This is a genomic window from Mesorhizobium sp. WSM4836 (assembly GCF_055811815.1).
Genome location: NZ_JBVVQF010000018.1, coordinates 1 through 56440 on the forward strand (window position 1 = coordinate 1; position 56440 = coordinate 56440).

Consider the following 56440-nt stretch of genomic DNA (forward strand, 5'->3'; position numbering starts at 1 on the left):
ATCCTCGCAAACGCTCTCCTCAAGGCGCAGAGAAAATGGGCCCCTAAAACCCCTTGATCAAAACGGATACTTTAGGCTACGGCATGCTAAAACAAAGACTTACCGCGTATCCCTGAATCACTTTGTTCGCGATACGCCATGGAGAAGGCCCCGATGCATATGCCGGCCACTCAATCTTCCAGCGAAATCGCGTATAACGGTTCCATGAAGATTCTCGTCATAGAAGACGATCGCGAGGCAGCCGACTACCTGCAGAAGGCGTTCGCCGAGGCTGGCCATACCGCCCATGTCGCGGGCGACGGCGAAACCGGCTTCGCGCTCGCCGATTCCGGCGACTATGATGTCATGGTCGTCGACCGCCTGATGCCGCGCCGCGACGGCCTGTCCGTCATTGCCGGGCTCAGGTCCAGAGGCAACACGACGCCCGTGCTGATCCTGTCGGCGCTCGGCGAAGTCGACGACCGGGTCACTGGTCTGCGCGCCGGCGGCGACGACTATCTGACCAAGCCCTACGCCTTTTCCGAACTGCTCGCCCGCGTCGAGGTGCTGAACCGCCGCGCCAGCGCCAGGGAGGCCGAAACCGTCTACCGGGTCGGCGATCTCGAACTCGACCGGCTGTCGCATTCGGTGCGGCGCGCCGGGCGCGAGATAACGCTGCAGCCGCGCGAGTTCCGCCTGCTCGAATATTTGATGCGCCACGCCGGCCAGGTGGTGACACGCACCATGCTGCTCGAGAACGTCTGGGACTACCATTTCGATCCGCAGACCAACGTTATCGACGTTCATATCTCGCGGCTGCGGGGCAAGATCGAGAAGGGCTTCGACAAGCCAATCCTGCACACGGTTCGCGGCGCCGGCTATATGCTGAAAAGCGGCTAGAACCCCATGGCTCTTTCCGTGCCGGCCATCATGAAGACGACGGCAGCGCGGCTTTCGGCGCTTTATCTTCTACTTTTTGCGCTGTGCGCGGTGCTGCTGGTCTTGTACATGACCTCGCTCTCGGCGCGCATGCTGACCGCCCAGACGCAGGAGACGATCAATGACGAGGTACTCGGCCTTGCCCGCGCCTATCAGCGCGGCGGCCTGCCGGTGCTGGTCCGCGTCGTCGAGCAGCGCTCCCGCCAGCCCGGCGCCAACCTCTATCTGATCGCCGATGTCAACGGCCAGATCCTGACCGGCAACGTGCAGAGCCTGGAGCCGGGCGTGATCGAGGCAGAGGGCTGGACCACCGAACCGTTCTCCTACCGCCGCTTCGGCGAGGGCGAGCTCGAGCGGCAGCGCAACCCGGTCTCCGACCCGAACGAGCCCGCCCAGAGCGAAGTCCAGGCCGAAGGCGAGAAAGGTCACAACGCCATTGCCCTGGTGCTGCGCCTGCCCAACCAGATGATCATGCTGGTCGGCCGCGACCTCGGCGAGCCGGAGCGCTTCCGCGCCGTCATTCGCCGCGCCTTGATGCTGGCGCTCGGCATGATGGGCGTCGGCGGGCTGCTGATCTGGTTCTTCGTCGGGCGCGCGGCGCTGAAGCGCATCGACAGCGTGTCGGAGGCGAGCCGCCGCATTATGGGCGGCGATCTTTCCGGCCGGCTGCCGGTCACCGGCGCCGGCGACGAGTTCGACCGGCTGTCGGAAAACCTCAATTCCATGCTGGCCAGGATCGCCACTCTCAATGAGGGCCTGAGGCAGGTCTCCGACAATATCGCCCACGACTTGAAGACGCCGCTGACCAGGCTGCGCAATCGCGCCGAGGCGACGCTTTCCGGCAAGCACAACACCAGCGACTACCGACAGGCGCTGGAAGGAACGATCGCCGAATCCGATCAGCTGATAAAAACCTTCAACGCCATCCTGATGATCTCGCGGCTGGAGGCCGGCTATTCCTCCGAAAGCACCACCAGGGTTGATCTAGCCGCTGCCGTGCACGACGTCGTCGAACTCTACGAGCCGGTGGCGGAGGAGGCGGGCGTGTCGCTCGAAACTTCGGTGCAAGATTCGTTCGCCGTCAATGGCAATCGCGAGCTGATCGGCCAGGCGCTGTCCAACATCGTCGACAACGCGATCAAATATTCGACCGACTCGACCTCCAGGCCTACGGTTCGCGTGACGCTGGAGCGTGTCGGTAGCGAGATCAGGCTCGCCGTCTCCGACAACGGCCAGGGCATTCCCGACGATGTCGACCGCGCCAGGGTGACCGAGCGTTTCGTGCGGCTGGAAAAGAGCCGCTCGCAGCCGGGTTCCGGCCTTGGCTTGAGCCTCGCCAAGGCGATCATGACGTTCCACAATGGACGGCTTGAGCTTCTGCCCGGCAATCCCGGATTGTCGGTCGTCATGAGTTTTCCCGGGCGGGAGGATCGCTGATGGTGGCGAGGATGGCAGTGCGACGCCTGGAAACGGCCTGGCTGTTGAAGCCCGCGCTAAAGCTCGTTCCGCTGGATGCAGGCCGCGCCAGGCAGGAATTATCGGAGATCGCCGACGCCGCTCGTCAAAAAGAACTGCCGCGACTGGCGAAATTCTTGGCAGGCAAAGGGGTCGTCCAGGATTTCCTCGCAGCCGTGTTCGACCTGTCGCCGTTCCTGCGCGATACCGCGCGCCGCCGGCCACGGATACTCGATGCGCTTTTTGACGAGACGGTCGGGACGCGGCTGTCATCGATCGGCGCCGCGGTTGACAAGGCAGCACGCGCAGAGGCCGTCTCCGAAAGCAGCCTGATGATGGAGCTGCGTCAATTGAAGGCGGAGGCGCATTTCCTGATCGCCTTGGCCGATCTCGCCGGCGAGGCCGAGACCTCGCTGACGGTACGGCGACTGAGCGAGCTTGCCGAGGCCTGCACGCGTGCGGCCGTCGATTTCCTGCTCCGCGACGCGCATGAGCAAGGCAAGCTCAGATTGCCGGATCCCAAAAATCCGGCGCGACGCTCGGGCTGGATCCTGCTCGGCATGGGCAAGCTCGGCGCGCATGAGTTGAACTTCTCCTCCGACATCGACCTCGTCGTCTTCTTCGACCCCGATGCGCCAGCCGTCGTCGATCCGCTCGATGCCACAGAGCTGTTTTCGCGCCTGACGCGCCGGCTGGTCCGTATCCTCCAGGACCGCACCGAGCACGGTTACGTCTTCCGCACCGATCTCAGGCTTCGTCCCGACCCCGGCTCGACGCCGCTGGCGATCCCGGTCGAGGCGGCGCTGCGCTACTACGAGGCGCGCGGCCAGAACTGGGAGCGCGCCGCCATGATCAAGGCGCGCCCGGTGGCCGGCGATGTTGCCGCCGGCGCCGCGTTCCTGAAGGAACTGCAGCCCTATATCTGGCGCAAATATATGGACTATGCGGCGATTGCTGACGTCCATTCGATCAAGCGCCAGATCCACGCCCACAAGGGCCATGGCGAGGTCGCGGTCAAGGGCCACAACGTCAAGCTCGGCCGCGGCGGCATCCGCGAGATCGAGTTCTTCGTCCAGACCCAGCAGCTCATCGCCGGCGGCCGCTTTGCCGAACTGCGCGGCCGCGAGACCGTTCCGATGCTCGGCGAACTCGCTGCGCGCGGCTGGATCACCGCCGACGCGCGCGATGCGCTCGCCAGGCAATACTGGTTCCTGCGCCGGGTCGAACACGCCATCCAGATGGTTGCCGACGAGCAGACGCATATCCTGCCGGAGGACGAGGAGGGGCTGGAGCGCATCGCCCGCATGCTGGGCTTTTTCGATGCGGCAGGCTTTGCCGAAGCGTTCCGCGCCGCACTCCACCAGATCGAGCGCCACTATGCAGCGCTGTTTGAGACCGCGCCGGAGCTTTCGGCCGGCATCGGCAATCTGGTCTTTACCGGCGACGTCGACGATCCCGACACCTTGCAGACCCTGCAGCGGCTCGGCTTCCAGCGGCCGAGCGACATCTGCCGGGTTATCCGCGGCTGGCACTTCGGCCGCTACCGTGTCACCCGGTCGGCGGAAGCGCGCGAGCGGCTGACCGAACTGACGCCGGCGCTGCTGCAAGCCTTCGGCCAGACGCGGCGGGCGGACGAGGCGGTGATCCGCTTCGACGAATTCCTTGCCGGCCTGCCTGCCGGCATCCAGCTGTTTTCGCTGCTGCAGTCGAATCCGGCGTTGCTGAAGCTGATGGCGACGATCATGGGCGCGGCACCGCGGCTGGCCGCCATCATCACGCGCCGGCCGCATGTCTTCGATGGCTTGCTCGATCCGGCGCTGCTGAGCGAACTGCCCAACCGCGCCTATCTGTCGGCGCGCCTTGCCGCCTTTCTCGAAGGCGACAGGGCCTATGAGGACGTGCTCGACCGGCTGCGCATCTTTGCTTCGGAGCAAAAATTCCTGATCGGCGTCAGGCTGCTTGCCGGGTCGATCGATCCGCCGCGCGCTGGCCGCGCCTTTTCCGATCTCGCCGACCTGACCATCGAGGCGGCGTTGCAGGCGGTGACGGCGGAATTCGCGTTGCGTCATGGCTATATTGCGGGCGGCAGGGTCGCACTGCTCGGCATGGGCAAGCTCGGCAGCCGCGAATTGACGGCGGGTTCCGACGTCGACCTCATCCTGCTCTACGATCACGACGCCGACGCCGAGGAGTCCGATGGCGACAAGCCGCTTGCCCCGTCGCATTACTACAGCCGGCTGACGCAGCGGCTGATCGCCGCCGTTTCCGCGCCGACAGCCGAGGGCGTGCTCTACGAGCTCGACCTTCGCCTGCGGCCGTCCGGTAACAAGGGGCCGGTGGCCACGCATGTCGATGCGTTCAAAAAGTATCAGCGCCAGGACGCCTGGACGTGGGAGCACATGGCGCTGGCGCGGGCCCGCACGATCGGCGGCGATGCCGAGCTCTGCCGCGAGGTCGAAGGGGAAGTTGCCGCAGTGCTCGCTCTGCCGCGCGATCCAGCCAAGGTGATGGCCGAGGCATCCGAGATGCGCGCCATGGTCGACAAGGAGAAGCCGCCGCGCGATCCCTGGGACATCAAGCTGATCCCGGGCGGCCTCATCGATCTCGAATTCATTGCCCAGGTTGCGCTGATCACGGGAAAGATCGAGGCAGGCCGCAGGGTCACCGGCACGGCGGAGATCCTGTCGCGCCTGGCGCCGGATTTCGCCGGCGCCCAGGTCAGGCAGGAATTGGTGGATGCCTATTCGCTCTATCTGGCGCTGACCCAGATGATACGGCTTTGCCTCATCGGCGCGTTCGAACGCGACGATGTTCCGCCAGGGCTTTCGGATCTGCTTCTGGCGGTCACCGACGTGCCGGATTTCGGGGTGCTCGAAGCGCATCTCAAGGAGACGTCGCAGAAGGTCAGAAAGAATTTTGACCTTCTGCTTCGTGCGAAACAACCGTGACAGCAACCAGCCGTACGGGCGAGAGCATCGGACCCAAAATTGCGAACCTGTTTTTGGCAGGTCCCGATGTTCAATCAAAGAGATAGAGCGGGGGATTGAAGGTCCGCCGCTCTAGCATCGGGGGTGACGATGCAACAGGAGAAGACCATGAGAAAGACAACCAGACTTGCACTCGTTTTCGCAGCCCTGGCCGGCGCCGTCGGCACCGCTGCCTATGCAGACGAGCACTCCGGTGCCGGGCCGCGCGACGGCATGATGATGCGACTCGGCAAGGTCATGAAGGACAATGACGGCACCATCACCTTCGACCAATTCTCCGACGCCATGAACGCACGGCTGAAGAAGATGGTCCCCGACAATGGCGGCAAGCTGACCGTGGCACAGCTCGCCGACGCACTGGAGAAGGCCCGCTTCGAGCAGATGGCCAGGCGCATCATCGCCCGTTACGACACCAAGGGCGACGGCACGCTGACTGCCGACGATATCACCAGTCGTCAGAAGAAGGTCTTCGCCATGCTCGACCGCGACAATGACGGTAAGATCGAGAAGAACGAACTGCCGAAGGGTCCCGGCCGTCACCACCAATGGGATGGCGAGGGTAATGACGGCGCTGACGGCATGCAGTGAGAATTGACAACCGCTCCGGCGGCGCGAGCCGCCGGAGACTTAGTTTGCGGTTTCAGGCGGCCGCCCTGACCGCCATCGCGGCTTTCTTGATCGGGATGCGTACCGAGACGATCGTGCCGATGCTTTCGGTCGAACGGATCTTCAATGCGCCACCCTGAAGCTCGGCCAGCGAGCGCGAGATGGCGAGGCCGAGGCCGGAGCCGGCATGGCTCTTGGAGAATTGGTTTTGCACCTGTTCGAATGGCCGCCCGAGCTTGCTCAGCGCCGCCTTCGGGATGCCGCAGCCATTGTCCTCGATCGTCAGGATCAGCGCGCTGGAAATGCTGCGGGCTCTGACCGAGATGTGGCCGCCTTGCCCGGTGAACTTCACTGCATTGGACAGAAGGTTGATGAGGATCTGCTTGATCGCCCTGCGGTCGGCGAACAGCGTCAGCGAATCGGCGATACGAGTTTCGACCGTGATCGATTTTTGCGCCGCCTGCAGCGAGACGACGCGAACCGTCTCCCTGATCAACGGACAAAGATCGATTTCCTCCTGATCCAGCGAGAACTGGCCGGCTTCGATCTTCGACATGTCCAGGATGTCGTTGATTACACCGAGCAGATATTTGCCGCTGCCGTTGATGTCGGTGGCATACTCTTCGTAGCGCGGCGAACCCAGCGGCCCGAACAAAGCCTGTTCCATCAGTTCAGAAAAGCCGATGATCGCGTTGAGCGGGGTACGCAACTCGTGCGACATGTTGGCCAGAAATTCGGATTTGGCCCGGTTTGCCGCTTCGGCCCGTTCGGTTTCCTTCATGTATTCGCGGTTGAGCTCGACAAGTTCGCGGGCGCGTTCTTCCTCCGCCCGACGGGCGAGGCTGAGGTCATGAATCGTCGCCATCAGCCGGCGCTCGCTATCGACGAGTTTCTCCTGGTGCAATTTGATCTGGGTGATGTCGGAGCCGACCGAGACAGTGCCGCCGTCCCTTGTCCGCAACTCGTTCACCTGCAGCCAGCGGCCGTCGGCAAGCTGCCGCTCGAAGGTCACGCCCCCCTGCGGTCCGTTGGTATTGGCAAGCCGCCGCTCCGAGGCGAAGGCCAGCATGCGTTCTTCCAGCACGGCGCGCGGAGCGCCCAGCATCACGTCGCGATCCGACAGGCCGTTGTCCTGCTGGTATTTGGAATTGCACATGATCAGGCGCTCGGACGAATCCCACAGCACGAAGGATTCGTTGATGTTTTCGATGGCCGTCCTCAGGCGCAGGTCCGCCGCTTCGGATCGCAGCGCCAGGTGCCGCTGCTCGGTGACGTCGACGGCGATGCCGATCAGCTGGATCTCCGGCGCTTCCGGGTCGATAACCTGTGCTCTTGCGCGCATCCAAACCCACTGCCCGTCGGCATGGCGCATCCGGAACACCTGGTCGATATGGTCGATCTCGCGTGCGACGATCCTGTTGGCGAGTTCGAACAGATCGCCGTCCTCGGGATGAATGATTTCGTCGACTTCGCCGAACGACAGCATCGTGTCGCAAGGCTCGTAGCCCAGCATGTCGTACATCGAGCGCGACCAGTACATCTTGCCGCGCACCATGTCCCAGTCCCACAGGCCGCAGCGGCCGCGCACCAGCGCCATGTCGATGCGCTGGTGGGCTTCGAGATAGATGCGGTCGGCGGCCTGCGCACGCGCCGCCTGGCTGAAATAGGCGTAGAGGATGATGATCAGCACGCCGGCCGTCAAAACGAAGAGCGTGACGTTGAGCGAGACCGTCTTGCGCCAGGCGTCAAAAACTGCCTCCTGCGGCACGAAGGCTGCCGCGGCACCCCTTTGGCCATTCGCCAGGCTCACTGCCGCGTACCAGTCCTCTCCGCCGATGCTGACCTCCATCACCCCGGCGCGGTCGCCGAACATGAACAGCGGCTGGCCGCCCTGCACGACGCCATCGAGCGATCGCCCCTCCCAGTGCATCGACTGCGGCGATACGGCAATGATCTTGAAGGCGCTGTCGGTGATCGCCAGTACATGGCTTCGGCCCATCGCGCCCTGACGACCGGTGCTCTCCAGCAGGTCCTGGATCGGGCCGGGCGCGGAAACGGTCGCGTCGGCAGCGATCGAACTGGCCAGTTGGCCGGCGGCAAGCGCGAGGATCGCCTTGGCGTCGCGCTCGATCTCGTCGCGCTCGTTCATCAGCGACAGAAAGCGCAGTACTGCAATGATCAATAGAAACATGATGATGAGGGCCGGTATCGATCGCCGCAATAGCGGCTCGGCCGCCAGCAGCCGTCGGTAGGCAGGTTCGGCGATGAACCGCGTATTGCCTGCGAGACCGTCGCTTCGCGCCTCGCGCCGCTCAAAAGCCGTCCCACCGGGCGCGCCCCACGCGTCCGCCTTTGCCATAAATGGCACTCCCCGATTTCTGTCCCGCTTGACGATCCGGCGACGCCGCACTTCCGAATCGTCACTAAAGAATCAAAGGTGATTCGCCTTGTCCAGAGGCGCGGTGAAAAAAGATTAAAAATCGACTAAAATAACTGGTTTTCGGGTGGGATGGCGTTGTGGTGATGAGCTGGCGAGTTGTCAGGCCAGGGTGCGCTCGACGATGTCTCGCAAATCGGCGGACAGCTTCTCGGTATTGGCAATTGAAAGCAACGCCTCCCTTGCCTTGGCCTGCCGCAGCGGTTCGAGCGAGCGCCACGACCTGAGCGCCGTCGCCAGCCTGGCGGCCACCTGCGGGTTGCGTTTTTCGACCTGCAGCACCGTTTCGACGAAAAGCCGGTAGCCCTCGCCGTCGGCGCGATGGAAGCCGGTCTGGTTGGCGCTGGAAAACGTACCGATGAGCGCGCGTACCCGGTTCGGGTTGGCCATCGAGAACGCTGGGTGGCCAGTCAAGGCGCGCACCGCGTCGACGGTTTGCGGGCCGGGCACACTGGCCTGGATCTGGAACCATTTGTCCATGACCAGCGGATCGGTTAAATACTTCGCCTCGAAATCGGCCAGTGCCTCGGTCGCCTCCGGTGAGCCGCGGTGACGGTGCGCAAGCACGGTCAACGCCGCGGCACGATCCGTCATGTTGGTCGCCGATTGGAAGTGCCTGGCAGCGAGTTCCGCGCCTCCCGGCAGCAAGCAGAAATAATCCAGCAGGACATTGCGTAGCGCCCGCCGCCCGGCACTGGCCGCGTCAGGGCTGAACGGGCCATTGTCGGCGAGCCGATCGTAAAACTTGGAGAATATTTCGCTGTTGGCCTCGGCGATCGCAACCGCCAGCGCCTCGCGCGCCGCAAAAATGGCGTCGGGGTCAATGTTCCTGCCGATGTCGCGAGCAATATCGGCCTCGCCGGGCAGCGCCAGCGCCAGTGCCCGATAGGCGGGTTCAAGTGCTTCGTCGCCGGCTATCTTGCCGGCGAGCTCGGTCAGCCGGGCACTGAACTCGGGTTGCCTGTGGTCCAGGATCTGGCGGAAGGCTGCAATCAGCGCATCGGTCAAAAGCGTGTTGAACGCCTGCCAGCGCGAGAAGGCGTCGCTGTCGTGGCCGGCCAGAAAAAACTGGTCGTCCGGCCGCTGCTCGACCGAAAGCGTCACCGGCGCCGAAAAGCCGCGGTTGAGCGACATGGCCGGCCGCTCGGCAATCCCGGAAAACCTGACGACATGGCGGCGTTTGCGGATATGGATGACGCCGTCCTCGACATTCGCCCCTTCGACGCCGCTATGGGCTATCGCCTCGCCGCCGGCGCCGACCAGACCGAAGGCAAGCGGAATGTGCATCAGCCGCTTGCGGCTTTCCGACGGCGTTGGTGGCACCGACTGCTCGATCTCGAGCGTGAATTCCCGCGCCGCCGGATCATACGCCGAACTGACGGTCAGGTTCGGCGTACCGGCCTGATGATACCACAGCGAAAACTGCGACAGGTCGCGACCTGAGACGTCTTCGAACACCTTGATGAAGTCTTCGATCGTCGCCGCCTGGCCGTCGTGACGTTCGAAGTAGAGGTCCATGCCGGCGCGGAACGTCTCGGCGCCAAGGATAGTGTGGATCATGCGCACGACTTCCGAGCCCTTTTCGTAGACCGTCGCCGTGTAGAAATTGTTGATCTCGCGGTAGCGGCGCGGCCGCACCGGATGCGCCAGCGGCCCTTGATCCTCGGGAAACTGATGGGCGCGCAGCGTACGAACCTCGGCTATGCGCTTGACGGCACGCGAGCGCTGATCGGCCGAGAATTCGTGGTCGCGGAAAACGGTCAGCCCTTCCTTCAGGCAAAGCTGGAACCAGTCGCGGCAAGTGATTCTGTTGCCTGTCCAATTGTGAAAGTACTCATGCGCGATGATGGCCTCGATATTGGCGAAATCGGCGTCGGTCGCGGTTTCCTGGTCGGCCAGAACGTACTTGTCGTTGAAGATGTTGAGACCCTTGTTCTCCATTGCGCCCATGTTGAAGTCCGACACGGCGACGATGTTGAAGACATCGAGGTCGTATTCGCGGCCGAATGCCTCCTCGTCCCATTTCATCGACCGTTTCAAAGCGTCCATCGCGTAGCCGGCGAGCCTCTCCTTGCCCGGTTCGACATAGATTCCGAGCTCGACCTTGCGGCCGGACAGGGTAACGAAGCTGTCCGAGATCTTGCCGAGGTCGCCCGCCACCAGCGCAAACAAATAGGACGGCTTGGGAAAGGGGTCGTGCCAGACAGCATAGTGCCAGCCGTCGGCAAGCTCGCCGCCGCCGGCCGGGTTGCCGTTGGACAAAAGCAGCGGCGCCTCATGGCGCTGAGCTTCGATGCGCACCGTATAGACCGACAGGATGTCGGGGCGGTCGAGGAAATAAGTGATGCGGCGAAAGCCTTCGGCCTCGCATTGCGTGCAATAGACGTCGCTGGAGCGATAGAGGCCCATCAGCGCTTCGTTCCGCGCCGGCGCCAGCACGGTTTCGATTCTCAGTTGGAAGCGGCTTGTGGCAGGTGGGCTGATGATTGTCAGTTGATCGGGCGTGGCGAGAAAATCCGCAGGGCTCGGTTCCTGGCCGTCGATGGCGATGCTGCGCAGCGTCAGCCCGTCCCCATCAAGCACCAGCGGCACCGACGCCGCAATCCCGTCGCGGCGTTCGACCGTCAGCACGGCGGTGACATGCGTTGCTTCAGGCGAAAGGCGGAAAGTCAGGCTGGTTTCCGGAATGAGATAATCACTGGGGCGATAGTCTTCGAGCTTGAAGACCTGGCCGGTATCGGTGCGCATTCCTTGATTTTTCCTGTCGATCCGGGAGCGGCGGGTCCGCTGGTCCAAATAATTTGAAGTCTGCGCTCTTTACACGAAACACTCCCTCGACAAAACTGCAGCGACGTCTATTTCAGGCGATCATTTCCCAAGCATCATCGCGAGGCTTCCATGACCGTCGTCACGCCGAAATTCGGGATGAGCGCCTCCGTGTTGCGTCGCGAGGATCAGGCCTTCATCAAAGGCGCCGGGGAGGCGGGTACGATCGGGTCGACGCCTGCCGCGCTCAATGCGGTGACTGACGCGCTCTGCCGCGCTTACGGCATCAGGCATATCGACATGCCGGCAACGCCGGCGCTCATCTGGGCGGCGATCGAGGAAGCAAAAGGGGCGTGACAGCCAGACCGGATTTGCCAGCGCTTGCAGCCGGCGACCTTGCCGGCGAGCACAGCACGCTGACCGGGATCTTGCTCAAGATCGTCTCGGTGGCCGTCTTCGTCGGCATGTCGTCCTGCATCAAGGCGGCGGGCACCGTGCCGGCGGGCCAGATCGTCTTCTTCCGCTCCTTCTTTGCCATCTTTCCGATCATCGCCTTCCTCGCCTTCCAGGGAAAACTCGGAACCGCCTTTTCGACAAAGCGCCCGCTCAACCACATTGCGCGCGGCGTCGTCGGTGTCTGTGCCATGGGGCTCGGCTTCTTCGCGCTGACGCGGTTGCCGCTGCCGGAGGCGATCACGCTGAACTACGCGCAGCCGCTGCTGGTCGTGGTGTTCAGTTCGATCTTCCTCGGCGAAGCCATCCGCATCTATCGCTGGAGTGCGGTTGCCGTCGGCTTGGTCGGGGTGCTGATCATCTCATGGCCGGAACTGACGCTGCTCGGTTCGGGCGCTGCCCTTGGCGATCAGGAGGTGCTCGGCGTCATCGCGGCCCTCATAGCCGCGGCGATCTCGGCCATCGCCATGCTCCTGGTTCGCAACCTCGTCCAGAGCGAGCGGACGGCGACCATCGTGCTGTGGTTTTCGGTAACCGCGAGCGTCATGGCGCTGCTTTCGCTGCCATTCGGCTGGCAGGCGCTGACGCCAGCGCAGGCGGGGCTTCTGATTGCCGCGGGTTTTTGCGGCGGGCTCGGCCAGATCCTGATGACCTCGGCCTATCGCCATGCCGAGGCTTCCGTCGTGGCACCCTTCGAATACACTTCGATGATCCTCGGTGTCGTCGTCGGCTATCTGGTCTTTGGCGACGTCGCCACGATCAACATGCTGGTCGGCGGCATGATCGTGGTTGCGGCGGGAATTTTCATCATCTGGCGCGAGCGCCAGCTGGGTCTCGAACGCACCCGCACCCGCAAGGCCGTCGCGCCGGAAGGGTGATCAGCCCTTCGCTGTGTCGGTCCGCTCTTTCGCCAGCCGCATCAGCACCGCCCGCGTCTGCTCGTCGGCGGGGAAAAAAGATTCGATCGCCAGCTCCGACAGCGTCACGTCGACCGGCGTGCCGAACACGGTGATGGTGCTGATGAACGACAGCACCGTGTCGCCATGGGCAAGCTTGAGCGGATGGACGATCGCGTTCGGCTCGACCGGCGCCGCCCGGCTGCCTTTGAGGCCGGACGGATAGGCCCGAAGCTCGCGCTCGAGCTCGACCAGCACCGGATCGGCGGTAGCGTCGTTCTGCTGTTTCAGCCGCTCCAGAAGATGTGTGCGCCATTCAGCAAGGTTGACGATGCGCGGCGCGATGCCACCGGGATGCAGACTGAGGCGCAACACGTTGACCGGCGGTTTCAGCAGGGAGGCATCGGCGACATTGGCCAGGAACGGACCGATGGCGGCGTTCGCCGACACCAGGTTCCAATGCCAGTCGACGGCGAGCGCCGGGAACGGCTCGTGCGCCTTTAGCACGGTCTCGACCGCAGCCATCGCCGGTGCCATCGAGGCATCGTCAAGTGGCCGTTCGCTGAAGCTCGGGGCGAAGCCGGCGGCCAGCAGAAGCTGGTTGCGCTGCCTGAGCGGGATCGAAAGCTGTTCTGCCAGATGCAGCACCATATCACGCGAGGGTGCGGCGCGGCCGCTTTCCACGAAACTCAGATGCCGCTGCGAGATCTCGGCCTCCATAGCAAGGTCGAGCTGGCTCATGCGCCGGCGTGTACGCCATTCGCGAATAAGGCTGCCGGCGGAGGTCTGGGCTGCTGTCATGACCGCAGCCTATGCCCGCAGCGATCGCATTTCTATTACCTGCGAGGTTATTGCGCTTCGTCTCCACCGCTTTGGCGGGCGAGGAAGCGCCGGCTGTCAGCTAAGTGACGCCAGCTTCGCCTTCACTTCGAGGAAATCCCGCCACGCCAGCTTCTTATGCGCCGTCGTTCTCAACAAATAGGCCGGATGCAGGGTCGGCATGGCGGGAATGGCGACGCCAGACGGCGTGGTGTGGACGCGCCAGTTGCCGCGCAGCCGCAATATGCCGTCGGAGGTGTTGAGCAGGGTCTTTGCCGACGGGCCGCCGAGGTTGACCAGCACCTTCGGATTGACCAGTTCGATCTGCCGCTCGATGAACGGCCGGCAGATCTCGGTCTCGTGCGGCGTCGGCGTGCGGTTGCCCGGCGGCCGCCAGGGAATCACGTTGGCGATGTAGGCAGATGTCCGGTCAAGGCCGATCGCGGCCAGCATGCGGTCGAGCAGTCGGCCCGAGCGGCCGACGAAGGGCAGCCCCTCTAAATCTTCGTCGCGGCCCGGCGCTTCGCCGACCAGCATCACCGCGGCAGTCGGATTGCCGTCCGCGAACACCAGGTTCTTGGCGGTGAATTTAAGATTACAGCCGTCGAATGCCGCCATGTGGTGGCGAAGCTCGTCGAGGCTTGCTGCCGATCTCGCCAGTTGCCGCGCCAACGCCGATTGCGCCTCGTCGGGCACCGTTGACATAGCCGGGGATGTTCGCACTGCCGGTGCCGTATTCGGTCTCTCGCCCATTTCGGCGCGCGACACGCTCGTCGAGCGTTGCGGCGCCGCATTTTCACCGGCCGGCATAGCGGCCGCCGCAGGCACCCGCTCCGGCAGCCTGGCCTCCGCAAACCTGTTTACCGGCTGTTCTTCAAGTGCTTCATCGACGCCGGCGCTGGCGTAGAAGGCCAGCAGCTCGGCGAGATCGGCTCGGTTATTGCGGGGGGCGGCATTCATGGTTTCACATTCGGTCGGGGAGCTTGAATTTGCAAGTTCAGCTCGACGGTATGCGCGGATCCTGCACCAGATAGAACGTCCAGCGCGGCGTGTAGTCGGTGATCAGGAAATAGAAACTCGCGGTCTTCAGCGGATCAATCTTGCCGTTCTTGAACAGCAGGCGGTCATAGGGTTCGAAATTGCGGTCGAAATCGGCGTAGCTGGTCGACCAGATATTTTCAGGCGTCTTGTTGCGCTGGTCGAACGACAGCCCGTCGCCGAACACGCTCGGCTGATCGAGGATCTCCTGAAGTTCGAACTGGAATTCGACCCAGGCCTGGCCGCTATTGTTGAGCACGTCGATCCGCATGTACATTAACCCATTGGCGAAGTCTCCCGCCTTGCCGAACGGCTGGATCGGCTTTGTCGTGCGAATGGCCAGCGTTACCGGTGTCGCTGAATTCAGCTCTTCGGTGACGACCAGCGGATCCTCCTTCGTGCCGATTCCGGAAGCCCCGGTGATGCGGAAGCCGCCGCGCTCGTCGGAAAAGGAATAGGCGCCGGTCGCCCAGACCAGTTGCTGGCCGGCATGGGCATCGGCGCCCGCCAGAGGCAGAAGCGCCAAGAGCGCCGCTCGGCAAATCCGGCCGGGCGTGAAAAAAAAGCGCGTTGATGAAAAGCCAGCCGGCCCGAATATGCGCATGGCGGGAAGTATGGCCGATAAGCAAGCCGTCGAACAATTAAAAACATCGGTGCGACATATCTGTGCAAACAGCATAGGATTGAAGATTGATGCTCGCCACCACGAATCTGTGCGACAGGACGCGACTTTTTGACGAAATCGGTATTGTCAGTCCGCGCCGGTTTCCCGTCGCTATTTGATGCGCTATGCAGCCCGTGAGCCAGCAAGATGCCGGGAATAGCGAGCCAGTGAGGGGTCGATGAGCGATATCGAACGCGAAAGCATGGAATTCGACGTGGTCATCGTCGGCGCCGGCCCGGCCGGCCTTGCCGCCGCGATCCGTCTCAAGCAGGTCAATCCCGAGCTTTCCGTCGTCGTGCTGGAAAAGGGTGGCGAAGTCGGCGCGCATATTCTGTCCGGCGCCGTCGTCGATCCGATCGGCATCGACCGGCTGCTGCCCGGCTGGCGCGAGGAGGAGGGTCATCCCTTCAGGACACCGGTCACCGACGACCATTTCCTGGCTCTCGGCCCCGCCGGTTCGTTCCGTCTGCCCAATATCCTGATGCCGCCGCTGATGAACAATCACGGCAACTACATCGTCTCGCTCGGCAATGTCTGCCGCTGGCTGGCGACAAAGGCCGAAGCGTTGGGCGTCGAGATCTATCCGGGCTTCGCCGCTGCCGGCTTGCTGTACAATGAGGCCGGTGCGGTGACTGGCGTCGTCACCGGCGACATGGGCGTCGAGAAGGACGGCACGCATGGTCCGGGCTTTGCGCCGGGCATGGCGCTGATGGGCAAATATGTCTTGATCGGCGAGGGCGCGCGCGGCTCGCTCGCCAAGCAGCTGATCGCCAAATACCACCTTTCCGACGGTCGTGAGCCAGGAAAATACGGCATCGGCCTCAAGGAACTCTGGCAGGTCAAACCGGAAAACCACCGGCCGGGCCTTGTCCAGCATTCCTTCGGCTGGCCGCTCGATATGAAGACCGGCGGCGGCTCCTTCCTCTACCATCTCGAGGACAACCAGGTGGCAGTCGGCTTCGTCGTTCACCTGAATTACAAGAACCCCTACCTGTCGCCCTTTGACGAGTTCCAGCGCTTCAAGACCCATCCGGCCATCCGCGGGACGTTCGAGGGTGCCAAGCGGCTGGGCTATGGTGCCCGCGCCATCACCGAAGGCGGCTGGCAGTCGGTGCCGAAACTGTCCTTCCCCGGCGGTGCGCTGATCGGCTGCTCGGCCGGCTTCGTCAACGTGCCGCGCATCAAGGGCTCGCACAATGCCGTGCTCTCCGGAATGCTGGCGGCCGAGCATGTCTGTGATGCGATAGCCGCCGGCCGCGCCAATGACGAGCTGGCCTCATACGAGGCCGCCTGGCGCGCCACCGATATCGGCAAGGACCTGAAGAAAGTGCGCAACGTCAAACCGCTATGGTCGCGCTTCGGCACCATTGTCGGCGTCGGCCTTGGCGGCCTCGACATGTGGCTGAACACGCTGTTCGGCTTCTCGCCCTTCGGCACGATGAAGCATGGCAGGGCCGACTACGCCACGCTGGAACCGGCCGCCGCGCACCAGAAGATCGCCTACCCCAAGCCGGACGGGGTGCTGACCTTCGACCGGCTGTCGTCGGTGTTCCTGTCCAATACCAACCACGAGGAGAACGAGCCGGTGCATCTGCTCGTCGCCGACATGGACCTGCAGAAGCGCTCCGAGCATGACGTCTATGCGGGGCCCTCGACGCGTTACTGCCCGGCAAGCGTCTACGAATGGGTCGACAAGGACGGCAATGCCGCCGCCGATCCTGCCGCCAAGGATGTGCGCTTCGTCATCAACGCGCAGAACTGCGTGCACTGCAAGACTTGCGATATCAAAGACCCCAACCAGAACATAAATTGGGTGCCGCCACAGGGCGGCGAGGGCCCAGTCTACCAGAACATGTAAGTCACAAGGTTTGTTCCGGACCAAACAAGATGAGGAGCAGCGCAACCGTAGGATTGTTGAATAAACCGCCTGCCTGTGTTTCCTTTCTCTGGCGACAGGGAGGAAGGAAAATGCGCCTGGCAGTTCTGACGAGCGTTGTGGCCATCGGGGCGTTGTGCGCCCCTGCAGCCTTGGCCGGCACTAAGGTGCTGGTCAAGACACGAACTTACAACATTGCCGGAACCACCGGCGCGGCCCTGATCGAGGCCATGGATCGCAGTGGGCCGAAGCACGGCTTCATGACCCACGCCATCGCGCAGACCGGCTACAGCGTCGATGATTGGACCTTCGATGCCCATCGGGAAAACGGCGTCTGCCGCCTGCGCCAGGCCAACGGGACGCTCAACCTCTTCTATACCTATCCCCAACTAGTCTCAGCCACATCGCCTGCGCTGCAGAAGCGCTGGAAGCGGTTCTTCGCTGGCGTCCGCGCCCATGAAGAGACCCATGGCCGCATCGCCAGACAGATGATGCGGGCCAGCGAAAAGTCGGTTCGGGGGCTGACAGTCGGTGATGACCCGCAATGTTTCGAGGCACGTCGCGAGGCGAAGCGCCGGATCAATGCCATCTATGCCGAATATGAAGCAAAGCAGAAGGCCTTCGACGCGCGCGAGCATCGCGATGGCGGCCCTGTCGAGCACCTCATCCGCGCTTTCGTGGGCCAATAATAAGCCAGGTCGAGATTGGAACTGCGGATTTTCAGCTTCGCGTCCGGCCAGGCTGCGCCGCAAGCGCGGTCGCCGTCTGGTGCTCGTCGAGCGGTTTTTGTTCATCCGACCGTAGCGAAAACTCCACCAGCACCGGCAGATGGTCCGAGCCGGTGTCTTCCAGCTTCGACGCCGAACGGATGATGATAGCGCCCTTGCTGAAAACCTGGTCGATCGGCAGTCCGGCGAAGCGCAGGAAATCCGGCAGCCTTCTGTAGAGCCAGGTCGGCCCGACCGACGGCATTACAGTCAGCTTGCCAAGCGATGCGACGCGCCGGACGGCGGCGCTCCATGGCGCTGCGTTGCAGTCGCCTGCCAGGATTGACGTCTCGCCAAGCGAGGCGATTTCGTCAGACAATCCGCCGATCTGCCGTGATTGGTTGTGCGGCCATGGCCAGGTGAGGTGGATGGCGGCGACATCGACGTCGGTTCCGCTGAAATCGACAGTGGCGATCGCCATCGCGCCGCGGCTGTCGCAGTGCGGCTCCCTGCCTATGGCAAACGGTCGTCTGGACAGCAGCGCAACGCCGAACACGCCATTGGGATAGGGACAGAGGATCCGGTGGGGATAGGCGCCGGACAGCAGTCCAAGCTTTGCCTTCCACATTTCGGACACCTCGTCGAGGGTGATCACATCAGGCTGGGTCCGGCCGATCAGCGACAGCACCTTCTCAGGCGTTGGATTGTTGAATCTGAGGTTCATCTGCAGCAGGCGGTAGACCGCCCCGCCACCGGGGTTGGCTTCGTAGGCGGCCTGCACCTGCCATAGCCGCGAAAGCGACAAGGCGTTCGACGTGGTGGCAAACGCGGCCACCGCAAACAGCAATGCGGCCGCAGCCTGCAGGCGAAACGAGGTGGCGAACAACGGCAGCGCGCAAAGCGCCATCAGCACCGAAAAATGGACGCGGAAATGAGCAAAGGAATCGAGGGCCGGATGCAGCGATCCGAAGAACCCGGCCACCAGCGCGGCCGAGAGTGCAAGCGTTGCGACGAATGCCAGTGCAACCGTCATGTCCCGAACACGTGCCATCGCTTTGTCTATCGGCAGAAATGCGGCTCAATCAAGATGACGAAATGTCCTGACCTGGACCGACACATGGGATTCGGCATTTACTGGAAGGCGGTTTCCGAGAAGCTCCTGAGCTTGCGCGAATGCAGCCGCTCCATCGGCATTTCAGCCAGCTTCTCCATCGCCCTGATGCCGATGGTCAGGTGCTGCGCTACTTGCCGCTTGTAGAACTCGGTTGCCATGCCCGGCAACTTCAATTCGCCATGCAGCGGCTTGTCGGATACGCAAAGCAGCGTGCCATAGGGCACCCGGAAGCGGAAGCCGTTTGCTGCGATCGTCGCCGATTCCATATCGAGCGCGATCGCCCGCGACTGCGACAGCCGCTGCACCGGCCCGCGCTGGTCGCGCAGCTCCCAATTGCGGTTGTCGATAGTGGCGACGGTGCCGGTACGCATGATCCGCTTGAGGTCGTAGCCGGAAAGCCCGGTGACCTCGGCCACCGCTTCCTGCAGCGCCACCTGGATTTCGGCTAGCGGCGGGATCGGCACCCAGACCGGAAGATCGTCGTCGAGGACATGGTCTTCCCGCACATAGGCATGCGCCAGCACATAATCCCCCAGCGCCTGCGTGTTGCGCAGGCCGGCGCAATGGCCGAGCATCACCCACGCATGCGGCCGGAGCACCGCGATGTGGTCGGTGATCGTCTTGGCGTTGGAAGGGCCAACGCCGATATTGACCATGGTGATGCCGCCATGGTTCGGCTTCTTCAGATGATAGGCCGGCATCTGCGGCAGGCGAGGCGGCGCAGCACCCTCACCGGGCGCGCTGTCCCCGACTTTGGTCACGATATTGCCCGGCTCGACGAACTCGACATATCCGTCACCGCCATTGGCCATTAATTCGCGTGCGCGGGCGACGAACTCGTCGATGTAGAACTGGTAGTTGGTGAACAGCACGAAATTCTGGAAATGCTGAGGACTGGTCGCCGTATAATGCGACATCCGATGCAGTGAATAGTCGATGCGCTGCGCGGTGAACGGCGCCAGCGGTCTTGCTTCGCCCAATGCCACTTCGAACGTGCCGTTGGCGATCTGGTCGTCGGTGCCGTCGAGATCCGGCACGTCGAACAGGTCACGGATCGGCCGTTTGATGCGCTCCGCAGCGGCGCCGTCGATATGCGTGCCTTCTAGAAAGGCGAAATGCAGCGGGACGGGAGTGGTCGATTCCGAAACCGTGACGGGAACGCCGTGGTTGCGCATGATCAGCCGAAGCTGTTCGGTGAGATAGCTCTCGAAAAGGGCAGGCTGGGTGATGGTGGTTGAGAAATGCCCCGGCGTCGGCATATGGCCATAGGCCTGCCTCGAGTCAATTTGGGTGAACGAACTCGTGGTGACGCCGATCTCCGGATAGAAGGCCCGGTAGCGCTTGTTGTTGTCACCGCCCGCGGCGAGAGCGGTAAATGAATTGCGCAGGAACTTGGTATTGCGGTCGTAAAGCACCTGCAAGGCGGCGACCGCCTTCTTGGCATCGTCGAAGCTCTGTCGGCTAAACGGCTCCGGCGTAACGACAGATTCAATGGCTCGGGGATAGATTCGCTTTTCCATGACCCAATATAGAGAGTTGGGTGCGCCGTTGGGAGGGGGTAAGGCGGTCTCAGGACGCGCTGTGGCCGTTTTTCTTTCCGGCGGCCTAATTAGCCGCGCCGCAAGCTGACCAGCAGCACAAAGCCGACGCCGGACTTCCTCAGCGCAGGCGCCTCGATGGTCGAACCGGCATCGGTGCGCATCGTCGGCACGGCCAGGACCGGGGCCGCCAGAAGCATCAGGATGAGCGCAGTCCGCGGCAGAAGCCGAAGGGTCTTGACGACATTGGCTGTGAGGCGGGTCATGGCGTGGGTTTCAATATCTCGTGTCGGGTTCAGTGGCGAAGCTGGTTCGGGCAACCGAGCCGGCAGGAAATGGCAAGGTCCCAGGCGCGGGCCGGGCGGCCGGCTTCGGCGACAAGGACGGCGAACAACATGCCGAACAGGCTCATCAGCAGGCAGACGATGGTGAAGCGGCGGGCAAGCATTGCGCGGTGTCTCCTTCAACACGCATGACAATGCCTTGCCCCGGCTGAACCGGCTCTGATAGCGCCGTTCATCTGGGGTTCAAAATGGGTGATGATCTCTGAGAGGGCCGCCTTGAAAGCAGGGACCTAGGGCGACACCGTGGCTGCGAGGCCGATAACACGAAAACGGGGCCGACTGCCCGCTCACTACGGCAGGAGAGGCACGATCAGAGCTTGTGCCAGGTCTGGCTCTTGCAGATCAGCCCGCCAAACACGCAGCCGCTCATCTTGAGTGAACTGCCGGAAAGCGAAGCCTTGCCTGAATAGGTCTTGTCGGTTTCCGGGTCGGTTATGGTGCCCGCATATTTGTTGTCGCCGGCCACCTTCAGCGAACCGATTTGCTTGCCGGCAAATTTGCCGGATTTGAGCGTGATCGAAAATGCCCCGCCGCCACCCGAAATGGCGGCGATCGATCCGGCTTGCGTTTTCCAATTGCCTTCGATCGGATCGGCCCATGCCGCGCCGGTCATCATTATTGCGGCCGCGAGGCCAGGCTCACTCGAAACATATCTTTCCTCCCTCAGGCAAGCCCAATCGGGCTCCGTCCCGGCTGTCTGCCGCCCCTTACGCAAACGTAAGCTAGTCCAGCTCCCGGAAAAACAAAAGCAGTGCCGCGACGGAAGGGGTTGTGGGTTTTTGCCCGCTCCCGAACGGCCGCGCCGGCGAAAAATGAAACGGGCCGCACAACGTCTTTGTCTTCTGTGGTTAGCGGAGTCTTGATCCGCGCCTTGCAAGTTTTCTTCAAATTTTATGCAAACCGGCGCGATTGCTGGCTTTGTATCCTTAACGAATTTTCGCGTTTACCTCTTGTTTTAGCTTTCTTTTCCTCAAATTAAGCACGCCATTTAACGACGGATTCAAGCCTCCGCGGCATTCTCGAAAGCATCGAAAGAGCGGCCGCCCCCGAAGGTAATCAAGGACACCGAGGGACAGACGGAGACAGCTCTCGGGAGCCAGAACAGGGGATTTGAAATGGCACGTTTTGAAATGCTTGAAGCCGGCTTCGGCGCCATGGGGGCAACTGCCCAGGCCGATATTCTTTTCGAGTTGGGAATGATGTATGCGACCGGCCGCGATTGCGAGACCGATGTCGTCGCCGCCCACAAATGGTTCAACATCGCCGCGATCAAGGGCTCGGCCCGCGCCGCGGAACTGCGCTCTGAATTGTCGGCCGCCATGTCGAAGGTCGAGATCGCCAAGGCGCTGCGCGAAGCCCGCGAATGGATGACGATGCACTGAATTCGCCGGCATCGACTCCACGGGGGTACTGAGTTCATCACAGGGACGCTTCGGATCAAGGCCGCGCAGACGGCCGGGCCCGAGAAATCAAGGCCGCGCAAGACGGCTGGGCAAACAAGATGAGAACACGGCGGACGAGCCGTGCAATAAACTGGACAAAACAGGGAAGGCGAGCGGATCCTCACGCCGATGTGTTGGGGGAAGCTCGATGACAAAAGCCGCGACCGGCCGGAACAAGGCTGGCGCGGCTTTGTCTTTGGGACAGCGTTGCAGGCCCAATCGAGTGCCGGCGATGCGTCTAGACAGCCCCGGTGAAGGATGAAATTCTCCCGCCACTCTGGAAGAGGCGCGGCCGGGAGGGCCGCGCGAGAGTGGAGGAGTTATGGCACCATGAAGAAAATCAGTATTTTGAGCGCAGCCATATTTGGCCTGATGATGACCGCGCCGGTCGCCTTCGCCGATGACATCACCTTTTCGGTGGTCGGACCGATGACCGGTCAGCTTGCCACCATCGGCGATCAGTTCAAGCACGGAGCGCAAGCCGCTGCCGACGCGATCAACGCGGCCGGCGGCGTCGATGGCCGCCAGGTCAAACTCGACATCGAGGACGACCAGTGCGATCCGAAGCAGGCGGTTTCGGTCGCCAACCGCATCGTCGCCAATGGTGTCAAGTTCATCGACGGCCATGCCTGTTCGGGCTCCAGCATCCCGGCCTCTGCCGTCTATGCCGAAGCCGGCGCGCTGATGATGAGCCCGGCTTCGTCGAACCCGGTGCTGACCGATGCGGCGGCGAAGGCCGGCTGGCCGACGATCATGCGTCTCTACACGCGCGATGATGCGCAAGGCGCCTTCATCGGTCCGTGGATCGCCAAGAAATATACCGGCAAAAACGTCGTCATCCTGCATGACAAGAGCGCCTACGGACAGGGCGTAGCCGACGCCGTCAAGGCGACGATGAATGCGGGTGGTCTCAAGGAGGTCATGTATGAAGGCATCAACGCCGGTGAAAAGGATTACGCGGCGCTTGTCACCAAGCTCAAGGACCTGAAGCCTGACGTCGTCTATTTCGGCGGCTATCACCCCGAAGCCGGCCTCATCCTGCGCCAGTCGGCGGAACAGAACCTGAAGTATCAGCTGATCATGCCGGACTCGATAGCCACGCCGGAATTCTGGCAGGTTGCCGGTCCGGCCGGCGAAGGCACCATGTTCGTCTTCCCGTCGGATCCGCAGGCGAAACCCGAAGCCAAGGAAGCCATCGCCAAGATCAAGGCCGGCGGCTTCGTGCCGGAGGGCTTCACGCTGTTTTCCTATGCGGTGATCCAAGCCTTCGCCGAAGGCATCAAACGCGCCGGCAGCGACGATCCGGCAAAAGTCGCCGAGGCGTTGAAGAACGGCCAGCCGATCAGCACGGTTGTCGGTCCGGTCACCTTCGACGAGAAGGGCGACCTCAAGAACGCCAGCTACGACATCAACCGGTGGCACGACGGCAAATACGCGCCGATCCAGCCGTGATCGACGCGGCGCCGCAAGACGCGCTGTTGTAATCGAACATGGCCGGGGTCAAAACCCCGGCCATTTTGTATTGGCGACGCCTTTCTGGCGCGTTCGAGATCACTTCGTGGATAGGGAAACAGCAATCAGCTGGGTTCCTCGGCAAAGCGAACCAGCACGGTCCCGTCGGTGACCTGCGCGCCTTCGGCAGCAATCTCGGCGATAACCCCGTCATGGGGGGCGGCAATGGTGTGCTCCATCTTCATCGCCTCCAGGATCAGCAGCATCTGGCCCTTGACCACGGACTCGCCTTTGGCTGCACGCACCAATTTGACCAGGCCGGGCATTGGCGCGCGCAGGCTGCCGGAAGCGGCGGCGGCTTCGTCGGCTCGCGTCAGTGGATCCGGCACGGCAAAACCGTAGCCGATTGCGCCATCGAAGACCGTGACGTGCCCCGGCCAGCGGGCGACGCGAGGCGCCGCGCGAAGATCATGCGAATTGACGCTGTCATAGGGCGTATCCAGCGCCACCTCGAACCGTCCGTCCGGCCGCACCGATACGCGCGCGCCGATCTCCTGGTCGCCGAACTTCAGCAGCGTGCGCCGCGCTACAGCATGGAAATGCGCATAGCCGGCCAGCGACGACCAGGGATCGTCCGAAGACGGCAAGTCGCCCGCACCGGACGCGGCAAGTGCCGCGGCCGCGATCGTCTCGCCGCTCGGCGGCGAAACCGCCGTTAACGCCTGCTGATGCCTGGCGATCAGGCCGGTATCGACATCGCCCGCCGCAAAATCCGCATCAGCGGCCAGCGCGGCAAGAAAGCCAGTGTTGACCGTCGAGCCGGCGATCTCGGTCTGCGACAGCGCCGCGCCAAGTGCCGTGAGCGCCGCCCGCCTGTCCTTGCCATGGATGACCAGCTTGGCGATCATCGGATCGTAAAACGGCGAGATCGCATCACCGGCGCGCACACCGGTTTCGATGCGCAAGCTCGCACCTTCGGGCGCCGGTTGCGGAAATTTTAGATGGTGCAAGGTGCCGGTCGCCGGCAAAAACCCTCTTGCCGCGTCCTCGGCATAGATGCGCGCCTCGAAGGCGTGGCCGGAGAGCGCGATCTCGCTCTGCGTCTTCGGCAGTTTTTCGCCCGAGGCTACCCGCAACTGCCACTCGACCAGATCGACGCCGGTGACCATTTCGGTGACGGGATGCTCCACCTGCAGGCGGGTGTTCATTTCAATGAACCAGAAACGGTCGGCCTTCAGACCTTGCGAGGCATCGACGATGAACTCGATGGTACCGGCGCCGGAATAGTGAATTGCCTTGGCGGCTTTCACCGCCGCCTCGGTCATCGCCTTGCGCAGTGCCGGCGTCATGCCCGGGGCAGGCGCCTCCTCGATCACCTTCTGGTGGCGGCGTTGGGCCGAGCAGTCACGTTCGTAAAGATGCACGGCATTGCCGAAATTGTCACCAAACACCTGCACTTCGATGTGGCGCGGCTTGTCGACATACTTTTCCACCAAGACGCGGTCGTCACCGAACGCGGCTTTCGCCTCGCGCCGTGCGCCCGACAGTGCTTCCGAAAAATCATCGGGATGCTCGACACGCCGCATGCCCTTGCCGCCCCCGCCGGCGCGCGCCTTGATCAATACGGGGTAGCCGATCTCGCGCGCCTTGGAGGCGAGCAGCACGATCTCCTGCGCTTCGCCATGGTAGCCCGGAACGACAGGCACGCCAGCTTTTTCCATCAGCCGCTTGGCCGCGTCCTTCAATCCCATGGCACGGATCGAGGCCGCCGATGGCCCGATGAAGATCAGCCCGGCGGCCGCGACCTGGTCGACGAAATCAGGGTCTTCCGACAAAAAACCGTAGCCCGGATGAATGGCCTCGGCACCCATGGCAAGAGCCGCCGCGATGATCTTGTCGCCGCGCAGATAGCTTTCAGTGGCGGGAGAGGCGCCGATATGCACCGCTTCGTCCGCCATTTCGACATGCAAGGCGCGAGCGTCGGCGTCGGAATAGACGGCGACGCTGCGCACGCCTATTCGCCGCGCGGTGCGGATCACCCGGCAGGCGATCTCGCCACGGTTGGCGATCAGGATCTTGGCGAACATCGGGCCTCCCGGATTTGGCGCGGGCAGTCCCGGATCGGCGTTTGCACGTCTACTTCGAAGCCGCGACCTGACAGTTGCCGGCGGCTGCCACCTTGTGGTGCGCCCGTGCGCTCTGGCAGGATTTTATCGCCATGTCCTCTGCCGCTTTTTGCGACGATGCGTTGTAGTGGGCGCCGCACAGGACGTAACCGTCCCTGACCCGCACGAAAGACGTCGTTGCGTATGCAGAATGGCCGCTTGCAGCGACATAGGCCTTGTAGGCCTTGGTACACTCGTCTTTGGCGCTGCCAGGCAGAAGTGGGGAAAAGCGCTTGTCGCCTTCGCTTCCGGCCAGCGATCCCGCCGCGCCAATGCCTGGCGCAGCTAATATAAGTAACCCCGAAAGTATCGCCGCAGTAGTTTTTTGGAAAAGTTGCTGTTTCACCTTCGCCAAAGCCCCATTGAAGTTGAAAAACAGCAATAGCCACAATTTTTCTGTACGGCCAGTTCGATGATTGAAAATGCGTCGGCAGATCTCTCATGGCTGTGGATCACGCTCTGCCAGGGCTGCAATTTCCTGCCGGTACAGTTCGGCCGTCGGCTCGTCGAAGCAGCAGAAAATGACGGTTTCCGGAACGATGCTCTGGCCGATGAAGACGCTCACGGTCCCGACAGCAATTTGCGTCGCCTGATCCTTCGGATAGCGGTAGACGCCGGTCGAGATCGCTGGAAAGGCCACCGTCCGGCAGTCCTTTGCGGCGGCGATTTCGAGCGACCGGCGATAGCAGGAGGCGAGCAGTTCGGCTTCGCCTTTGCTGCCGCCTTGCCAGACCGGCCCGACCGTGTGGATGACATAGCGGGCGGGTAGCCTGTAGCCCTTGGTGATTTTTGCGTCTCCGACCTTGCAGCCATTCAAGGTCCGGCATTCTGCCAGAAGCTCGGGGCCGGCCGCGCGGTGAATGGCGCCGTCCACGCCGCCGCCGCCGAGAAGCGAGGTATTGGCGGCGTTGACGATGGCATCGACCGCCAGCTTGGTGATGTCGCCGGTGTGAACGCGAATCCTCTGGCCGGTTTCGCCCATCTCACATCCTGAACACGCCGAATTTTGTGTGCTCGATCTCGGCGTTGAGCGCGGCCGAAAGGCTGAGCGCCAGCACCTCGCGGGTCTTGGCCGGGTCGATGATGCCGTCGTCCCAGAGCCTTGCCGACGAATAGAGCGGATGGCCTTCATGCTCGTATTTCATCAGGATCGGCTTCTTGAATTTTGTCTCCTCCTCGGCGCTCCATTCGCCACCCTTGCGCTCAATGCCTTCGCGCTTGACGACGGCCAGCACCGTTGCCGCCTGCTCGCCGCCCATCACCGAAATGCGGGCATTCGGCCACATCCACAGAAAGCGTGGCGAATAGGCGCGTCCGCACATGCCGTAATTGCCCGCGCCGAACGAGCCGCCGATGATCATCGTTACTTTCGGCACCTTGGCGGTGGCGACCGCCATCACCAGCTTGGCGCCGTCCTTGGCAATGCCGCCGGCCTCGTATTTTCGTCCGACCATGAAGCCGGTGATGTTCTGCAGGAAGATCAGCGGGATCTTGCGCTGGCAGCACAGCTCGATGAAGTGCGCGCCCTTCAGCGCGCTTTCCGAAAACAGCACGCCATTGTTGGCGACGATGCCGACCGGCATGCCGCTGAGGTGGGCGAAGCCAGTGACCAGCGTGGTGCCGTAATTCTGCTTGAACTCATCGAACTCGGAGCCGTCGACGATGCGGGCGATCACCTCGCGCACGTCGTAAGGCTGACGCAGATCCGTCGGTACGATGCCGTAGAGTTCATGTGGATCGTGAAGCGGCGGAATCGATTTCTTCAAGGTCAGGCTTACAGTTTTGTTCCGATTCAGGTTTTTGACGAGACGCCGGCAAATTGCCAGCGCATGCTCGTCGTCGAGCGCATAGTGGTCGGCAACGCCGGAAAGCCTTGTGTGCACGTCGGCGCCACCCAGGTTCTCGGCGGTGACGTCCTCGCCGGTGGCCGCCTTCACCAGCGGCGGCCCGCCGAGAAAGATGGTTGCCTGGTTGCGCACCATGATTGTCTCGTCCGACATCGCAGGCACATAGGCGCCACCGGCCGTGCACGAACCCATGACGCAGGCGATCTGCGGAATGCCGGCGGCCGACATGTTGGCCTGGTTGTAGAAGATGCGGCCGAAATGATCGCGGTCGGGAAACACCTCGTCCTGATTGGGCAGATTGGCGCCGCCGCTGTCGACCAGATAGACGCAAGGCAGATTGTTCTGTAGCGCGATCTCCTGCGCACGCAGATGCTTCTTCACCGTCAGTGGATAATAGGTGCCGCCCTTCACCGTGGCGTCATTGACGACGACCATCACTTCGGTGCCTTCGACCCGGCCGATGCCGGCGATGAGGCCGGCCGAAGGGATGTCCTCGCCATACATCGACCATGCCGCGAACTGGCCGATTTCGAGGAAGGGCGAGCCCGTATCGAGCAATTGCGCGAGGCGTTGCCGCGGCAGGAGCTTGCCGCGCGAGACGTGCCGCTCACGCGCCTCTTCCGAGCCACCGCGCTCGATGGCGGCGGCTTTTTCAGCAATATCGGCGACCAGCGCCCGCATGCGCTCGGCATTGGCGCGGAAGGTGTCGGAGGCGGAGGAGATCTGCGAGGTGAGGGGAGCCATGGCGCTACCGGATCAGCTCGATCTTGCAGCCAACATCGAGGTCGCCCCAGTCGCGATCGGCGGTGACGGCAATGGCATTCTCGCGAATTGCCAACGCCAGGCAAGCCCGATCGCCCACCGACAAGTCGCGATGCCGGGTCAATTGGCGAAGCTGCCCGGCCGCGATGCCCATCGCGTCGTCGAAAACGGCGATCGGCATGCCGAGACTGGCGAGGTCGTCCGCGGCCTGTTCCATGCTGCGACCCTTGTCGATCAGCTTGGCGATGATTTCGGCCGCGTTGACTGAACTGCATTGTGCGTCCGGCGCGAACCCCACAGCATTGTCGGTGCCCTGCTCGTTGAGCAGGATTGCGAGCGCCGCCGAACTGTCCATGACGTAAGGCTTCATTTCGTGCGCTTTCCCGTTGTCCCTTCGGCGTGAAGCCGGTCGAGACGCTTGTCGCTTCGACTCTGCTCTTCCCGTCGCTCTTTCAGAAAATCGTCGACGACGCTTTCACCCGGCTGTTTCAGCGCTGACAATTCGGCCTGGACGCGTCGCAGATTCTGCAGCCACGATCTTACCCGCAGCTCGCCGTTTTCGACGTGAAGGATCATGTCCTCGCCAGGCTTCACGCCCATCTCCTCGCGCATGGCGGCAGGGATGACGAAGCGCCCGCCCTCGCCAAGCTTGACACGCTCGCGTTTCGCCGGAACCCGAAGCGGTGGTTTGCCGGCATCGAACTGTGCTTGCGGATCTTCTTCAAGTCCGGACTTTCCTGTTTTACCCGCCATGGTCCGTCTCGCCTGTATTGTGGCACATGTTCTGAAATATGCCACATCTTGCGGCTTCTGGCAAAATCTCAAAAGGATGCCATTAGGCGCCCTCCGCCATGATTTCCCGCCCGATCAGCCAGCGACGGATTTCGCTGGTGCCGGCACCGATCTCGTAGAGCTTGGCGTCGCGCAAAAGCCGGCCGGTCGGGTAGTCGTTGATGTAGCCGTTGCCGCCCAAAAGCTGGATGGCGTCGAGCGCCATCAGCGTCGCCTTTTCGGCGGCGAAGAGGATACAGCCGGCAGCATCCTTGCGGGCCGTCTCACCGCGATCGCAGGCGGCGGCTACGGCATAGACGTAGGCGCGCGCCGCGTTCATCGTCGCATACATGTCGGCGAGCTTGCCTTGCACCAGCTGGAATTCGCCGATCGGCTGGCCGAACTGCTTGCGTTCATGCACGTAAGGTATCGCCACGTCGAGGCACGCCGCCATCAGCCCGATCGGCCCGCCGGCCAGCACGGCGCGTTCGTAGTCGAGGCCCGACATCAGCACCTCGACGCCGCGCCCTTCCTCGTGCAGCACATTGTCGAACGGCACTTCGACATTCTCGAACACCAGCTCGCCGGTGTTCGAGCCGCGCATGCCGAGCTTATCGAGCTTTTGCGCCACCGAAAAACCGGCAAAGGCCTTTTCGACGATGAAAGCGGTAATGCCGCGCGAATGGAGTTCCGGATCGGTCTTGGCGTAGACGACCAGGGTCTCGGCATCCGGCCCGTTGGTGATCCACATTTTGGTGCCGTTGAGCACATAGCGGTCGTTGCGCTTTTCGGCGCGCAGGCGCAGCGACACGACATCGGAGCCGGCGCCCGATTCCGACATCGCCAGCGCGCCGACCTTTTCGCCGCTGCACAGCGAAGGCAGATATTTTTCCTTCTGCGCCTGCGTTGCCCAGCGGTTGATCTGGTTGACGCAGAGGTTGGAATGGGCGCCGTAGGAGAGGCCGACCGAGGCCGACGCGCGCGAAATCTCCTCCACCGCCACGACGTGGGCGAGGTAGCCCATGCCGCTGCCGCCGAAATCGGGATCGGCGGTGATGCCGAGCAGGCCAAGCCCGCCGAGTTCCGCCCACAGATGTGCCGGGAATTCGTTCGAGCGGTCGATTTCGGCGGTGATCGGCGCGATCTTTTCCTGGGCGAAGCGTCGCACCAGGTCGCGCAGCGCCTCGATGTCTTCGTCTAGCCCGAAGTTGAGCGTATGCGTGTACATGCCGTTCCTCCCGGCGCGCGACCCCGAAAATCGGGATCCTGCGCCAAATCAAATGCTACAGCGTCCTTGCGCGCTCGAATGGACGCACGGCGCCGTGGCTCGTTGTCGCGCCACCGTTCTTTGCTCCAACAAGGCGCATTGTCATTGCTAGATATGTAGCGGTGACTTCGGCGATCGACAGCCGTTCGCCCGGCCGGAACCAGACGATGACGCCGGTCATCATCTGGATCAGCGCCATGGCGGTGAGCCCGGTGTCTTCGATGCTGAATGAGCCCGCTTCGACGCCGTCGCGCAGGATGGCGCGCAGCTCCTTCTCGTAGGCCGTGCGCATGCGCACGATCTGCGTGAGTTTTTCATGTGACAGGCTCCGCAGCTCCATGTTCGAGACATGGGTGGAATGGCGGCGTTCGACATGGAAAGCGATGTGATTTTTTACATAGGCGGCAAGCCGCGCTGCCGGATCGGCGTCGACAGAGCGCGCCGCGCGCCATGCCTCGATCAAGCCTTCCATATGCTCGCGCATCAGCGTGAACAGAAGGTCCTGCTTGGTCGGGAAATAGCGGTAAAGTGCCGCTGCCTGGACGCCAACTTCGGCCGCCAGCTGGCGCATCGACATCGCCTCGTAGCCAAGGCGCGCAATCAGGCTGACCGCCGCCTCGCGGACCGCAGCTTCGGTCTTCTCTCCGTCGGAACCGGTCGTACGCGCCATGACAAGCCGCCCTTTTGACAGACAATAAAACAAACGTTCAATTAATTCAAGGGCCGAAGTATGTCCGGGTAAGGGCGTTGGCTTCAGGCTTGCTCTATCTGCACCCTGGAGATTTTTGTGCGATGGAAGCGAATGAGCAGGATCATGCCTTGCTAGGCAACAATCCTGAAACCCGCGGACATGTCGCGTGCCTCGATCTCCTCGACATCGACCTTCGATACCGCTGCTCCTGGCGGTCCTTGCCAAAGCCGTTCGATCATTGTCGAGACCGCCGCACCCGTCCCTGCAATCAAAGCTGTCACCGAGCCGTCAACTTCGTTGCGCACCCACCCGGCAAGGCCAAGTGCCGACGCCTCGCGCCGCGCCCAGACACGGTAGCTGACGCCTTGCACCTTGCCGTATATGCGTACCTGCACCGTCCGATGGGTCATCGCGCTCTCCATCCTCTGAGTCGAGTCTGGCGCATCGCCGTGCAAATTCAACCGCGCTGCCGCCGGTCAGCCACACAGGGCGAAGATGCTTCAATTCCCCCGCGCTGCTGCCAGTGCGCCGGGCAGTTCCTCGGCAAAGATGTCGAGCTCGTGGTCGAGGCCGATGCTGACCCGGATGCAGCGGTCGAGCACCGGGACCATCGGCTTGCGGATGAACACGTCGCGCGACAACAGCGCCTGCAGCACCTTCAGCGCGAAAGCGCCGTCGCGGCCGCTGTCGATGGTGACGAAATTGGTCGCCGAAGCCAGCGGCTTCAGCCCATTCGCCTCGGCTATTGCGGCAATGCGCCGGCGGCCGGCGGCGACGCGCGCCACCACGCTCTCCAGCCAAGCCTGATCGGCAAGCGCCTCGACACCGGCGATCTGCGCCATGCGGCTGACGCCGTAATGATTGCGGATCTTCTCGAAATCGCGAATCACCTGGGCCTCAGTCACCGCATAGCCGCAGCGTATGCCGGCCAGCCCATACGCCTTGGAGAAGGTGCGCATGCGGATGACGTTTGGCCGCGCCACATCGATCGGCGGCAGCGCTGAGGCTGGCCCTAATTCGCCATAGGCTTCGTCGAGCACCAGCATTGTGGTCTCCGGCAAGGCCTCGATGAAGCGCCTGATCTCGGCGGCTTCCCACCAACTGCCCATCGGATTGTCCGGATTGGACAGATAGACCAGTGGCGCCTTTTCCCTGGCCACTGCCGCCAGCAGGCCGTCCAGGTTTTCCCGATCGTTCTCGTAGGGCACCGCGACCAGCCGTCCGCCGACGCCGGCAACATGAAAGTTGAAGGTCGGATAGGCGCCGCGCGAGGTCACCACCGCATCGCCGGGCGCCACATACATGCGCGCCACCAGACTGAGCAGCCCGTCTATGCCTTCGCCGATGACAACATTTTTGGCGCTGACATTGAGATGCCTGGCCACGGCTACCTTCAAATCGTGATTGTCAGGGTCGCAATACATCCACATGTCGCCGGCAATCTCGGCCATGCGGCCGACGACGCGCGGCGACGGGCCAAAGCTGCTCTCATTGGCGCCGATGCGGGCGCGAAAGGCGCGGCTGCGATCACGCTCCTGCGCCTCCGGGCCGACAAACGGCACTGTGGAGGGAAGCGCGTCGATAAGTGGCGTAAGGGGAGGGCGCATGGCAAAGGCTCGTTCGAAAAGGGCCTTCTTGCTAGCCTGCCGGCTTGGCCTGCGCAAGTTCCCCCGCAGCCTTGCAATGTGGCAGCCGGCGAATGGCACACGAAAAAACCCGGCGGTTGCCCGCCGGGTTCGCTATTGGTCAGGTCGAACTTATTAGAACGAGCGCTGGAAGCGGAGGAGGCCGCCAATGCTGTCCTCGTCGTCGGCGCCCGTCCAGTTGGAGAAGCCGACGTCATCGAACTGGCCTGCGTGCAGGTAGTCGACTTCAGCCGTGATCGTCAGACCGGGAACGATATCGTAGGCGACGTTCGCCGCGATGCCGAGGTTTTCCCAATCGTCATAGGAAGCCTGCACGTTGAACGAGGTCTTCTCGTTGAACTTGTAGGTGCCGCCACCCCAGACTGCCCAGTTGCCGCCCCACTGCTTGTAGAAGCCGCGGCCACCAGCGTCGACGAAGTTGCCCGCGTCATCGAGGTTGTCGTCCGTGCCGTAGCCGGCCATGATGAACAGCGACAGCGCGTCGGTCGCGTTCACGTCGAGACGAACCTTGCCGGCCACTTCTTCGTAGTTGCTGTCATAGGCGATGACGCCGGTGACAGCGCCCCAGCCTTGCGTCCACTTCAAGCCGCCGACGACATGCGGAACGTAGCTGTCGATGGTCCCAACGCGGCCCGCGCCCTGCTCGAGCGAGGCCACGGCCGAGAAGCCGTTGCCGAAATCGAAGTAGTACTGGACGACGTTGGTGTCGAAATCGCCGTAAGGAACCAGCGTATCCTGGATGACGTTGCCGGCGTAGCCGATGAACGTGTTGAAGGCCGATTCGTCCTTACCGACGCGGAGACCACCGAGCTGGATCCAGGCGAAGTTCAGCGAGGTGCCCTTGTTTTCGGCGTCATTGAAGACAAAGGTCGTGACCGGTAGCAGCGGACCGGGGCCGTCCGGGTCGGTGGTTGTGCTGCTAACGTGACGGTTGCGGTTGCCGAAGTTGAAGCGGGTCTCGGTGTAGGTCTTCAAGGTGCCGAGTTCGGTTTCCTGCTGGGTCCAGGTCTTGAAGGTGGCGCGGGCGTTCTTGTAGTAGGTGTCCTGAATATCACCATCCTGGTGATCCCAATTCTCAGCACCGTCGAACGAGCCGACGTCGCCGATGCCGATATCGTAGCGGACATAGCCGCCGATGCGCAGGCAGGTCTCGGTGCCGGGGATGTAGAAGTAGCCAGCGCCGTAGACGTCGCAGATCTTGACGTATTCAGCGGGTTCCGGCTCGGCGACGACGACGGCGTCGGCGGCGCGCGCACCGGATACTGCGATCAGCGCCGCAGCGGAGCCGAGAAGCAGGCTCTTGATGTTCATTTTCTGACCTCCAGTCAAAAGTTAAAAAACGGGTCTGGGTATTCTTTGCTGAAGGACAGCGTTCCCTGCCCCATCCCCACTACCGAAAAAGATGCGCACCGCGCCGCTCCTTCAAACCCGACATTACCCATGAGGCGGCCGCGTTCAACCACGATCGTACCGGCAAAAGGTTTGTGATGGCGCTATCGCCGAGCGTTGTTGCACAAATGACACGATTTGGCCTCACTCCGAAAGCTCCCATTAACTATCGGGCCCCGGCAACCCCGCATCCCAGCCAATTCCGGCAAGGGCCCGCCCAAACTGTGACCACGCACCGACTCGCGGGACGGGGAATTGCCGCAGAATCGCCGCAAGCCCAAGGCGGCGCTTTGGCGAAAGCCCGATTTTTCAAGGATAATAGCGTCGGCTTGTTGATTGTGCCGACGCTTTTCTTTATCCACCGGCGCAACGGAGAGGTGGCCGAGTGGTCGAAGGCGCTCCCCTGCTAAGGGAGTAGAGGTCAAAAGCTTCTCGTGGGTTCGAATCCCATCCTCTCCGCCACCGCTCAAGTCGGTGCAGCACTGCCGAACAAATTCCTCCGGTCTCGAGTTTTACTTCCAACCGCCCCGCCGCTCCGCCCGATCGAGAAAACCAGCGATGCTGCCCGGCAGGCTGCCGGTCTCCAAAAACGGGGCATGCCCCTGGCCTTCCACGGTGATCGCCTCGATATCGGTATGGCGCGCCCGCATCTGCTCAAGTGTTTCGGCGGACAGCAGCTTCGAGTTGGCGCCGCGTATGACGAGCATCGGGACCGGCGCCAGCGCGTCGAACTGCGGCCACAGATCAGGCAGCGGCTGAGTGAGGTCTAGGCCCGCCAGCGTGTCGACCAGTTTCGGGTCGAAGTCGGGCAGAAACCCCTCCTCGGTCTCGCGATAGAGGGCTGACGCCATCCGCTCCCAATCCGCATTGGTCAGCGCCGGAAAATCCGCGCCATGGGTCCTGCGCAGGTCGCGGACCACCTCTGCGTACGCCTTCGGCCTGGGCGCGGGCTCGAGATAGGAGCGGATATGGGCGAGACATTGCGTCTCGATCACTGGGCCGATGTCATTGAAGACGATAGCCTTCAGCACGGCCGGCCGCATCGCCCCGAGCACATGGATGATCAGTCCGCCGCGTGACGTGCCGATGAAACCTGCCTCCTCGATGCCAAGTGCCGCCAATCCGGCAAGAATATCGCCCGCTTCGATGCCGATGTTGTAATGGCCGATATCGGCATCGTAGGCGGACTGCCCGCGCCCGCGATAGTCGAAGGCAATGATCTTGCGCTTCGCCTGCGTTGATAGATAAAGCGCCAATTCGTGAAAATCACGGCAATTGCGGGTCAGGCCGGGCAGGCAAACGACCGGCCAATGGCCGGAATTCGCTTTGCCATAGATGCGGACGTGCAGGGAAAGCCCATCCGGCGCGGCGTAGAAGAAATCGGAAAACCCGAGCGACATTTCGACTTGGTTTCCACTGGATTATTCTGGCGCGAGAATGCGAGCGCCGGCGGGACAGAGGGGGCGCGAAGGATCGCAGCCTGACTTGGCTTGAAGCCGGTCGTCACCCCCGGCCGTTCACCAGATCTCCGACAATATCGTACTTGCCGGAGATACGCATCTTGTAGACCTCGTAATTCTCCATCACGCGCTGAACGTAACTTCTTGTTTCCGTATAGGGAATCCGCTCGATCCAGTCGACGACGGCATCGATGTCCTTGCCGCGCGGATCGCCGTATTTCGCTACCCATTGGGCGGCTCGGGCGGGGCCGGCATTATAGCCGGCGAAGGTGAGCACGTAGGAGCCGTCGAAACGGCCGAGCTGCTCGCCGAGAAAGGCAGCGCCCAGCGTTGCATTGTAGCCGGCATCGCTGGTCAGCCGGGCCTGCGAGAAATTCATGCCGGCCTTCTTCGCCAATTGCTTGGCCGTGCCCGGCATTAGCTGCAGCAGCCCGCGCGCGCCGGCGCTGGAGACAGCGCCGACGTTGAACTCGCTTTCCTGGCGGGCAATCGCATAGGCCAGCGCCTTGCCCGAGCCGGAGAAGTTGGCGGTGTCGGGAATGACGCCAAGCGGATGCGACAGCGCGCCGACGTCGATGCCGCGGGCCCCGGCGATCTTGCCGACCTTCAGCGCCATGAAATGGTTGCCTTGTCTTTCCGCCAGCGCCGCAAGCAGCGCCAGTTCGCCGGGGCTGTTCAGCTGTCCGGCAAGGTCGCGGTAGAGCGTTTCGGCATAGCGGTCATAGCCAGCCTCCTGCAGCCGCTTGATGGCGCTGACCGCCTCGCGGGTGGCGAAATTCTGGCGCTCTGCGGCACTTGGCTGGGGGTAGACGATGTTGAGGGTGTGCCGGCCGACGCGTTCGCCGGCAAGCTGGCCGTAAAAGGTCGTGCCGTAGCTGGCGGCACGGCTGAAATAATCTTTGGCATTGCCGGGGCCGCCGAGCTCGGCGGCCCGGCCGAGCCAGTAATAGGCGCGCGACAGTGACATCGGGCCTTGGGCGAGCTCCGCGATTCGCGCAAAATGCTTGGCGGCGGTGCTCGGGTCGTTGAGGCCCCGCAGCGCGTACCAGCCTGCATGGAATTCCGCCTCGGCGGCATTGGCGGGACTTTCGGCGGCATGCGCGGCGACTGTTCTGTAGGCGGTCTTCATGTCGCCCCGGTCGACCAGCTCGCGCGACAGCACCCGGCGCTCGACCCACCAGGCGTCGGGATCGACCAGAGCGTCACGGTCGCCCGGCGCCTTCATCAGCAGCGCGGCGGCGTCGGAAAATTTCTGTTGCTTGCGCAGATGTTCGGCTTCGGCAAAGAGATAGCCGGCCGAGCGCTGCGGTGCCGGCACCGCCTTCAGCAGCTTGGCCGCGTTCTTGTCTCCTTTGGTGACCGCCGCCCAGGCCTCGGCCAATTGCTGGGCGCCGGCGAGACCGGCGACACGCAGCGCCGAAGCGACCCGGTCGGCATAAAACATGCGCTCCATGCGGAAGCGATGGTCGGCCGCAGGGATCAGTGCGCCGAACTCGCTGATGACTGCCACCTCGTCCCCGGCTTCTAGCTTTTCGGTGCGCCAGAATGGCGACAGCACCGAGCACGCTGCCTTGGTATCGCCCAGCGCCACATAGGAGCGGGCCAGGATCACCACGCCCTCGAAGGTCAGTGGCTGGCTGCCATTGAACGCCCGCACCACCCCCTGCGGAGCCGGGTTCTCGCGATAGAGCGCACGCTCGCTGTTCTTGCGCAAGGCGATCGTGCCCGGCCAGTTCGGCAGCATCTTGGCCGCATCGGCAATGTCGCCGCTCGGCACCTGGTCGCCGCCATAGAGCGCGATCGCCCAGGCAAGGATGTGCCGGTCGAGCGATTTGGCGGGCAGTGCCTCGCGCATCTGGCGCGCGCGCTGAATGTCGTTTGCCGCCAGCGCGTCAAGACCGCTCTTCAGCGCCGCGACGCTGGCGGACGGCGACTGCTGCAGCGCATCGTTCTGCGGCTCCGTCATCGGGATCGCCGCCGTGACCTGCACATCGACGCTGCCGCCGATCGCCGCACCGGGGATCAGCACAACGATCGCGCCGAGAAGCCCGAAAAGATGAGGCCGCCTGGTCGGCATGGATTTGGTCATTTCCTATTCTTCGATGCTGCAAACTGGCACAGATGGACTGAAGCCTATTCGTCTGTGATGAAGAGCCCGTAAAGAAAACCTTGTCGAGGTCGTTCGAATTGCAATTGCCGGCGCAATGCTTGCCGCGCAACAATGTCGAGACTATGGTGCGCCGCTTCGCTTTCGGCTAGAAGGCGCGCACGACAAACACCTACAGCGCCGCGCGTCTTCTCAGACGCGCAAAGGACGCTGTAGCAACTTAAATTTGGCGCATGATCCCCAGCGAAAATCGGCTGCGATTTTCGGGGTCATACGCTAGTCCCAAGGAGTTGGACGACATGCTGAGAGGCTCGCTGACCGCGCTCGTCACACCGTTCGAGAAGAGCGGCCGTTTCGACGAGAAAGCCTTTCGCGCGTTTATTGCCTGGCAGATCGCCGAAGGCACGACGGGCGTGGTCCCGGTCGGCACCACCGGCGAGTCGCCGACGCTGTCGCATGACGAGCACCGCCAAGTCGTCAAGGTCTGTATCGAGGTCGCAAAGGGCCGGGTTCCGGTCGTCGCCGGCGCCGGCTCCAACAACACCGAAGAGGCGGTCGGCCTGGTCCAGTATGCCGAAAAGGCGGGCGCCGACGCGGCCCTTGTCGTCACGCCCTATTACAACAGGCCGACGCAGCGCGGCCTGTATGCGCATTTCGCCGCCGTCGCCAAGGCGACCAGCCTGCCGATCATCATCTACAACATTCCGCCGCGCTCGGTGGTCGACATGAGCCCGGAGACGATGGGCCGGCTGGCCCACGACTTCAAGAACATCGTCGGCGTCAAGGACGCCACCGGCAAGGTCGAGCGGGTTTCGGAGCAGCGCGCCACATGCGGCAAGGATTTCATCCAGCTCTCCGGCGAAGACGCTTCGGCCCTCGGCTTCAACGCGCATGGCGGCGTCGGCTGCATCTCGGTGACATCGAACGTCGCACCGCGGCTCTGCGCCGAATTCCAGGAGGCGACGCTTTCCGGCGACAGTGCCAAGGCGCTCGACCTGCAGGACCGCCTGTTGCCGCTGCACAAGGCGATTTTCCTGGAACCCGGCGTTTCCGGCGCGAAATATGCGCTGTCGAAGCTGGGCAAGGTCGAGAACGTGCTGCGCTCGCCGCTAATGACGGTCGAGCCCTCGACGGCCGAGAAGATCGACGCGGCGATGAAGCACGCCGGCTTGATAAACTAGGGATGAGGCGCCACCTCTCCGCATCATGAATCAAGTCAGAAATGCCGATCCCAACAACAAGACCGTTGCGGAAAACCGCAAGGCGCGGTTTTCCTATGAGGTGCTAGACACGATCGAGGCCGGCCTGGTGCTGACCGGTACCGAAGTGAAGTCGCTGCGCCAGGGCCAGGCCAATATCCAGGACAGCTACGCCTCGGTTGAGGGCGGCGAGATCTGGCTGATCAACTCCTATTTGCCGGAATACCTGCAGGCCAACCGCTTCAACCACGAGCCGCGCCGCCGCCGCAAACTGCTGCTCAACAAGCGCGAGATGGCCAAGCTGGCGCAAAGCGTCGACCGCGAAGGCATGACGCTGGTGCCGCTGAAGATCTACTTCAACGACCAGGGCCGTGCCAAGCTGCTGCTCGCTGTTGGCCGCGGCAAGAAACTGCACGACAAGCGCGAGACTGAAAAGCAGCGCGACTGGTCGCGCGAGAAGGGCCGGCTGCTGAAGGAGCGAGGGTGAGGAGCGGTCCGCGAAGCGGACGAAAAGCCAATGATTTGGCTTTTCGAGCGACGAACGGCCGAAGCCGTTGCGGCGGGCAGGGCGGAACAACAGGGATAGGCCTCTGTTGAAAAACCGGATCGTCTTGTGGGGCGCGGCCGGTCTGCTCCTGGCGGGCCTCGTTCTGGCCGGCGGCTATACCTACTTCCAGACGTTTTCTCCGGACCGCGGCAGATATCCGGTCAGGGGCATCGATGTTTCCCATCATCAGCGGCAGATCGACTGGCGGCGTGTTGCCGCCGACGATGTGGCCTTCGCCGTGATCAAGGCGACTGAAGGCGGCGACCATGTCGACGATGCCTTCGCCGCCAATTTGCGCGCGGCCCGCGCCGCCGGCCTTGCCGTGGGTGCCTATCATTTCTTCACGTTCTGCAGGCCGGGTGCCGATCAGGCACGCAACTTCATCTCGGTGGTACCGCGCGATCGGCCTTTGCTGCCGCCGGTGGTAGATATCGAGTTCGGCGGCAATTGCCCGCAGCGGCCAACCCCCGAACAGCTGAGCGCCGAACTCTCCGCCTTCCTCGGCCCGGTCGAGGCGGCGTTCGGCAAGACGGCGATCCTCTATGTGACCGACGAGGCCGCGCAAGCCTATGCCGGGCAGCTAGCCGGCCGCCCGCGCTGGCTGCGTTCGCTGGCGCTGCGGCCAGGCCATGACGACTGGGTCTATTGGCAGTACCACAATCGGGGCCGCGTCGACGGCATTAGCGGCGATGTCGACCTGAATGTCCTCCAAGGCGGACTGGCGACGCTGGCCGCGTTGTTTGCCGCAGCGCCTGAAGCGACGTCATCGGATTGACGCTATTCCTGTCCAACGAGAGCACCCTCAGTGGCGCGAAAGACGGGACGACGAAACCTTCGCAAATACAGCTATTCATATCGCAGGCGGCGCCGTGCTAGGTACATTTGATGCCGGAGCGGCCTTCATTAACCAATGACAGCAACGCCCCGCCAGGTGCGACGGACGGCGGCGATCCCCGCCTGGCATTTGTCTACGCAGAGGCCGTGCGTGGTCTCCAGCACCAGCAGGGCGTGGTTGAAAGTCGCAATACGCGCGCTGGAAATCTGATTGTTGCGACCGCGTTCGCGAGTTCTCTCCTTGGAGGCAGGGCGCTCCTGGATGGCGTGGGGCCTTGGGACTGGCTGGCGCTGACATTGCTTTTTCTTATCGGGCTGCTGGTCGCGATTATGGTGTGGCCGTATTATAACTATACGTTCCGTTTCGATCCAGAGAAGCTGCTCCAGGACTTCGTCGATCAGCACCCTTCCGCAACCATGGACGGGATGCACCCAGCGCTTGCGCTGCGCATCAAATGCGACATGGCCAGCAATTGGCGGATCATCCAACGCCTGCGCGTCGCGCTGCAGCTTGCACTGTCTCTGTGGTTGCTGGATCTCCTGGCCTGGTTGTTTGCGATTGCCCGAATCTAGGGCTTGTGCGCCGGCGCGCATCGTCCGATTCTACGTCGTCAGAAAAGCTTCTATCTGACTGAAGACATTAACAAACATCGCTTCCGTCAGCACGCCGGTATTGGTGTTGTAGCGCGAGCAATGATAGCTGGAAAACAGCGTGATGCCATTGGCCTGCTGCTGCCCACCATGCCGGAACGGATAGGCGGCGACGCGCTGGCCGAGCGCCCGCACGGTCGACTGGTGCGCGATCGAGCCCAGCGCCAGCACGGCGCGCAGGTTTTTGAACCGTGCGATCGTAGGTATCAGGAACGTCCGGCAGGTCGCTATCTCGGCGCCAACCGGCTTGTTATCCGGCGGCACGCAACGCACCGCATTGGTGATCGCCGTACCGACAAGCTCCAGCCCGTCGTCCGGTCGTGCTTTGAATTCGCCGCGCGCCATGCCGTGCGCGATCAGCGTGTTGTAGAGCAGGTCGCCGGCAAAATCGCCGGTGAAGGGGCGCCCCGTCCGGTTCGCCCCACGCAGGCCAGGCGCCAGCCCGACGATCAGCAAGCGCACCGCATCCTCGCCTTCCGGCGGCAAAAAGGTCGGCACTGGCGCGTTGAACCAGGACGGCTCGCGCCGCCGCCACTCGGCGATGAAGTCGTGCAGCCGCGGGCAGAGTGGGCAATCGCGATCGGGTTCGGGCGCGACGACCAGAGGCGCGGTCAAGGCACCGACCGTCAATAGTCTTCCTCGTCGACTTCGGCCGGCTCGGGCCGACGCACCGGCCGCTCCGACGGATCGCGGCCGACTTCATTCTTGAGCGTCATCAAGTCGATAAAATGGTCGGCCTGGCGGCGCAGATCGTCAGAGATCATCGGCGGCTGCGAAGCCATGGTCGAGACGATCGACACCTTGCGCCCACGCCGCTGCAGCGCCTCGACCAGCGTGCGGAAATCACCGTCGCCCGAGAAGATGACATAATGGTCGACGACGTCGGCAAGCTCCAGCGCATCGACGGTCAGCTCGATATCCATATTGCCCTTGATCTTGCGCCGGCCGGTCGAGTCGGTGAATTCCTTGGCCGGTTTGGTCACCACCTTGAAGCCGTTATAATCGAGCCAGTCGATCAGCGGCCGTATCGAAGAGTATTCCTGATCCTCGACCAGCGCGGTGTAGTAATAAGCGCGCAGCAGATAGCCGCGTTTCTGGAAGCTCGACAAAAGTTTGCGGTAATCGATGTCAAAGCCCAGCGCGCGCGATGTGGCGTAGAGATTGGCACCGTCGATAAAGAGAGCGATTTTTTCACGAGGATCGAACATGGAAAAATGTCCTTTTTCGAAATAAGCAGTCGTCTAAATGCGTGGCGACTATCGGCCGGTCTCATAATAGACCTACTGCCTTCATCGTTCGAGATAACGCCAGTTTTACGGCAATCCAAGGCACCATGGCGCACCGCAAGCAATTGTGATGGGCGCCGTGTCGTCGCGGGCGGCCCACGTCAGAGCTGCGCATCGCCATAAAAGCTTGTATTTTGGCGGCGTTCGGGTTATGGACCGCGCCTGTTTTCCATCAAATCCAGGCATGAAAGGGGCAACTCATGGCCCGCGTAACCGTTGAAGATTGCATCGACAAGGTCGACAACCGCTTCGAGCTGGTGCTCCTGGCCGGCCACCGCGCCCGTCAGATCAGCCAGGGCGCGCAGATTACCGTACCGCGCGACAACGACAAGAACCCGGTCGTTGCACTCCGCGAAATCGCCGAAGAGACGCTGTCGCCGGACGACCTCAAGGAAGATCTCATCCATTCACTGCAGAAGCATGTCGAGGTCGACGAGCCGGAAGCCGATGGGGAGGCGATTGCCGACCAGACCGGCAGCACTGTAGCGGCCGCCGATGCCGACGAGGCCGAGGACAACGTCACCTTCGATCGCATGACCGAAGAAGACCTGTTGGCCGGCATCGAAGGCCTGGTACCGCCGGAAAAAAGCGACGATTATTGATCTTAGCAACAACTGCCGACACTTTCGCGTGGGCAGTTTCGTGGTTATCTATGACATGCGCCGTACGCCAGTGCGGCGCATGATTCATTTCAGCATTGCGAGATCCCGCCCATGATGCGTCAGTATGAGCTTGTCGAGCGCGTGCAGCGCTACAAGCCTGACGTCAACGAGGCGCTGCTCAACAAGGCCTATGTCTACGCCATGCAGAAGCATGGCCACCAGAAACGCGCCTCCGGCGACCCCTATTTCTCGCATCCGCTCGAAGTCGCCGCCATCCTCACCGAAATGCACATGGACGAGGCGACGATTGCCGTTGCGCTGCTGCACGACACGATCGAGGACACCACGGCGACCAGGGCCGAGATCGACGAATTGTTCGGTCCGGAAATGGGCAAGCTGGTCGAGGGCCTGACCAAGCTGAAGAAGCTCGACCTCGTCTCAAAGAAGGCCGAGCAGGCGGAGAACCTGCGCAAGCTGTTGCTGGCGATCTCGGAAGACGTGCGCGTGCTTCTGGTCAAGCTCGCCGACCGCCTGCACAATATGCGCACGCTCGACCATGTGCCGGAAGCCAAGCGCCTGCGCATTGCCGAAGAGACGATGGACATCTACGCGCCGCTGGCCGGCCGCATGGGCATGCAGGGGATGCGCGAGGAGCTGGAGGAGATCGCCTTCCGCTTCATCAATCCGGAAGCCTACCGCGCCGTCACCGCACGGCTCGCCGAAATCTTCGAGCGCAACAAGGGCGTGCTGTCCGAGATCGAGAGGGCGCTCTCCACGCTGTTCGACAAATATTCGATCAACGCCGAGGTCAAGAGCCGGCAGAAGAAGCCGTGGTCGGTATTTCGCAAGATGGAAGCCAAGGCGCTGTCGTTCGAGCAGCTGTCCGACATTTTCGGATTCCGCGTCGTTGTCGAGACGGTCGAAGATTGCTATCGCGCGCTCGGCGCCATCCACACCACCTGGTCGATGGTGCCCGGCCGCTTCAAGGACTACATCTCGACGCCGAAGCAGAACGACTACCGCTCGATCCACACCACCATCGTCGGCCCGTCGCGCCAGCGCGTCGAATTGCAGATCCGCACCTACCAGATGAACAAGATCGCCGAATACGGCGTCGCCGCTCATTCCATCTATAAAGATACCGGCGGCAAGATGAATGGCGCCGCCCATGCGATCTCGAAGGAAACCAATGCCTATGCCTGGCTGAGGCGCACCATCGAGCAGCTTGCCGAGGGCGACAATCCCGAGGATTTCCTCGAAAACACCAAGCTGGAACTGTTCCAGGACCAGGTATTCTGCTTTACGCCGAAGGGCATGCTGATCGCGCTGCCGCGCGGCGCCACGCCGATCGACTTTGCCTATGCCGTCCACACCGATGTCGGCGACACCTGCGTCGGCGCCAAGGTCAATGGCCGCATCATGCCGCTGATGACGGAGCTGAAGAACGGCGACGAGGTCGAGATCATCCGTTCGAAGGCGCAGGTACCGCCGGCGGCGTGGGAATCGGTGGTTGTTACCGGCAAGGCGCGGTCGGCCATCCGCCGCGCCACCAAGAACGCTATCCGAAAGCAATATTCGGGTCTCGGTATCCGCATTCTGGAGCGCGCCTTCGAACGGTCCGGCAAGACCTTCACCAAGGAAAGCCTGAAGCCGGTGCTGCACCGGCTGGCGCGCAAGGACATCGAGGATGTGCTGGCCGCGGTCGGCCGTGGCGAGCTTGCCTCCACCGATGTCATGAAGGCGGTGTTTCCCGACTACAAGGACGAGCGTGTCACGCTGGTCGCGCCCAAGCAGCGCGAGGAGGGCTGGTCGAAGATCCGCAACGCCGCCGGCATGCTGTTCCAGATTCCGGGCCGCGCCGCGCGCAAGGACAAAAACCAGCCGCGCGACGATGCGGTGCCGATCCGCGGCGTGCGCGGCGATCTGCCGGTGCGCTTCGCGCCGGAAGGGGCAGTGCCTGGCGACCGTATCGTCGGCATCGTGCAGCCGGGAACCGGTATCACCATCTATCCGATCCAGTCGCCGGCGCTGCAGGCCTTCGACGACCAGCCCGAGCGCTGGATCGACGTGCGCTGGGATATTGACGAGCGCACCAAGGAGCGGTTCCCGGCGCGCGTCTCTGTCACCGCCATCAACGCCCCGGGTTCGCTGGCCGACATTGCACAGGTCGTCGCATCCAACGATGCCAACATCCACACTCTGTCAATGGTGCGCACCGCGCCCGATTTCACCGAAATGCTGATCGATCTCGAAGTGTGGGACCTGAAGCACTTGAACCGGCTGCTGTCGCAGCTAAAGGACAATTCGAGCGTCAGCGATGCAAGGCGCGTGAATGGGTGAATAGTGAAAAAGGGTGCTCTCACTACTCACTACTCACTACTCACTACCATTCACCATTCACCATCGACACGGAGCGAACAATGAACACCGACGAAGTGCTGGGCGTGTTCCGCGAGGCCGGCGCCGTTCTCGAAGGGCATTTCATCCTGACGTCGGGCCTGCGCAGCCCGGTCTTCCTGCAGAAGGCGCGCGTTTTCATGCATGCCGACAAGACCGAGCGCTTGTGCAAGGCGCTGGCCGAAAAGATCCGCGCTGGCGTGCCCGGCAGGATCGACTACGTCGTCGGTCCCGCGATCGGCGGGCTGATCCCGGCCTATGAGACCTCGCGCCATCTTGGTGCGCCGGCAATCTGGGTCGAGCGGGAAGGGGGCGAATTCAGGCTGCGCCGCTTCGAGATCGCCGAGGGATCGCGCGTTGTCATTGTCGAGGACATCGTCACCACCGGCCTGTCGATCCGCGAGACCATCGACTGCCTGCGCGGGCTTGGCGCCGAAGTCGTTGCCGCTGCGTGCATCATCGACCGCTCGGCCGGCAAGACCGATGTCGGCGTGCCGCTGATCGCGCTCGCCGAATACGAGGTTCCGGCCTATCCTGCCGACAAGCTGCCGCCGGAGCTTGCCGCCATACCGGCGATCAAGCCCGGCAGCCGCAACTTATAACGGAGCCGCCGTGATTGCCGGCATCGACCATTTCGTGCTGACAGTTCGCTCCGTCGATGATACCTGCGCCTTTTATCAGCGCGTGCTTGGCTTTCAGCGTGTCGACACACCGAACCTACCGACAGCGCTGCTGTTTGGAGCGCAAAAGATCAATGTGCATGAGGTCGGGCGCACCTTCGAGCCGAAGGCCAAGGTGCCGACTCCCGGCTCTGGGGATTTCTGTCTCGTTGCCGCCCGGCCGCTCACCGAGATATGCGGCAGCCTCGCCGCCAATGGCGTGGTGATAGAGGTCGGCCCGGTCGAGCGAGTCGGCGCCCTTGGCGCGATGATGTCGGTCTATTTCCGTGACCCGGATGGTAACCTCGTCGAGGTCAGCGAATATCGACCCTAAGCGGCGCTCCTTAAATTCGCCGCGATCGTGCCCTGTTCAGAACGGCGATAACCCAGGGCTGGCGCGAGCGGCCACCGAGCGGATGCCCTCGGCGTCGTTGTTCTTCGGCCAGCGCATCGCTATATCAAAGTCGTAGTTGCTTTTCGGCGACCGCAGAGCGCAGCATAGGGCTGTCGCGCCCGGCTGGGAGAAGCCGGCGTGAAGCCATTGATGGAATTAGGAACAGGAACAGAGTGCTTTTTCGACGGCGCAAGCCTGATGGTTTTTTCGAGCGGGTGCGTACTTATTTGTGGCCGCGCCGCTCGTTCTCGCGCTCGCTGCGGTATTTCTCCAAACGCATCCTGCGGCTTAGGGCCACGCCGCATGCCGTGGCCGCCGGTGTTGCGGCGGGCGTATTCGCGTCGTTTTTCCCGCTTGGCTTCCACTTCATCATTGCCGCCATCCTGTGCTGGCTGATCGCCGGCAATCTGGTCGCGGCAGCACTCGGCACGGTATTCGGCAACCCCCTGACCTTTCCGCTGCTATGGGCCGCCTCCTGGGAGGTCGGCAAGCTGATCCTGCATGAACACCTGCCGGCGCATGGCCCACCCGCGCATCTCGGCGACATGCTGCATAATCTTTCCTTCGCGCAATTGTGGGGACCGGTGCTGAAGCCGATGACGATCGGCGCAATACCGCTCGGCCTAGTCTTCGGTCTGCTGTTTTACGGTATCACCCGCTGGGGCATGGTCACTTTCCAGGAGCAGCGCCGCAAGCGTCTGGCCGAAAGAGCGGCAAAGGCTGGAAAAACCGGGCCGGAAGTTCCCGCCGAATGATTATCGGTATCGGCAGCGACCTCATCGACATCAGACGCATCGAGAAGTCGCTGGAACGTCATGGCCAGCGCTTCATCCAACGTATCTATACAGAGGTCGAACAGGCGCGCTCCGAAAACCGCGCAGCGCGTGCGGCCTCCTACGCCAAACGTTTCGCCGCTAAGGAGGCCTGCGCCAAGGCATTGGGCACCGGTATGGCGCAAGGTGTGTTCTGGCGCGACATGGGGGTCGTCAACCTGGCCAGCGGCAAGCCGACCATGGCGCTGACCAACGGGGCGGCAGCGCGGCTGGACGAAATAGTGCCTGAAGGGCACCGCGCCGTGATCCACCTCACCATCACCGATGATTTGCCGCTCGCTCAAGCCTTTGTGATCATTGAAGCGGTGCCGGTCGAAGAAGCGCCACATTGATTGCATCTGACCATCGGCATGACGTTGCCCAGCGCGCGCCGAGACTCTATACCATCCAACGCACAATCGAGGACGACATGAGCGTGGCTGAAAAAACCCAGAAGAAATCCGGCGGACTTGGCGAAACCGTCAGCGTCATCGTCCAGGCCCTGTTGCTTGCGCTGGTCATCCGCACGCTCCTGTTTCAGCCGTTCTCGATCCCGTCCGGCTCGATGCGGCCAACTTTGCTCGAAGGCGATTATCTCTTCGTCACCAAATGGTCCTACGGCTTCTCCCGCTATTCGCTGCCGTTCGGGCCGAACATCTTTTCGGGCCGCATCTGGGGCTCCGAGCCGAAGCGCGGCGATGTGGTCGTGTTCAAGTTTCCGCCGGATCCTTCCGTCGATTATATCAAGCGCGTCGTCGGCCTGCCGGGCGACAAGATCCAGGTCAAGGATGGCCAGCTCTTCATCAACGACGTGGGCGTGCCGCGCGTCAAGGTGGATCAGATCGACGACCATGATATCACCGAGGAGAACGGGCCGGTCGATGTCTATCGCGAGACGCTGCCGAACGGCGTCACCTACGACACGCTCGACCTGACGCAGACTTCGATCGGCGACAATACCAAAGAGTTCAAGGTGCCGCCCGGTCACTATTTCATGATGGGCGACAATCGCGACAACTCGTCGGACAGCCGCTTCACGGTCGGCTTCGTGCCGGACGAGAATTTGGTCGGCCGCGCCAACCTCATCTTCTTTTCGATCGGCGGCAGCGCGAGCCCGCTCGAAATCTGGAAATGGCCGTCGCTGATGCGCGCCTCGCGCCTGTTCCATTTCGTCAATTAAGGCCATGGCGGCGACGAAACGGCTGACCGCCGATGCGCTCGCCGAGGCGCTCAGGGAGCGCACCGGCCACAGTTTTGGCGACCACCAGCGCCTTCAGCGGGCGCTGACCCATGCCAGCGCTCGTGGCATTCATGCCGGTATCGACTACGAACGTTTCGAATTCCTGGGCGACCGCGTTCTCGGCCTTGTCGTTGCCGATATGCTGCTGGCGGCATTTCCCGACGCCGCCGAGGGTGAGCTGTCGCTGAGATTGAACGCGCTGGTCAACGCCGAGGCCCTGGCGGAGATCGCCGAGGAGATCGGCCTGCCGGAACTCATTCGCGCCGGTTCGGACGTACGCGGCCTCGATGGGCGCAAGCGCGTCAATCTGCGCGCCGACGCATTGGAATCGCTGATCGCCGTGCTCTATCTCGATGGCGGGTTGGAAGCGGCGCGCGCCTTCATCCTTAGATACTGGCAGCCGCGCTCGCAAGCCATCGACGCCGCCCGCCGCGATGCGAAGACCGAACTTCAGGAATGGGCGCATCAGGCGGCAGGCGCAGTGCCGGTTTACATAATCGACAGCCGCGAGGGACCGGACCACGATCCGCTGTTCACCGTCAGCGTCAAGGTCGGCGCCTATCCGCCGGCGATCGGCAGCGGGCGCTCCAAGCGCGAGGCGGAGCAGGCTGCAGCCGCGGCACTTCTGCAGCGGGAAGGCGTCTGGCTCAACCAGGGGAGTGCCGCATGACCGCCACCGAAGCTCCGGCAACAGAAGCTCCCGCTACCCGCTCCGGCTTCGTCGCGCTGATCGGCGCGCCCAATGCGGGGAAATCGACGCTGGTCAACCAATTGGTCGGCGCCAAGGTGTCGATTGTGACACACAAGGTGCAGACCACGCGCGCCATCGTGCGCGGCATTGCCACCCACAACAATGCGCAGATCGTCTTCGTCGACACGCCGGGCATATTCAAGCCGAAGCGCCGGCTGGACACCGCGATGGTGACGACCGCGTGGGGCGGTGCCAAGGACGCCGATGTCGTGCTGCTCTTGATCGACGCCGAGCGGGGCATCAGGGGCGATGCCGACGCTATCCTCGAGCGGCTGAAGGATGTCCGGCAGCCGATGGTGTTGATCCTCAACAAGGTCGATCGAGTCAAGCACGAGACGTTGCTGGCATTGTCGGCGGCAGCCAACGAAAGGGTGCCGTTCAAGCGCACCTTCATGGTTTCGGCACTGACCGGGTCCGGCTGCAAGGACCTGCTCGACTATCTCGCCGAGACCTTGCCGGCCGGCCCCTGGTACTATCCGGAGGACCAGATCTCCGACCTGCCGATGCGCCAGCTCGCGGCCGAGATCACCCGCGAAAAGCTCTATCTCAGGCTGCATCAGGAACTGCCTTATTCCTCCCACATCGAGACCGAGAAATGGGAAGAGAAGAAGGACGGCTCGGTGCGCATCGACCAGACCATCTATGTCGAGCGCGATAGCCAGAAGAAGATCGTGCTCGGCCATAAGGGCGAGACGATCCGCGCCATCGGCCAGGCCGCGCGCATGGAAATCGCAGGCATCCTCGAGCAGAAGGTGCACCTCTTCCTGTTCGTCAAGGTGCGCGAGAACTGGGGTGACGACCCCGAGCGCTACCGCGAAATGGGGCTCGAATTTCCGCATTAGAGATCGGCTAAAGTCAAGCTGCTCGGCTTCTGATACGAGCGGCGGCCCGACAGGTTCTTACGTCGCCGTTTGAACGGTTCCCGTCCGTCGTCTCTCCGTCACACACCCTGCCTATAGGCTGTGCGAAAGACCCGCTTCCGAGCAAACCGGAACAGGTGGGCAAGCAGCCAGATTTAGGACATGACCACGACTTGGAATGGCATCGACCCCATCCGTCAGACCGAGTTTGCAAACGCCGTCGCTGTTGAGATCGAGCGGGCGCTGGCGCGGCGAGATCAAATCGTCGATGACGATGCGATTGGTTCGGCGGGCAGGATCGCCGGAGCCATCGTCGCTGTAATCGCCTTACTTCAACCGAGCGAACTTCGGGCCATCGACGCCATGCAGGAAAGATTGCCTGACAGGGTATTGCAGTTCGTGAGGATACTGGCGGCGGAAATCGCCGGCCAAGCCACCGAGGCTTCCGCCTCATCGGCGTTTGAAGACCGGAGCATACAGGTCCCAGGCCGGCCTGCCGGAGGAGACGACATCGATTCGATGCGGGTCGAAGACTGGGCAGGTCGCGTTGCCGGACCAACATTCCTGGAAGACAATCTCGGTATATCCCGGTCGACTCTGCACCGCTGGCAGCGGAGCAGCAAGGTCGTCGCCTTGCGGACCGGCGGCCGCAAACACGTGTTTCCACTGGCGCAGTTCGTCGATGGCAGGCCGGCATCCGGCATCCGGGAAGTGTTGTCTGCAATGCCGAATCCACGGCGCGCATGGTGCTGGCTGATCGGCCCCGTTGCCGTGCTAGACGGACGAATTCCAATTGAGTTGCTTAGTCTAAACAGGATTTGGTGGCCGACGTCGCATTGCTGCTAAGCACGAAGCGGGCATGAAGCTGGCGTAATTTCCTTCTGTCTTTCGAATTTTCTAGATGAGATAGGCAGATACACGTTGGATCGCGATGGACATCCGGCTAAATAGAAAGTATTCTTCTAACTTAATGTGATAATGTGCCGTTTGTGTCATTTCACTCGGGTGAATTAAACGAACGTGAGATTTGTGCAACACGAAGTTATTCTGTTGAAAAAATTATTATTATTTCTGGAATAGTCATTGAGGATGAAACGCGGATGGGTATGTTCGCCGCCGAAAAGGGTGAGCGGTTCGAGCCTTTTTCGATGTGGGATGAGGCGGGGAATGCTGCTGTTCAGCCACAAAATTCGAAACCCATTTTTAATGTTGACTGGAGAGGTCAGAAAATGAACATCAAGAGCCTGCTTCTCGGCTCAGCTGCGGCGTTGATCGCAGTTTCCGGTGCGCGCGCTGCCGACGCCGTCGTCGTCGCCGAGCTGGAACCCGCTGAATACGTCAAGATCTGCGACGTCTACGGCGCTGGCTATTTCTATATCCCCGGCACCGAAACCTGCCTGCGCATCGGCGGCTATGTCCGTTACGACATCGGCGTCGGCGACGTCGGCTCGTTCGACGGTGCGGTCACCGGCGACCATCAGGACGGCGATGCGAATGACACCTATCGCAAGAACGCCCGCTTCACGCTTAAGACCTGGACCGGCCAGGAAACCGAACTCGGCACCTTGAAGACCTATACCGAGACCCGCTTCAACTTCGGTAATGAAAACGACTACATCTTCGCTAACGAAGCCCACAACAGGAGCCTTTCGCTAAAATTCGCCTGGATCCAGCTCGGTGGCCTTCGCGTCGGTAAGGACGAATCGGTCTTCGACACGTTCATTGGCTACGCCGGCAGCGTCATCCAGGACACGCTGGTTCCGTATGGTGCCTTCGACACCAATGTCGTCCAGTACTATTTCGACGCCGGCAACGGCTTCTCGGCCGTGGTCTCTCTCGAAGAAGGCTCGGGTGCGGTCGGCACGATTGACAGCTACGTTCCGCATGTCGTGGGCGGCTTGAAGTGGACGCAGGGCTGGGGTGCGATCACCGGCGTCGTCGCTTACGATAGCAACTACGAAGAAGTGGCCGGCAAAGTTCGCCTGGACATCAAGCCAATGGACAATTTGTCGCTGTTCATCATGGGCGGCTACGGGACCGACGACAACCTCACGGATCCGACCTATGCAATCTCCGCCAACGGCCGTGGCTTCTACAAGCAGTGGAGCGGCAACTGGGCGGTCTGGGGTGGTGGCACCTACACCATCAACGAGAAGACCTCGTTCAACACCCAGCTCTCCTATGACGAAGGCAAGAACTTCGGCGTTGCAGCGAACATCGCCTACGAAATCGTCAAGGGCCTCAAGATCACCGCCGAAGTCGACTACTTGCATCTTGGTGAAGATTCCGTCACGAATTTCACCAAAGCCGACAAGGAAAACAGCATCGGCGGCATCCTCCGCTTCCAGCGTTCGTTCTGATCAAACGGCGATCTCGTAAGGACGGCCCGTAGCGATACGCTACGGGCCGTTTTTGGGTGTGCGGCGGATACATCGCTCATCTTGATTTCGCCATCCAACCGGTGACAAGCTCTCGTCATGGAATGGCGAGACGAGGGAATCATTCTCGGCACCCGCAAGCATGGCGAAACCAGCGCCATTCTCGAGGTGATGACGCGCGCGCATGGCCGCCATCTCGGCCTTGTGCGCGGCGGCCGGTCGCGCAAGCAGCAGCCTGTCCTGCAGCCCGGCAATCGCGTCGACTTGTCGTGGCGGGCGCGGCTCGACGAGCATCTCGGCACCTTCCAGGCCGAAGCCATCGAAATGAACGCAGCCCGGCTGATGGACAGCGCCGTTGCCGTCTACGGCCTGCAGACGATGGCAGCGCATTTGCGTCTTCTGCCCGAGCGCGATGCCCATCGCGGTCTATATGAGACGCTTGCGGTGATGATCGCCCATCTCGACGATGCCGATGCCGCCGGCGAGCTGGTGGCCCGCTTCGAGCTGCTTGTGCTCGACGAACTCGGTTTCGGCCTCGATCTCAGCCAGTGTGCGGCGACCGGCGCCAGGCAAGACCTTGCCTATGTCTCGCCGAAATCCGGCCGCGCAGTGTCACGCGCGGCAGGCGCGCCTTGGCGCGACAAGATGCTGGTGCTGCCCGCCTTCCTGCAGCGCGGTGCGAGCCTGCGCGCCGATCCGGCGGCAATCGAGGACGCCTTCCGGCTGACCGGTTTCTTTTTGACCCGGCATGTCTACGAGCCGCGCGGTATCGAACCACCCGGCGCCCGCGCCGGCTTTCTCGCCGCCTTGCGCAGGCACCATGCACCCGGTCATGAATCCGGCAAGGCAAGCGCCGCAGCAATCGTCGCCGGGGAAACCACCAGATGAGCGGAGTGGACTTTATCCCGGCCGGGTTTCGCCGCTCGGCCTAGGCACCATTCCGCAATCCTCGAATGTACAACGTGAACTTGACGCTATCGATCACGCCCGGAGCCGGCGAGGTGGTGGTGCCAGGGCAAAGTGGTGCACAAGGGCCGCACGCTGGCGGTTTCGGAAGCGGCGCTGAAGGATGCCAACCGCAAGCTGCTGGCTTTCGGCACCGAAACATGCTCGATCTTTCCGACGGTCAATCTGGCGGCACGTTGAATGGGCCGGCCGTTTGGCCGCCGCATTTGAATGTCACTGAACATTGAATGTCAGTGACGACTGGCCTGGTTTGGGGGAACCGCCATGTTTGAAAGCCTGATTGGCCTCGTCGCCATCATCGCGCTGTTCGTCATCATTTCACGCCAGCAGAGCCGCATCGGCCTGATCGAGCGCGAGCTTGGCGCCTTGCGCAGCCTTGTGCTTTCGGGCACGCCTGCGCTGCCGCCGCAAGCCAAGGAACCGGCTGCAAACGACAGCAAACCGGCGGATGCCGCGATCCCGCTTGCGGCCGCAGCCGACATGGCCGCATCGCCAGGGACCGCAGCGGTCGCGTCAGCCACAGAGGCCGAAGCCGATACCACTGGGCCGCCCGCACCGGAGTCGTCGCAACCTGCGGCAGCGGCAAAAGCCGCCCGCCAGTCCGATGTCGAAACGGCGCTAGGTACCCGCTGGGCGGTATGGGTCGGCGGCATCGCGCTGGCGCTGGGTGGCTTGTTCCTGATCCGCTACACCATCGAGGCCGGCATTTTCGGGCCACGTGTGCGGCTTGCCATGGCGGCGGCACTCGGGCTGGTGCTGATCGCCGGCGGCGAGTTCATCCGGCGCACCGGCTTCAGGGTGCCGGTGCAAGGTGCCGCCGGTGCCTATATCCCGGCGATCCTGACGGCGGCCGGCGCCTTCATCCTGTTCGGCACCGTCTACGCCGCGTACAGCATTTACGGCTTCATCGGCCCGACGTTGGCTTTCACGCTGCTCGGCGCCATCGGCGTGGCGACGATCGCGGCTAGCCTGGTCCACGGTCAGGCACTAGCCGGCGTCGGCCTCCTCGGCGCCATGGTGACGCCGCTGTTGGTCGCCTCGCAGGCGCCCAATCCGTGGGCGCTGTTCGGCTATCTGGCAATCGTGCTCGCGGCCACCGGCGTCATTGCCCGTATCCGCGACTGGAGGCTTTTGATGGCCGCAGCCTTCGTCAGCACGGGCATCTGGACCATCTTCTACATGACCGACGCGGCAAGGGCGAACCTTGCCGTCATCCTCTTTGTCAACGTGGTGACACTGGCCGTGCTCGCCTTCGTCTGGCTTGGCCGCCGCGGCGAAGCGATCGCCGGCAGCAGCTTCGACTGGCCGTCGGTCGCGCCGGGCTTCTTCGTCGCGTTTTCGGCGCTGGCCCTGTTTGTCGATCCGACCTTCGCCGCCGCCGGCGATGCCTTGCAGGGAGCAACTCTTATCGCAGCCCTGGTGGCGGTGGCGCTCTACCGGCCGCGGGCACTTGCACTGCTGCACGCCGCCGGGCTGGCGACGGTACTGGTCTATCTCGGCATCATCCCGCCGACCACGATCGCTTCCGATTTTTCGGGTGGCTCTCTTGGCGTCGACGGCATGCCGGTTGTGGTGCCCGATGCCTTGATGCTCAGGGTTGGCATCGCTCTCGGCCTGGTCTTCATTGGCGCCGGCTTTTGGGCGGCGCGCCGTTTTGCGGCCGCTGGCTGGCTGCGCGCCGCCACATGGGCGGCCTGGAGCGCTGTCGCGCCACTGGTGATCCTGCTGGCGCTCTGGTCTGCCTTCGGCAATCTCGACCGTGACCTTGCTTATGCGGCGGCCGCAGCCGTTTTGGTCGGCGTCTTCGTCGCCGGCGGCGAAGGGATAGCGCGCGGTGAAGCGCCGCCGCTGAGCGGCGGCGCTGCCGTCTCCTTCGCGCTCGGCGGCGCGGCGACTGCCGGCCTGCTGATGCTGCACATGGCCTTTGGTTCCGGCTGGACAACCATCCTGCTCGGGGCAGCCGCCGCCGTGCCGGCGCTGGCGACCCGCTGGCGTAGTTATCCGGTGCTTGGCTGGATTTCCGTTGGTGCGGTGATTGCAGTGCTCGGCCGCGTTGCCTTCGACCCGACAATCGTCGGTGCCGCGTTCCTGTCGAAGACGCCGGTGTTCAATTGGCTGCTGCTTGGATATGGCCTGCCGGCGCTCGCTTTCGGTTTTGCCGCCTGGCAGCTTGCCCGAACCACCAATGGCCGACCGCGCCTCGCCATGGAGGCCGGCGCCGCGCTGTTTTGCCTGCTCACCGTTGCCATGCTGGTGCGCCATGTCATGCATGGCGGCGTCATCGATACCGCTGCTGCAACACTTGCCGAACAGGCGATCTACACGCTGATCGCCATCGGTGGCGGTGCCATCCTGGTCGCCATAGACATGCGCTCGCCAAGTTCGGTGCTGCGCTACGCCTCGATTGCAGCGGGCGTGGTCTCGGTCGCCTTTATCGTCCTCCAGCATTTTCTGGCGCTGAACCCGTTGCTGACGGATGAATCGACCGGCAGCATTCCGGTGTTCAACCTTCTGTTCCTCGCCTACCTCTTGCCAGCGGTCGCGGCAGGCGCACTGGCACTCTATGCCCGTGACAAGCGGCCGCAATGGTATGCGGCGATGCTGGCGGTGGCGGCGGCGCTGCTCGCTTTTGCCTATGCCACGCTGTCGGTCAGGCGCCTGTTCAAGGGCGAGTTCATCGGGCTGTGGAGCGGTCTCGGCCAGCTCGAGACCTATACTTATTCGGCACTGTGGCTGGTCATCGGCGTGGTGCTGCTCACCGCCGGTGTCTGGCTGAAGTCGCAGGTGCTGCGCATAGCGTCGGCGGCGCTGATCTCGGTTGCCGTGCTCAAAGTCTTCATCTTCGACATGTCGGAGCTGGAAGGCGTGTTGCGGGCGCTGTCCTTCATCGGCCTCGGCGCGGTGCTCATCGGCATCGGCTTGTTCTATCAGCGGCTGCTGACAAGGGCGGCGAAAGAAAAGCTCGAGACGAGCAATAGCTGACGATTTCAATTTGGCCGGGAATAAACCTGCCACTGGCAGCGTTATTCAGTTGCTTGGGTGACCGGGGCGGCGGACCGCTTCGCGCTGGCCGCTTGCGCCGCGCTGGAAAGGCGCGTTCAATCACCACGGACAAGGGCCCCAGAACCAGCGGTCATGGACGAAAAGAAGGCAGCAATCCTAGGTGAAATACCGCGTCTGCGCCGCTATGCACGCTCGCTGTTGCGCGACCGCGATTCCGCCGACGATCTCGTCCAGGATTGTCTCG

At 62.7% G+C, this 56440-nt stretch carries 55 protein-coding genes and 1 tRNA gene (1 of these 56 cut by a window edge); 31 read left to right on the forward strand and 25 right to left on the reverse strand.

Going from position 1 to position 56440, the window contains the following annotated elements; genetic code table 11:
• The first annotated feature begins 204 nt into the window (after positions 1 to 204).
• From AC0L2P_RS20460 to AC0L2P_RS20475, 4 genes are all read left to right on the forward strand, one after another.
• Positions 205 to 879, forward strand: coding sequence for a response regulator transcription factor (locus AC0L2P_RS20460; RefSeq protein WP_473503435.1), 675 nt, complete (start codon positions 205 to 207; stop codon positions 877 to 879).
• A 6-nt stretch (positions 880 to 885) separates the two neighbouring features.
• Positions 886 to 2355, forward strand: a complete 1470-nt coding sequence (locus AC0L2P_RS20465; protein ID WP_473503437.1) for a sensor histidine kinase — start codon at positions 886 to 888, stop codon at positions 2353 to 2355.
• Positions 2355 to 5321, forward strand: coding sequence for a bifunctional [glutamine synthetase] adenylyltransferase/[glutamine synthetase]-adenylyl-L-tyrosine phosphorylase (locus AC0L2P_RS20470; protein WP_473503439.1), 2967 nt, complete (start codon positions 2355 to 2357; stop codon positions 5319 to 5321). Before AC0L2P_RS20465 ends, AC0L2P_RS20470 begins: the two co-directional genes overlap by 1 nt.
• Before the next feature lie 147 nt (positions 5322 to 5468).
• Positions 5469 to 5948: an EF-hand domain-containing protein gene (locus AC0L2P_RS20475; RefSeq protein WP_473503441.1), complete on the forward strand. Its 480-nt coding sequence runs from the start codon at positions 5469 to 5471 to the stop codon at positions 5946 to 5948.
• Positions 5949 to 6000: 52 nt separating this feature from the next.
• Here AC0L2P_RS20475 and AC0L2P_RS20480 read toward each other — a convergent pair whose 3' ends face one another.
• Positions 6001 to 8325, reverse strand: coding sequence for a PAS domain-containing sensor histidine kinase (locus tag AC0L2P_RS20480; protein WP_473503443.1), 2325 nt, complete (start codon positions 8323 to 8325; stop codon positions 6001 to 6003).
• 180 nt (positions 8326 to 8505) lie between these two features.
• Positions 8506 to 11151 (reverse strand): aminopeptidase N, encoded by a 2646-nt coding sequence (pepN, locus tag AC0L2P_RS20485; protein ID WP_473503445.1) that lies wholly within the window; start codon positions 11149 to 11151, stop codon positions 8506 to 8508.
• Positions 11152 to 11301: 150 nt separating this feature from the next.
• Between pepN and AC0L2P_RS20490 the strand changes: the two genes are divergently transcribed.
• Together AC0L2P_RS20490 and AC0L2P_RS20495 are read left to right on the forward strand one after the other, a co-directional pair.
• Positions 11302 to 11526, forward strand: coding sequence for a hypothetical protein (locus AC0L2P_RS20490; protein WP_473503694.1), 225 nt, complete (start codon positions 11302 to 11304; stop codon positions 11524 to 11526).
• Positions 11523 to 12500: a DMT family transporter gene (locus AC0L2P_RS20495; RefSeq protein WP_473503447.1), complete on the forward strand. Its 978-nt coding sequence runs from the start codon at positions 11523 to 11525 to the stop codon at positions 12498 to 12500. The genes AC0L2P_RS20490 and AC0L2P_RS20495 overlap by 4 nt, the downstream gene beginning before the upstream one ends.
• Here AC0L2P_RS20495 and AC0L2P_RS20500 read toward each other — a convergent pair whose 3' ends face one another.
• The 3 genes from AC0L2P_RS20500 to AC0L2P_RS20510 all read right to left on the reverse strand — a co-directional run bounded on the left by AC0L2P_RS20500 (position 12501) and on the right by AC0L2P_RS20510 (position 14979).
• A complete protein-coding gene (locus AC0L2P_RS20500; RefSeq protein WP_473503449.1) occupies positions 12501 to 13319 on the reverse strand; it encodes a helix-turn-helix domain-containing protein in 819 nt (272 codons plus the stop codon).
• Positions 13320 to 13415: 96 nt separating this feature from the next.
• Entirely contained in the window at positions 13416 to 14297 is an 882-nt protein-coding gene (locus AC0L2P_RS20505) for a uracil-DNA glycosylase (protein WP_473503451.1), read from the reverse strand.
• A 37-nt stretch (positions 14298 to 14334) separates the two neighbouring features.
• Positions 14335 to 14979: a hypothetical protein gene (locus AC0L2P_RS20510; protein WP_473503452.1), complete on the reverse strand. Its 645-nt coding sequence runs from the start codon at positions 14977 to 14979 to the stop codon at positions 14335 to 14337.
• On the opposite strand from AC0L2P_RS20510, the gene AC0L2P_RS20515 reads away from it, so the two are divergent.
• The 3 genes from AC0L2P_RS20515 (at position 14930) to AC0L2P_RS20525 (ending at position 17604) form a co-directional block, all read left to right on the forward strand.
• On the forward strand, positions 14930 to 15112 hold the full coding sequence (locus tag AC0L2P_RS20515) for a hypothetical protein (RefSeq protein ID WP_473503696.1): 183 nt from the start codon (positions 14930 to 14932) through the stop codon (positions 15110 to 15112). The genes AC0L2P_RS20510 and AC0L2P_RS20515 overlap by 50 nt on opposite strands.
• Positions 15113 to 15217: 105 nt before the next feature.
• Positions 15218 to 16897 (forward strand): electron transfer flavoprotein-ubiquinone oxidoreductase, encoded by a 1680-nt coding sequence (locus AC0L2P_RS20520; RefSeq protein WP_473503454.1) that lies wholly within the window; start codon positions 15218 to 15220, stop codon positions 16895 to 16897.
• Positions 16898 to 17007: 110 nt separating this feature from the next.
• Positions 17008 to 17604 carry a DUF922 domain-containing protein gene (locus tag AC0L2P_RS20525; protein WP_473503684.1) on the forward strand — a complete coding sequence of 199 codons (597 nt, stop codon included), beginning with the start codon at positions 17008 to 17010 and terminating at the stop codon, positions 17602 to 17604.
• Positions 17605 to 17635: 31 nt separating this feature from the next.
• Here the strand turns inward: AC0L2P_RS20525 and AC0L2P_RS20530 are convergent, their stop codons facing one another.
• The 5 genes from AC0L2P_RS20530 to AC0L2P_RS20550 form a co-directional block, all read right to left on the reverse strand.
• On the reverse strand, positions 17636 to 18655 hold the full coding sequence (locus AC0L2P_RS20530; RefSeq protein WP_473503456.1) for an endonuclease/exonuclease/phosphatase family protein: 1020 nt from the start codon (positions 18653 to 18655) through the stop codon (positions 17636 to 17638).
• A 98-nt stretch (positions 18656 to 18753) separates the two neighbouring features.
• The gene (locus AC0L2P_RS20535; RefSeq protein ID WP_473503458.1) at positions 18754 to 20256 is read right to left on the reverse strand and encodes an AMP nucleosidase; all 1503 of its coding nucleotides are present in this window, start codon (positions 20254 to 20256) and stop codon (positions 18754 to 18756) included.
• An 89-nt stretch (positions 20257 to 20345) separates the two neighbouring features.
• Positions 20346 to 20540: a hypothetical protein gene (locus AC0L2P_RS20540; protein WP_473503459.1), complete on the reverse strand. Its 195-nt coding sequence runs from the start codon at positions 20538 to 20540 to the stop codon at positions 20346 to 20348.
• Positions 20541 to 20569: 29 nt separating this feature from the next.
• Positions 20570 to 20722: a hypothetical protein gene (locus tag AC0L2P_RS20545; RefSeq protein ID WP_473503461.1), complete on the reverse strand. Its 153-nt coding sequence runs from the start codon at positions 20720 to 20722 to the stop codon at positions 20570 to 20572.
• A 206-nt stretch (positions 20723 to 20928) separates the two neighbouring features.
• Positions 20929 to 21231 (reverse strand): DUF2147 domain-containing protein, encoded by a 303-nt coding sequence (locus tag AC0L2P_RS20550; RefSeq protein ID WP_473503463.1) that lies wholly within the window; start codon positions 21229 to 21231, stop codon positions 20929 to 20931.
• Between the two features lie 502 nt (positions 21232 to 21733).
• Here AC0L2P_RS20550 and AC0L2P_RS20555 point away from each other — a divergent pair.
• Positions 21734 to 22000 (forward strand): SEL1-like repeat protein, encoded by a 267-nt coding sequence (locus tag AC0L2P_RS20555; RefSeq protein ID WP_010915070.1) that lies wholly within the window; start codon positions 21734 to 21736, stop codon positions 21998 to 22000.
• Positions 22001 to 22390: 390 nt separating this feature from the next.
• A complete protein-coding gene (locus AC0L2P_RS20560) occupies positions 22391 to 23512 on the forward strand; it encodes a branched-chain amino acid ABC transporter substrate-binding protein (RefSeq protein ID WP_473503465.1) in 1122 nt (373 codons plus the stop codon).
• A 125-nt stretch (positions 23513 to 23637) separates the two neighbouring features.
• On the opposite strand, the gene AC0L2P_RS20565 is transcribed toward AC0L2P_RS20560, so the two are convergent.
• From AC0L2P_RS20565 to AC0L2P_RS20615, 11 genes are all read right to left on the reverse strand, one after another.
• Positions 23638 to 25599, reverse strand: coding sequence for an acetyl/propionyl/methylcrotonyl-CoA carboxylase subunit alpha (locus tag AC0L2P_RS20565; RefSeq protein WP_473503467.1), 1962 nt, complete (start codon positions 25597 to 25599; stop codon positions 23638 to 23640).
• 49 nt (positions 25600 to 25648) lie between these two features.
• Positions 25649 to 26068 carry a hypothetical protein gene (locus tag AC0L2P_RS20570; RefSeq protein ID WP_473503469.1) on the reverse strand — a complete coding sequence of 140 codons (420 nt, stop codon included), beginning with the start codon at positions 26066 to 26068 and terminating at the stop codon, positions 25649 to 25651.
• Positions 26069 to 26116: 48 nt separating this feature from the next.
• On the reverse strand, positions 26117 to 26659 hold the full coding sequence (locus AC0L2P_RS20575; protein ID WP_473503471.1) for an O-acetyl-ADP-ribose deacetylase: 543 nt from the start codon (positions 26657 to 26659) through the stop codon (positions 26117 to 26119).
• Between the two features lies 1 nt (position 26660).
• Positions 26661 to 28268, reverse strand: coding sequence for a carboxyl transferase domain-containing protein (locus AC0L2P_RS20580; RefSeq protein WP_473503473.1), 1608 nt, complete (start codon positions 28266 to 28268; stop codon positions 26661 to 26663).
• 4 nt (positions 28269 to 28272) lie between these two features.
• On the reverse strand, positions 28273 to 28656 hold the full coding sequence (locus tag AC0L2P_RS20585; RefSeq protein WP_473503475.1) for a type II toxin-antitoxin system VapC family toxin: 384 nt from the start codon (positions 28654 to 28656) through the stop codon (positions 28273 to 28275).
• Positions 28653 to 29039: an AbrB/MazE/SpoVT family DNA-binding domain-containing protein gene (locus tag AC0L2P_RS20590; RefSeq protein ID WP_473503477.1), complete on the reverse strand. Its 387-nt coding sequence runs from the start codon at positions 29037 to 29039 to the stop codon at positions 28653 to 28655. Before AC0L2P_RS20590 ends, AC0L2P_RS20585 begins: the two co-directional genes overlap by 4 nt.
• Before the next feature lie 82 nt (positions 29040 to 29121).
• On the reverse strand, positions 29122 to 30285 hold the full coding sequence (locus AC0L2P_RS20595) for an isovaleryl-CoA dehydrogenase (RefSeq protein ID WP_473503479.1): 1164 nt from the start codon (positions 30283 to 30285) through the stop codon (positions 29122 to 29124).
• Positions 30286 to 30340: 55 nt separating this feature from the next.
• Positions 30341 to 30994, reverse strand: a complete 654-nt coding sequence (locus AC0L2P_RS20600) for a TetR/AcrR family transcriptional regulator (protein ID WP_473503481.1) — start codon at positions 30992 to 30994, stop codon at positions 30341 to 30343.
• 152 nt (positions 30995 to 31146) lie between these two features.
• Positions 31147 to 31425 (reverse strand): acylphosphatase, encoded by a 279-nt coding sequence (locus AC0L2P_RS20605; protein ID WP_473503483.1) that lies wholly within the window; start codon positions 31423 to 31425, stop codon positions 31147 to 31149.
• 90 nt (positions 31426 to 31515) lie between these two features.
• Positions 31516 to 32622: a pyridoxal phosphate-dependent aminotransferase gene (locus tag AC0L2P_RS20610; RefSeq protein WP_473503485.1), complete on the reverse strand. Its 1107-nt coding sequence runs from the start codon at positions 32620 to 32622 to the stop codon at positions 31516 to 31518.
• Positions 32623 to 32775: 153 nt separating this feature from the next.
• A complete protein-coding gene (locus AC0L2P_RS20615; RefSeq protein ID WP_473503487.1) occupies positions 32776 to 33972 on the reverse strand; it encodes a porin in 1197 nt (398 codons plus the stop codon).
• Positions 33973 to 34421: 449 nt separating this feature from the next.
• Between AC0L2P_RS20615 and AC0L2P_RS20620 the strand changes: the two genes are divergently transcribed.
• Positions 34422 to 34512, forward strand: a tRNA-Ser gene (locus AC0L2P_RS20620).
• Between the two features lie 50 nt (positions 34513 to 34562).
• Here the strand turns inward: AC0L2P_RS20620 and AC0L2P_RS20625 are convergent.
• Together AC0L2P_RS20625 and AC0L2P_RS20630 are read right to left on the reverse strand one after the other, a co-directional pair.
• Positions 34563 to 35450, reverse strand: coding sequence for an alpha/beta fold hydrolase (locus tag AC0L2P_RS20625; RefSeq protein WP_473503489.1), 888 nt, complete (start codon positions 35448 to 35450; stop codon positions 34563 to 34565).
• A 103-nt stretch (positions 35451 to 35553) separates the two neighbouring features.
• Entirely contained in the window at positions 35554 to 37587 is a 2034-nt protein-coding gene (locus tag AC0L2P_RS20630) for a lytic transglycosylase domain-containing protein (protein ID WP_473503686.1), read from the reverse strand.
• A gap of 329 nt (positions 37588 to 37916) precedes the next feature.
• On the opposite strand from AC0L2P_RS20630, the gene dapA reads away from it, so the two are divergent.
• The 4 genes from dapA to AC0L2P_RS20650 all read left to right on the forward strand — a co-directional run bounded on the left by dapA (position 37917) and on the right by AC0L2P_RS20650 (position 40770).
• Complete coding sequence (dapA, locus tag AC0L2P_RS20635; RefSeq protein ID WP_473503491.1) at positions 37917 to 38798, forward strand: 4-hydroxy-tetrahydrodipicolinate synthase; 882 nt, start codon at positions 37917 to 37919, stop codon at positions 38796 to 38798.
• Positions 38799 to 38823: 25 nt separating this feature from the next.
• Positions 38824 to 39303, forward strand: coding sequence for an SsrA-binding protein SmpB (gene smpB, locus AC0L2P_RS20640; RefSeq protein ID WP_473503492.1), 480 nt, complete (start codon positions 38824 to 38826; stop codon positions 39301 to 39303).
• Positions 39304 to 39409: 106 nt separating this feature from the next.
• Complete coding sequence (locus AC0L2P_RS20645; protein ID WP_473503494.1) at positions 39410 to 40138, forward strand: GH25 family lysozyme; 729 nt, start codon at positions 39410 to 39412, stop codon at positions 40136 to 40138.
• A gap of 110 nt (positions 40139 to 40248) precedes the next feature.
• Positions 40249 to 40770, forward strand: coding sequence for a hypothetical protein (locus AC0L2P_RS20650; protein ID WP_473503496.1), 522 nt, complete (start codon positions 40249 to 40251; stop codon positions 40768 to 40770).
• Between the two features lie 30 nt (positions 40771 to 40800).
• Here the strand turns inward: AC0L2P_RS20650 and AC0L2P_RS20655 are convergent, their stop codons facing one another.
• Complete coding sequence (locus AC0L2P_RS20655) at positions 40801 to 41478, reverse strand: uracil-DNA glycosylase (RefSeq protein ID WP_473503498.1); 678 nt, start codon at positions 41476 to 41478, stop codon at positions 40801 to 40803.
• Positions 41475 to 42056: a LabA-like NYN domain-containing protein gene (locus AC0L2P_RS20660; RefSeq protein WP_292657898.1), complete on the reverse strand. Its 582-nt coding sequence runs from the start codon at positions 42054 to 42056 to the stop codon at positions 41475 to 41477. Before AC0L2P_RS20660 ends, AC0L2P_RS20655 begins: the two co-directional genes overlap by 4 nt.
• A gap of 278 nt (positions 42057 to 42334) precedes the next feature.
• Between AC0L2P_RS20660 and rpoZ the strand changes: the two genes are divergently transcribed.
• The 15 genes from rpoZ to AC0L2P_RS20735 all read left to right on the forward strand — a co-directional run.
• On the forward strand, positions 42335 to 42736 hold the full coding sequence (gene rpoZ, locus AC0L2P_RS20665; RefSeq protein ID WP_473503500.1) for a DNA-directed RNA polymerase subunit omega: 402 nt from the start codon (positions 42335 to 42337) through the stop codon (positions 42734 to 42736).
• A gap of 111 nt (positions 42737 to 42847) precedes the next feature.
• Entirely contained in the window at positions 42848 to 45076 is a 2229-nt protein-coding gene (locus AC0L2P_RS20670) for a RelA/SpoT family protein (protein ID WP_473503502.1), read from the forward strand.
• Between the two features lie 80 nt (positions 45077 to 45156).
• The gene (gene pyrE, locus AC0L2P_RS20675) at positions 45157 to 45735 is read left to right on the forward strand and encodes an orotate phosphoribosyltransferase (RefSeq protein ID WP_473503504.1); all 579 of its coding nucleotides are present in this window, start codon (positions 45157 to 45159) and stop codon (positions 45733 to 45735) included.
• Between the two features lie 10 nt (positions 45736 to 45745).
• Positions 45746 to 46126, forward strand: a complete 381-nt coding sequence (locus tag AC0L2P_RS20680; protein ID WP_473503506.1) for a VOC family protein — start codon at positions 45746 to 45748, stop codon at positions 46124 to 46126.
• Between the two features lie 233 nt (positions 46127 to 46359).
• Positions 46360 to 46941, forward strand: a complete 582-nt coding sequence (locus AC0L2P_RS20685) for a DUF2062 domain-containing protein (RefSeq protein WP_473503508.1) — start codon at positions 46360 to 46362, stop codon at positions 46939 to 46941.
• Positions 46938 to 47351 (forward strand): holo-ACP synthase, encoded by a 414-nt coding sequence (gene acpS / locus AC0L2P_RS20690; RefSeq protein WP_473503510.1) that lies wholly within the window; start codon positions 46938 to 46940, stop codon positions 47349 to 47351. Before AC0L2P_RS20685 ends, acpS begins: the two co-directional genes overlap by 4 nt.
• A 77-nt stretch (positions 47352 to 47428) precedes the next feature.
• Entirely contained in the window at positions 47429 to 48178 is a 750-nt protein-coding gene (gene lepB, locus AC0L2P_RS20695; RefSeq protein WP_473503512.1) for a signal peptidase I, read from the forward strand.
• Between the two features lie 4 nt (positions 48179 to 48182).
• Positions 48183 to 48908 (forward strand): ribonuclease III, encoded by a 726-nt coding sequence (gene rnc / locus AC0L2P_RS20700; RefSeq protein WP_473503514.1) that lies wholly within the window; start codon positions 48183 to 48185, stop codon positions 48906 to 48908.
• On the forward strand, positions 48905 to 49831 hold the full coding sequence (gene era, locus AC0L2P_RS20705; RefSeq protein WP_352862668.1) for a GTPase Era: 927 nt from the start codon (positions 48905 to 48907) through the stop codon (positions 49829 to 49831). The genes rnc and era overlap by 4 nt, the downstream gene beginning before the upstream one ends.
• Positions 49832 to 50011: 180 nt before the next feature.
• On the forward strand, positions 50012 to 50695 hold the full coding sequence (locus AC0L2P_RS20710) for an antitoxin Xre/MbcA/ParS-like domain-containing protein (protein WP_473503516.1): 684 nt from the start codon (positions 50012 to 50014) through the stop codon (positions 50693 to 50695).
• A gap of 383 nt (positions 50696 to 51078) precedes the next feature.
• Positions 51079 to 52209, forward strand: a complete 1131-nt coding sequence (locus AC0L2P_RS20715) for a porin (protein WP_473503688.1) — start codon at positions 51079 to 51081, stop codon at positions 52207 to 52209.
• Between the two features lie 117 nt (positions 52210 to 52326).
• Complete coding sequence (gene recO / locus AC0L2P_RS20720; protein ID WP_473503518.1) at positions 52327 to 53115, forward strand: DNA repair protein RecO; 789 nt, start codon at positions 52327 to 52329, stop codon at positions 53113 to 53115.
• A 135-nt stretch (positions 53116 to 53250) separates the two neighbouring features.
• Positions 53251 to 53373, forward strand: a complete 123-nt coding sequence (locus tag AC0L2P_RS20725) for a hypothetical protein (protein WP_473503520.1) — start codon at positions 53251 to 53253, stop codon at positions 53371 to 53373.
• Between the two features lie 84 nt (positions 53374 to 53457).
• The gene (locus AC0L2P_RS20730; protein ID WP_473503522.1) at positions 53458 to 56175 is read left to right on the forward strand and encodes a DUF2339 domain-containing protein; all 2718 of its coding nucleotides are present in this window, start codon (positions 53458 to 53460) and stop codon (positions 56173 to 56175) included.
• Between the two features lie 153 nt (positions 56176 to 56328).
• Positions 56329 to 56440: the start of a sigma-70 family RNA polymerase sigma factor gene (locus AC0L2P_RS20735; protein ID WP_023719875.1), read on the forward strand. Its footprint extends 407 nt past the window's final position; only the first 112 of its 519 coding nucleotides appear in the window; the start codon lies at positions 56329 to 56331; its stop codon lies off the right edge, out of view.

Excerpts from the sequence above, each read along its gene's own strand:
- AC0L2P_RS20460 (WP_473503435.1), top strand. The coding sequence starts at position 205 with ATGAAGATTCTCGTCATAGAAGACGATCGCGAGGCAGCCGACTACCTG.
- AC0L2P_RS20465 (WP_473503437.1), top strand. The coding sequence starts at position 886 with ATGGCTCTTTCCGTGCCGGCCATCATGAAGACGACGGCAGCGCGGCTT.
- AC0L2P_RS20470 (WP_473503439.1), top strand. The coding sequence starts at position 2,355 with ATGGTGGCGAGGATGGCAGTGCGACGCCTGGAAACGGCCTGGCTGTTG.
- AC0L2P_RS20475 (WP_473503441.1), top strand. The coding sequence starts at position 5,469 with ATGAGAAAGACAACCAGACTTGCACTCGTTTTCGCAGCCCTGGCCGGC.
- AC0L2P_RS20480 (WP_473503443.1), bottom strand. The coding sequence starts at position 8,325 with ATGGCAAAGGCGGACGCGTGGGGCGCGCCCGGTGGGACGGCTTTTGAG.
- pepN (WP_473503445.1), bottom strand. The coding sequence starts at position 11,151 with ATGCGCACCGATACCGGCCAGGTCTTCAAGCTCGAAGACTATCGCCCC.
- AC0L2P_RS20490 (WP_473503694.1), top strand. The coding sequence starts at position 11,302 with ATGACCGTCGTCACGCCGAAATTCGGGATGAGCGCCTCCGTGTTGCGT.
- AC0L2P_RS20500 (WP_473503449.1), bottom strand. The coding sequence starts at position 13,319 with ATGACAGCAGCCCAGACCTCCGCCGGCAGCCTTATTCGCGAATGGCGT.
- AC0L2P_RS20505 (WP_473503451.1), bottom strand. The coding sequence starts at position 14,297 with ATGAATGCCGCCCCCCGCAATAACCGAGCCGATCTCGCCGAGCTGCTG.
- AC0L2P_RS20510 (WP_473503452.1), bottom strand. The coding sequence starts at position 14,979 with ATGCGCATATTCGGGCCGGCTGGCTTTTCATCAACGCGCTTTTTTTTC.
- AC0L2P_RS20520 (WP_473503454.1), top strand. The coding sequence starts at position 15,218 with ATGAGCGATATCGAACGCGAAAGCATGGAATTCGACGTGGTCATCGTC.
- AC0L2P_RS20525 (WP_473503684.1), top strand. The coding sequence starts at position 17,008 with ATGCGCCTGGCAGTTCTGACGAGCGTTGTGGCCATCGGGGCGTTGTGC.
- AC0L2P_RS20530 (WP_473503456.1), bottom strand. The coding sequence starts at position 18,655 with ATGACGGTTGCACTGGCATTCGTCGCAACGCTTGCACTCTCGGCCGCG.
- AC0L2P_RS20535 (WP_473503458.1), bottom strand. The coding sequence starts at position 20,256 with ATGGAAAAGCGAATCTATCCCCGAGCCATTGAATCTGTCGTTACGCCG.
- AC0L2P_RS20540 (WP_473503459.1), bottom strand. The coding sequence starts at position 20,540 with ATGACCCGCCTCACAGCCAATGTCGTCAAGACCCTTCGGCTTCTGCCG.
- AC0L2P_RS20545 (WP_473503461.1), bottom strand. The coding sequence starts at position 20,722 with ATGCTTGCCCGCCGCTTCACCATCGTCTGCCTGCTGATGAGCCTGTTC.
- AC0L2P_RS20550 (WP_473503463.1), bottom strand. The coding sequence starts at position 21,231 with ATGACCGGCGCGGCATGGGCCGATCCGATCGAAGGCAATTGGAAAACG.
- AC0L2P_RS20555 (WP_010915070.1), top strand. The coding sequence starts at position 21,734 with ATGGCACGTTTTGAAATGCTTGAAGCCGGCTTCGGCGCCATGGGGGCA.
- AC0L2P_RS20560 (WP_473503465.1), top strand. The coding sequence starts at position 22,391 with ATGAAGAAAATCAGTATTTTGAGCGCAGCCATATTTGGCCTGATGATG.
- AC0L2P_RS20565 (WP_473503467.1), bottom strand. The coding sequence starts at position 25,599 with ATGTTCGCCAAGATCCTGATCGCCAACCGTGGCGAGATCGCCTGCCGG.
- AC0L2P_RS20575 (WP_473503471.1), bottom strand. The coding sequence starts at position 26,659 with ATGGGCGAAACCGGCCAGAGGATTCGCGTTCACACCGGCGACATCACC.
- AC0L2P_RS20580 (WP_473503473.1), bottom strand. The coding sequence starts at position 28,268 with ATGGCTCCCCTCACCTCGCAGATCTCCTCCGCCTCCGACACCTTCCGC.
- AC0L2P_RS20585 (WP_473503475.1), bottom strand. The coding sequence starts at position 28,656 with ATGAAGCCTTACGTCATGGACAGTTCGGCGGCGCTCGCAATCCTGCTC.
- AC0L2P_RS20590 (WP_473503477.1), bottom strand. The coding sequence starts at position 29,039 with ATGGCGGGTAAAACAGGAAAGTCCGGACTTGAAGAAGATCCGCAAGCA.
- AC0L2P_RS20595 (WP_473503479.1), bottom strand. The coding sequence starts at position 30,285 with ATGTACACGCATACGCTCAACTTCGGGCTAGACGAAGACATCGAGGCG.
- AC0L2P_RS20600 (WP_473503481.1), bottom strand. The coding sequence starts at position 30,994 with ATGGCGCGTACGACCGGTTCCGACGGAGAGAAGACCGAAGCTGCGGTC.
- AC0L2P_RS20605 (WP_473503483.1), bottom strand. The coding sequence starts at position 31,425 with ATGACCCATCGGACGGTGCAGGTACGCATATACGGCAAGGTGCAAGGC.
- AC0L2P_RS20610 (WP_473503485.1), bottom strand. The coding sequence starts at position 32,622 with ATGCGCCCTCCCCTTACGCCACTTATCGACGCGCTTCCCTCCACAGTG.
- AC0L2P_RS20615 (WP_473503487.1), bottom strand. The coding sequence starts at position 33,972 with ATGAACATCAAGAGCCTGCTTCTCGGCTCCGCTGCGGCGCTGATCGCA.
- AC0L2P_RS20625 (WP_473503489.1), bottom strand. The coding sequence starts at position 35,450 with ATGTCGCTCGGGTTTTCCGATTTCTTCTACGCCGCGCCGGATGGGCTT.
- AC0L2P_RS20630 (WP_473503686.1), bottom strand. The coding sequence starts at position 37,587 with ATGCCGACCAGGCGGCCTCATCTTTTCGGGCTTCTCGGCGCGATCGTT.
- dapA (WP_473503491.1), top strand. The coding sequence starts at position 37,917 with ATGCTGAGAGGCTCGCTGACCGCGCTCGTCACACCGTTCGAGAAGAGC.
- smpB (WP_473503492.1), top strand. The coding sequence starts at position 38,824 with ATGAATCAAGTCAGAAATGCCGATCCCAACAACAAGACCGTTGCGGAA.
- AC0L2P_RS20650 (WP_473503496.1), top strand. The coding sequence starts at position 40,249 with ATGCCGGAGCGGCCTTCATTAACCAATGACAGCAACGCCCCGCCAGGT.
- AC0L2P_RS20660 (WP_292657898.1), bottom strand. The coding sequence starts at position 42,056 with ATGTTCGATCCTCGTGAAAAAATCGCTCTCTTTATCGACGGTGCCAAT.
- rpoZ (WP_473503500.1), top strand. The coding sequence starts at position 42,335 with ATGGCCCGCGTAACCGTTGAAGATTGCATCGACAAGGTCGACAACCGC.
- AC0L2P_RS20670 (WP_473503502.1), top strand. The coding sequence starts at position 42,848 with ATGATGCGTCAGTATGAGCTTGTCGAGCGCGTGCAGCGCTACAAGCCT.
- pyrE (WP_473503504.1), top strand. The coding sequence starts at position 45,157 with ATGAACACCGACGAAGTGCTGGGCGTGTTCCGCGAGGCCGGCGCCGTT.
- acpS (WP_473503510.1), top strand. The coding sequence starts at position 46,938 with ATGATTATCGGTATCGGCAGCGACCTCATCGACATCAGACGCATCGAG.
- lepB (WP_473503512.1), top strand. The coding sequence starts at position 47,429 with ATGAGCGTGGCTGAAAAAACCCAGAAGAAATCCGGCGGACTTGGCGAA.
- rnc (WP_473503514.1), top strand. The coding sequence starts at position 48,183 with ATGGCGGCGACGAAACGGCTGACCGCCGATGCGCTCGCCGAGGCGCTC.
- era (WP_352862668.1), top strand. The coding sequence starts at position 48,905 with ATGACCGCCACCGAAGCTCCGGCAACAGAAGCTCCCGCTACCCGCTCC.
- AC0L2P_RS20710 (WP_473503516.1), top strand. The coding sequence starts at position 50,012 with ATGACCACGACTTGGAATGGCATCGACCCCATCCGTCAGACCGAGTTT.
- AC0L2P_RS20715 (WP_473503688.1), top strand. The coding sequence starts at position 51,079 with ATGAACATCAAGAGCCTGCTTCTCGGCTCAGCTGCGGCGTTGATCGCA.
- recO (WP_473503518.1), top strand. The coding sequence starts at position 52,327 with ATGGAATGGCGAGACGAGGGAATCATTCTCGGCACCCGCAAGCATGGC.
- AC0L2P_RS20730 (WP_473503522.1), top strand. The coding sequence starts at position 53,458 with ATGTTTGAAAGCCTGATTGGCCTCGTCGCCATCATCGCGCTGTTCGTC.